We start from the raw sequence: 54162 nt of genomic DNA, 5'->3' as shown, positions 1-54162 counted from the left end.
AAGGCTTCCCGTTTGCCGGGAGGAGTCTTTGCCGTCGACCTTCGGTCGAGAGGCACGGCTCCGCTAATGCCGCCTTGCGGCGTCATGCCGGGAGCCTTGGCTGGTGCAGGTGATGCAAGTTTTGGCAATGGAGCCAGCGCACTGGGCGGGAACAGGCTGGCGTCTATGCGCGTAACCGGCGCTAAGGTTACAGGCCGGGCCGCGGGTGGTTCTTCGCCCTTGGCTGCCAGCAGCATGGTGGCGGCGATGGCGGCGTGGCGGGTCAGGGCCGGGTGACTGGCGCGGTAGATCAGGCCACGGCTTAGCCACAGATCGGGATCGACTTCGCCGATGGCGGTGATCAGATCGGCCAGAGGCACCGGATCATTGGGCAGATCATCGAACAGGCTGACCAGCGAATGGAGCAAGGTGGACGATTGGCGCACGGCAGTTTCTGGATAGGCAGCGCGCAGAGTGTTCAGGGCGAAGCTGACATGCGCAGCGCCTTTCGTGGCATAGATAGTGACCAGCGCGGGGGCGCATTCCAGATCCCCGGGTTTCCAGATGCCGGTATTCTTGGTGCGGGCAAGCCGCCAGCCCGAATGCTCGATCAGATCCAGTACGGCCTTGGCCTGCTCATCGCCAGCGGCCAGCATGCCGTGGAAAACCTGTGGTTGGGACAGCTTCTGCCGCCGTGTGTTCAGATCGACAAAGGTCTTTGCCTCGCCCTTCAGATCGAGCGATGACAGGATCGAGCATGGCAAATACGGAATGTCTCCGCGCGCCACGGCCCCGGCATGGCGGTGCTGGCCATCCAAGATCAGCAGTGCGCCATCATCGCGGCGCGAAACAACCAGGGGCTGACACAGCGCCCAGTTCCATTCCTTCACCATGCCCGCGATGATGCGCCGCGATTGCGCACTGTCGGTTGCGCGCTGGTACGTGGCATCGACCGCAAGCCGACCGACCGGCACGTTTTCAAGGCTCGACGGCGCGCCGATCTGGGGGCCTATTTGTATTTTGGGGGTGGCGGGAGCGGTCATTGATCGACTCCGGTTGTGGCTGGAAAGAATGCCCGCCACATCGCGCCCAGCAGGAAACCGATGTTCAGGCCGATCAGCAGCATGGTTGCCCCGACGACGATCAGGGCTGTGGTGGAATGGCCAATGATGGAAGTGGGCGTCATGGCGGTTGCTTTCAGAAGAACGCGGTGCGGATGAACAGGGCCGCGCCCAGCGCCAGTGCCGCGAGGGGCAGGGCGAACTGTCGGAACAGTTGCGCGCGCGATGGCGGCGGTGGGGGCGCGGGATGGATCATGGGGTTAGCACCAGCGCGACAAGGCCGAGCAGCCATGCGCCGCCGACGATGGCTGCGGGAACGCAGACCAGCAGGAATGGCAGTTCCTGCGCGTGGCGTGCCATGTCGCGGCGAAGCAGATCGGTGATGTCTTCATCATCGTGCGAAAAGGGTGCGGGGAAGGAGGGCCGTGGCGTTGTTTGTGATTGGGTTCGCGCGCGCATCAGGCGGCATCTTTCTGAAGCACTGCAGCTTGATAGGCGGGCACGTGGTGGCCGTTGATATCGTATGCCAAGTGCAGGCAGATGCGTTGCAGGGCGGCGGCGGCGCTGGTGAGCGCGGCGTCGTCTGCTGCGGCGAGATAGCGGTTGAATGCATCGTCACGCGCGGCGGCGAGGATGGGCACCCAGTGTTCACGCGGGCAGACGTCTTCAGCGACGATCCAGCGTGCCTCGCGTTCTTGTTGGTCGACCGGGCTAATGTCGCCTTCGGCTCCATGCCGCCGGTCTCCGGGCGACTTGACCACGGCGCGGCGATCTTCGAGCAGCTGCGCGAGTTCGGCCAGATCGGCACCGCACAGGCAGGCGATGGCCAGCCAAGGGCGCAAGTGGCGCGTGGCCTCGGCAATCGACATGCCGCGGTTGCGCACGATCTGCTGGCCGCGCTGCTGGCGCTTGCGGTATTCCGCTGCGGCGATGGTGGCGATGGTGGTGATGGGGAGCTGGGTGACGGCCGCGGTCATGCTTCCGTGCCTTCGGGTTCGGTGGATTTTACGACGTCAGAAATCTCACCGGCTTGCAGTTCGATCAGGCGACCGTCGGGCAGCAGCCTCCGCAGATTACGCACGCGATCGCCGTGGCCATCCTTGCGGCCGGGCATCAGCGGAAGGGATTGGATGTAGAGATTTCCGTCCTCTTCATCGAAGCCGATGACGGCAAGGTTCTGCTCTGCATCATCGCCTTCGTGGCGGGCGCAGAGCAGCACTTGCGAGCCGCTGAAATCCAGCCAGAGATCGAGTTTTGCCGGGCCAGCCTTGGCGGCGATGGGATCGCGAAACATGAAGGGGCGGTTCATCACGCTGCCCTCCGCTTTTTGCGAGGGCGCTTGCCGATGGCGGCTTCTTGCGTGGCGAAGATCGTGCCGGGTTCGGCGCGGTAGGTATCGCTGGCGCTGCGGGTGGCAGGGTGGCGCTGGTGGGCCACGAGGTGGCTGCCATCGGCGTTGGTCTGGATGATGCGGACCTGTTCCCCGTGGGGCGCGACATAGGCCGTGCTGCCGGGGTGGGGGAATTCTGATGGTTGCTTGAGCATGGATGCCTCCTGAACTGGCGTCCATGATAAGTGATGGATTTATCCACCGTCAAGTGGGAATTGTGGATTTATCCATCATGGGTGTTCGGGCGCGTGGAATTGGGCAATATTGCGCCATGGCAAAGCAGCAGGATGAGTCCGCTAAGCGCGGCGGGTGTGGCAAAGTGGCCGGGATCGCGGTGATCGTTCTGGCCGGGGTGTGGGTGCTGGGCGGCATTGCGCAGCGGTTCGACGATGCCGAGACGGCGGGCAAGCTGGCATCCGAACCGGCGGTGCAGGCGACTGTTGCTGAAATCCTGACCGCCTATTCCGCAAACGAACTGGCGGCCAAGGATCGCTTTGACGGCAAGGTGCTGGAAGTGCGCGGCAAAGCCGGAATGATCATCGAAGGATTCGGGGGTAAGCCGATCATTGCCCTAGAATCAGCCGATGGCAGCGGTACGATCAACGCTGGTCTGCTGCCGGACGAACGATCGCGTGCATCGGCGTTGACCAAGGGTCAGGATGTGACGGTGCGCTGTGCGCGCATCACCGCATCGCTGACCGATCCGACATTGTTGGACTGCCGCCTGCCGGTAGCGGCAAATCAGTTCATGTAGATTTCGTTCGGCCCAAGGATCTTGTGCATGCGGGTGACGCGCTGGCGCTCTACCCGGAAGATGATCGGTGGGTTGTACTGTTCCAGTTCCACGTAGCTGGACGTGGTACGGACAAGGCGTTTCACCAGGACGTGAACCACATCATCGCCGTTGCCATCGTTCAGCTGGACCACCACGAAATCGCCATTGCGCGGGGGCGGGGTGGGGGTGACCAGCCCGATCTCGCCCTGAAAGAAGCGGTTTTCCATGCTGCTGCCGTGGAAGTAGATGGCATAGGCATCGGTGGCAAAACGCAAGGCGGCGGGGCGTTCGATCATGCCGACGGTGGTGGTGGGATCGAACAGGGTCTGTTCAATCCGGGTGCAGTGCCCGTCCTGTTCGATTTCCAGATCATCGCAATATCCGGTGCCGTAGATCGGCAGGCGTTCATCCGGCGCACCACGCCAATCGCGCCGGGCATCAAGGAAGCCCACTTCGCTTTTGGGCTGTTCCGGCGTTTGCACGCGCCCGAACAGCCAATCGGTGGTGGTTTCCAGAATTGTCGCCAGAGCGCGGGCGCGCGCCTCTGACGGAACGCCTGTCTTGTCGGGATCGAGCAGATCTCGCACGTATCCCTGATTGGCTCCGATGGCTAGGCTGGCCTTGCGTGGGCTGATGCCGAGAAGGTCGAGACGTTCACGCAGGCGCGCGCGAAACACGTTCGGATCATGGGGTGGCGTGCCTGAAAGCATGCATGGATTTACCCGCAAATCACCCATCGGGGGAATTGTGGAAATACCCACTTGACCAATCATGGATAAATCCATCATATCCAGCGCCTATGGAAAAGGTCATCGAACCCGCGCCGCTGGTTGAGCGGTTGAAAACAGCGGCCCAGCTTTGGGTCGATCAACATCAGGCATCGCTGGCGCGGCTTGGCCGCAGCGTGATGAACGATGGGGGTTTCTTCAGCCGAATCGAAACCAATCCGGTGACCACCACGGCCACGCTGGAACGGTTCGCCCGCTTCCTTGGCGATGCTGGCAACTGGCCTGATGGGGCGGTGCCGGATGATGTGCGGGCGTTTGTTCATGTGACGGGTGTTTCCACCGAACCGGAAGGAAACTCTACCGGACAAATCAACGGCTTGTCCGGTGAGCTGGATCAGGGGGCGGCGCAGGAAGAACAAGCCCAGCCCCGTGTCGAGCACGGGGCGACGGTTTTGGGGAGCGCGGCGTGATGGGTGGCAAGGGACGCATCAAGCGCGCGGTGCGGCATGCGGTGCATCTGTGTGGCGGGGTGGATGGTGCGGCGGCGACGGCGGAGCGGGGCCGGTCTGTGGCGGGGGATTGGAACAATCTGAACCATGCCGCCTTTCCGCCCGCCGATTGTGCGCTGGCGCTGGATGAAATTGCCGTTGCTGCGGGGCAGCTGCCGCCGATCACCAGCGCACTGGCGCGTGAGCTGGGCGGGGTGTTTGTGCCCAACATCGATGTGCTGGCCGATGAAGGCAGCATCGCTGGCATGGTGATGGGGCTTTCCAAGGAACTGGGCGACGTGGCCGGATCGATCAGCGCCGCGCTGGCCGATGGCAAGGTCTCGCCTTTGGAAGCTGATGCCGCGCTGGGCGAACTGCACGACATGACGCGCAAAGCGGCGCAGCTTTGTGCGGCGCTGGAAAGCATTCGGGGGGATTCATGACCGCCAGCACGCTGTACAAATCGGCGCACGAATTTGAGGCGTGGTTTGCCGATGCGCGGCCCAATGCCAAGTGGACTTATGCCATTGGGCCGACGCTCGATCCGCGCGAGCCGGTGGTGCAGCGCGTCAACGCGTTGATCGCCAGTGCCGAGCTGACGGCGCACAATGTGCGCGCGGGCGATGGCGGGCTGTTGCGCGTGGTGAAGCGGTTGCGGCCGGTGACGCTTGATCCGCATGGGATGGACGGCGGCGAGCGGGCGCGGCGCATTTCGATCAGCGACGAATTCCGCGAGACGCCCGAGGGGCGCATCTATCTGATGCTGGTGCGTGCGGCGAACATGGGTGCGCCGTGCCCGAGCAATGCCGACCTTGCCGCCTTTGCCGGGCTGAAGGACGCCGACCAGGCGCGGTATCTGCTGCGCGACAAGCTGATCGCGCCGGGGCTGATCGCGATGGAATACGAAGGCGCGGGCAATGTGCGGCGGCGCGTGAAGATCATGGAAACCGGGCGGCGGAGCGCTGCTTTTGAGGAGATGGCGCGATGAGTGGTGAAGGCATTCTGCCGAACAATGGCGGCATTACGCTGGTGCTGACCGCGCCTGTGGTCGGGATCAGTGCCGGTGTGGGGCTGGTGCTGCACTTCCTGCGCGAACGTGCGGCGGTGGCGCGGCGGTTGGCCGACAAGGACAAGGGCAATCCCGATCCGATCCTGTGTGACCGTGCGCGCCAGCTGGAAGTGATGATCGCCGATATCGAGGGCGGGTTGCATATGCCGGAGATGTTTGTGGCGCAGGCGCGTGCTGCAGTTGTGATGGAAGAGATCGAAGATCTGCAGGCGATGCTGCACGGTGCGGGGCATCCTGGGCCACTAGTGTTTGGCAGTGAAGAAGAAGTCGAGCCCGGGGCGACGGATGTTGATTGGCTGGATTCCCGCCTTCGCGGGAATGACGAAGTGGGGGTTTCGGCATGACGCGCGCGGTGGCCAACGCGGTGGATAAGTCCGTCGATGCGCGCAAGCCTGCGTTTCGGATTGCGGCCAAGGCTTTGGCGAAGGCGCTGGGCGATGTGGTGGAAGTTACGCCGCCGGGGGGGAAGTATACGATTCCCATCCTGAACACGGTGCGGATCGAGGTGGCGGACGGTGGGTTGACGCTGACCGGGTGTGATCTGGACCAGTGGATGATCCGCACGCTTGCCACCAGTGACCGCGAACCGAATTCTGCCGAGTGGGTGGCATCGATCCGGCCTTTTGCCACGTGCGTGCCGGCGCGGGCTTTGCTGGCCATCGTCAAGCAGATCGATGGTGATGCGATGGTGGAAGTGACCGGGCCGGTAGGTGATGAGACTCGCGTAACGATCAAGGCGGGGCGCAGCCGGTTTCGGGTGGCGTGTTTGCCGGTGACCGACTTCCCGATGCCGGTTGCGCCGGAGATGGGGTGCAGCTTCAGCATTGCCGCCACGGCGCTGGCCGATGTGTTTGCGGCGGTGGAGCATGCGATTTCCAGCGAAGAGACGCGGTATTATCTGAACGGAATCTACATGCATCCTGAAGCGCTCGACCAGCGCTTTGCGGCGACCGATGGGCACAAGCTGGCGCGACTGGCGCATGATGCGCCCGATGGGGCGGCTTCGTTTCCGGCGGTGATCGTGGGGCGGCAGACGGTGGCTGTGCTGGACAAGCTGCTGGTGGCAGCGGTGAAGGCGCAGGAGGCCGACAGCCCGGCGATGGTCGAGGTTGACGCTCCGGCCAAGGGCAATGTGATCTATTGGCAGATGCCCGCAGCCGATGGCGGCGAAGTGACGCTGATCGCCAAGACGATTGACGGCACCTTTCCCGATTACACGCGGGTGATCCCCAGCGCGCCGCCCAACGTGCTGACGATTGACCGGGAGGCGTTGAGCGCGGCGATCAAGCGCGTGGCGACGGTCTGTTCGGACAAGACGCGGGCGGTGAAGCTGGTGCTGGATGGCGACAAGGCCACGGTTTCCACCACTTCGATCGAGATCGGCGATGCCATGGAAGAGCTGCCCTGCATGTACATGGGCGATGCCATCGAGATCGGGTTCAACGGCGATTACTGGCGCGCGTGCCTGGGCGCGGTGGCCACGGACAAGGTGGTGATGAAGTTCACCGATGAAGGTGGGCCTTGCCGGATCGAGGCCGAAGGCGGCGAGTCCGCGCTTGTCCAAGTTCTGATGCCGTTGCGGGTTTGATTGGCGGGAGCCTGACATGAGCGTTCAAACTGACATTGGCCCGGCGCGTGGTGGCGTGCCGCGGTGGAAGGCCTATGCCCAGGCGCGCGAGATTGCGGCGCTGGCGCAAGTGGCGCTGGAATGCAGCGCGGATACGCCGCGGGCCGATGTGGCGCGGGCGATGGCGCAGTTTGACCGGATTCGTGCGATTCTTGGCACTTCCAACGTAAACGCCACGCAGGCGGCGGATTGAGCGGTGCAGGGCGATCATTCAGGGCCGAGCCGGATTGACCGGGTGAAGCGCGCGCTATCAATTGACGATGCGGTGACGCGCGCCGGGGTGAAGATGAGCGGCAGTGCCAGTTCCACGCGGCGGCGGGCGAAGTGCCCATTTCACAGCGGCAATTCGGCCAGCTTTTCGATCATGACCGGGGGCACCAGCCCTGAAAACGGATTCGGGCATTGCTTTGGCTGTGGATGGCACGGCGATGTGGTGGCGTTTGTGCGCGATCACATGGGAATGAGCTTTCCCGATGCGCTGGCCGAGTGCGAGCGCATGGCGGGCCTTTCTGCCGATGGGGCCAAAGGTGAAGCGCGTGGGCCGATCCTGTGTGACCGTGCGCCATCAGCCAGGCCGGAGCGCGAGCTGGTGAGCGTGGTGGACATGGCGCGTTGGATCTGGGCGCAGGCACGGCCAAACCCGGAAGCGGCGCGGCGGTACTTCATCGGGCGGGGTGTGCCTGCCAGTGTATTGCACCACACGCGGCTGACGGCATTCAGGCTGCTGCCCGATTGCCCGATATCGCAATGGGAAGTGGGCAAGGATCCGCGCAAGGGCCTGATCGCGCCAGCGCTGATCGGCATGGTGACGCGGCCTGAACTGGCCGAAGGCCTGCTGACGTTCAAGCCGGTGGCGCTGCACGTGACGTTCATGAACCCCGATGGCACCGGCACCATGCTGCGCCGCAAGCCGTGGGCCAAGCCTGACGATCCCGACCCGATGCTGGCCAAGCGCAAGATGTTGGGGCCGGTGAAGGGTGGTTGCGTGCTGCTGGGCCAATATCGGCCCGATGCGGCGCTGTTTGTGGGTGAAGGCAACGAAACGGTGCTGTGCGGCATGGCGTTGGCCGGGGCTGATGGTGACGCGGTGGGCATTGCCACGCTTAGCCTGGACAACCTGCAGGGCGGCGTGCGGTATCGCGGGAACCGCATCTGGCCGCTGTTTGCCATCGAGCCGGACGCGGAAAAGCCTGCCTTTGCCATTCCGGGGCATACCGGCGCGGTGACGGGGTTGATCGACAGCGACATGGCCCCGCTGAAAGGCATGCGTGACCAGCGCAGCGGGCGGTTCCTTGGCGAAGCGGTGATCGAGCGCAAGGGTGCGCCGATCATCAACCGGGCGATCACCGGGGCAGAGCGTGCGCGGATCTGCGCGGAACTGTTCGTCAAGCGGTGGCGCGGGGCAGGGGTGCATCAGGTGCATGCCATGCGCGCACCGCTGGGCATGGATTTCAACGATGCGGCGAAGGCGGAAAGACGATGAACGACGATCGGCGGCTGAAGGGACTTGTCGAGCGGGTCGAGATGATCGACGCGGAAGTCGCCAACCTGCAAGGCGAGCGGCGTGAGGTGATGGCCGAGGTCAAGGCGGTTGGGTACAACTTGGCGACCTTTCGGCAGGTGATCGCGCGGCGCAAGATGACGCCGTCCGAGCGGGGCGAGGCCGATGCGCTGCTGGAAGCCTATGAGGCGGCTTTAGGTGGCGAGGCACCAGCGGTGCCGCTGCGCATCGATGCGATGGCGCTGGCGACCAACCTGCTGGCAGCAGAGCTGGACGGGCTGGCCGATGTCGATCGCGCGCAGCTGCTGGTCGAGCATGTGGTTGCCCTTTTGGACCTGCGCGACGAAGTGGCCCAACTGCGCGAGGCGGAAAAGGCGCGGCGCAAGCTGGCGGCCGATCAGGGATTTCAGGTCAAGCAACTGGCGCTGACCGTGCGCTGGTACGAGCAGTGCGCCAAGCACGGCGTGGCCTTGATGCGTGGTGGTGAGGAAGTGTTTCGCGCCTATCGCGGAACGGTGGACGAGGCCGGTGGTCCGGCGCGGATTGCCGATGCGCCTACCGCGGATGAGAAGTTGGCGGCGCTATTCGCCAAGCCGCCCAAGCCTGCGACCACAAAACAGAAACAGGTGGGCGATGCCATCGCCTTTGCCCAGATCGCGCGCATGAACAGGGGTATCCGGTGACCGATTCAATGATCCCTGTAACGGTGGATGATCCGCTGCAGATGGCGTGGTTTGAAACCAACGATTACGGCAATGCGCGGCGTCTGGAAGTGCTGGCCAAGGGCCTGCTGAAATGGGTGGACGACAGCTTCTGGATTGCCTTTGACGGCAGGCGCTGGTGCGAGCGCGAGGGCGAATACCGCGCGCACCAGATGGCGTTTGATGTGGCGGCGCACATTCATGAAGAAGTGGCCGCGCTGGGCGCGCTGATCGGTGATCCGAAGCGGCCCGATGGTGAGGCCCTGATCGAGCGGTTTGGCGACTGGTGTACGCCGGAGCGGGCGCTGGACCGGCTACAGGCGCTGTCCAAACATGCCACCAAAAGCGGTAATGCCAACCAGACCGAAAACATGCTGAAGCAAGCCAAGAGCCTGCCCGACATGCGCGCCTGGAGCGAGCAGTTTGACACCGACATGCTGGCCTACAACGTGCAGAACGGCACGATCCGGTTTGGCCGGGTGGCCGATTGCAAAGGCGCGGGAAAGCTGATTGCGCAGGCTGCGGGCAAGGATGGGCGCGCGTGGGGCGCGTGGTTCCGCGAAGGGCACGATCCCGCCGACATGATGCGCCAGATGAGCAACTGGATATTCGACCCCAAAGCCACGTGCCCGATGTGGACGCAGCGGCTTGAGCTGGTGCAGCCCTATGACGAAGTGCGTGCGATGTTTCCGCGCATGTACGGCCAGACGCTTACCGCGCTGACCGATTGCGAAGAGTTTTATGTCCACAAGGGCCGGGGTGGCGACGGCAAGACCAAGACGCACGAAATCATCGCGCATGGTCATGGCGATTACTACCGCGATACTTCGATCAAGACATTCCTGCAGGCGAGCATGCAGAAGGCCGGTTCTGAACACCGCAGCGATCTGGTGCGGCTTGCCGGTGATATCCGCATGGTGGTGGCCCCGGAGCCGCCGCCGCGATCAACGTGGGATGGCGAGACGATCAAGCAGGTGACAGGCGGTGGCACGGTGACCGCGCGCGGCGTGGGGGCCAAGACTGAAATCACGTACAAGCCGCGCTGGAAGCTGTTTGTGGAAGTGAACCCGACGCCATCGATGCCCGGTGACGACAAGGGATTTCGCCGCCGCTTTCGCCTGGTGCATTGGCCGGTCGATCTGGACAAGATCCCGGGCGGTTTTGAAAGCCCGGCCGCGCTGCGGGAACGGCTGTGGAGCGAGGCCAGCGGCATTCTGAACTGGATGATCGCGGGCTGCCTTGACTGGTTGGGTGACAGGCGTGTGCCGGTGCCGGAGCGCGAGGCCGAGGCGCTGGCCGATTTCTGGTCCACCGGCAACCCGCTGGGCGAGTGGATGGACGAACGGTGCGACCTGACCGACCGGGAAGCAACCACGCCATCCAAGGCGCTGTTCGAAGACTTCAAGGCGTGGATGGAGCGCAATGAGGTGGAAGAGGACGCCATCAAGAAGTGGAATTCCACCCGCTTTGGCCGTGAGCTGGGGCAGCGGCAGATCATCGGCAAGAAGGATGGCCGTGGTAACAAGGTGCGCGTGGGCGTGCGTCTGCGGCCTGCGGGCGATCTGCTGGGTATGGAAACGGGGGTGCAGGCCGATAGGCCCAGCCAAGGGTCGGCGGAGCCGACCGGCGATTTTGGCGCAGGATCAGACCCTTTCGCTGGTGGCCCTGATCGGTTTGGGCCGCGTTGAGGGTGGTGCTGATGACCTGCAAGGGACCACAAGATGTAGTGACGGATGGTTACGGACGGTTGGGCCTAACTGTCCGTCATTTGGGGGTGGCGCGGGCTGTCCGGTGTGTTTGCGATGGCGCTTCGGGATGGCTGGGCAGGAGCCGAACGGGCGATACGGACGGTTTTGACGGCGGGTTTACGGTGGGTTTTTGGGCAACTGTCCGTGAGTGCGACTCGGCGGAAATGCTAAGGCAAAAGGTCACTGACGGATAGTTACGGACAGTTGGGGACTTCAGTTTGCCCTATACCTGCGCGCCCCTGCATACCCGTGGACCGCAAACCATCCGTACCATCCGTAACCGTCCTTCACCAACATCTTGTATTTCAAAATTGGAGTTAAGAGCATGGCAAGGCGAGACCCGGTGATCGAAGCGACGGAAGATATGCTGCTGGAAGCGTGGGAGCTGCTGATGCGGTCGCCCGACCAGGAAAAGGGATGGCTGGGCAGCGGGACGCGATCATGGTGGCCGCAGATCATCAGGGACAAGATCATGGACTATGCCGACGAGGATGCGCGGCCTCGGCTGCAGATGGGCCTGAAGCAGGTGCGGTTGCGTGACCGGGTGTTCGTGGACGTGGGCTGCCTTGCCGAACAGATCGCGCCTGCTGACCGTGCGCTGGTGGCCGTGGTGCTGACCATGAAGACGTGGCGCGATGTCGGCGGCTTTCGCTGGGAGCGCGTGTGGGAGGCGCTGGGCGGGCGCGAATCGGGTGCGACAACCGATGGGCTGCGGGTGCGCTATGAACGCACTCTGCGCAGGCTTGGGGCGATTGAGGCGGCGCTGATCGGGGTGGTGTGAGCGGTGTTGGGCGGCAATTCTCTGCATGCGGTTTTCGGTGCGACTCGCGCAAAAGATACCCCGGACTGCGTCAAGACCCGGAATGATTCCGGGGTCAAAATAAAGGGTGTTCGTCTCCGGGGTATAATGGGGGTAGGAATCGATACAGTCGGCGAGGCGTGTGGCTGGGGCTGGGATGCCTCGCTGCGGTTCGGCGGCGTTCTCTCATTCAGAACGGAACCTTGGTTTGGTGGTGCTGATGCGGCGGCCAGCGCGGATTGCTGCGCGGCCTCCTCGCGTTGCGGCGCGGGCCAAGAAGGTGCTGCCGATCTACCAGTCGCCCGAGTGGAAGGCGCTGGTGCGTCAGGTCATCAAGGCGCGGGGGCGCAAGTGCGAAGACTGCGGGACAGGGGTAGGCAGGATCTATGCCGACCACGTGCGCGAGCTGAAGGATGGCGGCGCGGCGCTCGATCCGATGAACGTCAGGTTGCGGTGCGCTACGTGCCACGGGATCAAGACCGAGGCCGTGCGGCGCGAAAGGGTTGGGCTCGAGCATAGAGGGGGGGTGGTCAAAAGTTCAGAGGGCGAGGGCCGGTAGGACCACAGCCCCTCTCATTTGGAGATTTTTTTCTTGTGACGGGGATTTCTGATGACGTTCCGGGGTTGTTTGGCTGGGTGCCAGCGCCTCCGCGTGGTCAGGGACGCCCGGCCTATGCCTGGTCTGCTGAAAAATCCAATAAACTCATGGTGTTATTCGCAGCCGGATATAAGCAGAAGGATGCGGCGGGGGTTCTGGGGTGTGACGTGAAGACGTTGCGAAAAGTATTTCCCCAAGAGTGTCGCCATCAGGTGCAGGCCGAACTGATCGTGCGATCGGGGCTGATGGCCAAGCTGGCCGACCTCGCCTCGGCGGGCAGCGTCTCTGCCATCCGCCAGTTCGACAAGATGCTGGCGGCGGAGCGGGTCAAGGCGACTGCCGGGACCATTGCCGACCGTGGGCGCACGCCGCCCAAGTCGGCCGCGCTGGGCAAGAAGGATGCGAAGCGGGCGGCGGCGAAGTTGCTGGAAGGACGGTTCCGCACGCGGACGCCTCCACCGGCCTTGATGAACTGATCGAGCGAACACATGAAATGGTCGACCGCCTGCCCTGACTGGCGGGAGCGGATCGTTGCGCGTGAAAGCCTGGTGCCGTTTGAGCCGCTGTTTCCAGACATGGCCGCCGAGGCACTGGGGGTTTTCAAGTCGCTGCAGATGACCGACCTGCCGATGAAGCGGGACGGGACCTGGCCGCGCCTTGGTGAAGTTTGCGAGCCGTTCGTGTTCGATCTGGTTTCCGCGATGTTCGGTTCGCAGGATCCTTTGACGGGCGAAAGCCTGATCAAGGAAGCGATGCTGCTGATCAGCAAGAAGAACGGAAAGTCGCTCATTGCGGCGGGCATCATGCTGACCGCGCTGACACTGAACTGGCGGCACGGTGCCGAGCTGCTCGTGCTGGCGCCGACGATCGAAGTGGCGAACAATTGCTTTGGCCCGGCCGCTAAGATGGTGCGGGCAGATCCTGAATTGAGCACCGTGCTGGATGTGATCGATCATACGCGGACGATCAGGCATCTGGATAACGGCGCAGAATTGAAGATCGTGTCGGCTGACGCCGGCGTGGTCAGCGGCAAGAAGGCCGGGTTCGTCCTGATCGATGAGCTTTGGCAGTTCGGCAAGAAGGCTGGTGCCGAATCCATGCTGGAAGAGGCGACGGGCGGACAGGCGGCGCGGCCGGAAGGCTTTACGCTGTATCTATCGACGCATTCGGATGAACCGCCTGCTGGTGTGTTCAGGACGAAGCTGGCGCACTATCGCGATGTGCGCGATGGCATCATTGAAGATCCGACATGTTTGCCGATGCTGTACGAATGGCCGGAGGAACTGCTGGAAGCCGAGGCCTATCTGGACCCGGATTTCTATTACGTGACGAACCCGAACATCGGGAAATCGCCGACCGTTGGATACATCGAACGCAAGATCAAGCAGGCGCAATCGGGCGAAGGTACGGACGGCGACACGTCGCTGCAGATCGTGCTGGCCAAGTACCTGAACGTCGAGATCGGAATGCGGCTTCGCCGGGACCGGTGGAGCGGCACCGATCTATGGCTGGGCACGGCCGAGCCGGAAGGGCTTACGCTCGACCAGTTGCTGGACCGGTGCGAGGTGGCGATTGTCGGGTTTGATATGGGTGGGCGCGATGACCTTGGCGGGGCTGGGGTTGTCGGGCGCGAGAAGGGTACGGGGGTGTGGCTCGGTTGGGGCCATGCCTGGGCGCAGCGGGTGGCGCTGGAACGGCGCAAGCAGATTGCGCCGGTGCTGCAGGGCTTTGCCGCCGATGGCGATTTGACGTTTACCGATTCGGGCGAAGCGATCGTGACCGACATGGCGCGGATCGCGGTGAAGGTGCGCGACAGCGGGAAGATGCCAGCAGACGGTGGCGTGGCGGTGGATGCCTGGGGCATCGGGCCGCTGGTCGATGCGCTGGTGCAGGCCGGGTTCGATCCCGGTGACGAAGCGATGAAGCGCGCAGGCCACATCGCCTCGATGCGGCAGGGGGTCGGGCTTTCGAGCGCGATCTACACGCTGGAATTCAAGCTGGGCGACGGGATGTTCCGTCACGATGGTTCGAACATGATGGCCTGGTGCGTGAGCAACGCGCTGGTCAAGCTTAGGGGCAGTGCCTTGTACGTCGACAAAGAGACATCAGGGGCGGGGAAGATCGACCCGTTCGTGGCGTTGCTCAATGCCGTCAAGCGCATGGAAGAAGGGCCGGTTGCGGCCAACGGAAACGAGCTGGTCTATGAGACCCGGGCGATGGTGGTGATCTGATGTTGCCGGAAGACTATCGCGCGCGGTTTGGGCCTGGGAACGGGCCGGGTGCGGGGCGTTCGCGGCCTGCACCTGTGGCTTCGTCACCGACGAATGTCATGGATCGGTCGGCGCTGGGTGACGAATGGGTTTCGTTTCTGGCGCAGACTTCCGATGTTAACATGGCCGAGCAGGCGGCGCGGGCTTCGGCGGTGTATTTCTGCTGCTCGATCATCGCCGAGGCGGTGGGGAGCCTGCAGAGCGGGTTTGTTGATGCGCGCAACAATGCGGTCAGCCTTTCGATGGGCGAAGTGATCGGGCTGGAACCCAACCCGATGCAGACGGCGGCGGAATTCTGGGCAAGCATGGCCTATACGGCAGCGCTGCGCGGGATTGCCTTTGCCGAACCAACGGTGGGGCTGGACAACGTGGAGTTGTGGCCACTGGATCCGCGCGGCACTTCGGTAACGTGGCGGGACCGGTCATTCTCGGTCGATTACACGGCTGATGGTGTGCGCCGTCAGTTCGTGCCGCAGCAGCTGTTCTGGTTTTCCGGGCTGGCCGACAGCACAGCCAAGCCGCTGGTGCCGTGGCAGCAGGCCAAGGGATCGATCGAATTTGCGCTGGCGTTGGAACTGGGGGCGCGGTCGTTCTTCAAGAACAACTTGCGCTTTGCCGGGATGCTATCGACCGACCACAAGCTGACCGATGAATCGATTGCGCATCTGCGCGAAGGGATTGCCCGCTGGAAGAACGGCGGCATTCCGGTTCTGGAACAGGGGCTGACCTTTTCGCAGACGCAGGGCACCAATGCCGATGCCCAGACCACCGAGCTGATCAAGCAGCGCACGATGGAGATGGCGCGGTATTGGCACATTCCCCGGTCGATGATTGCCGAGGATGCGGGCAACGCGGGCAGCCAGGAGCAGGAAGCGCTGGCGTTTGTGAAGTACACGATGCGCCCGTGGGTGCGCAGGATCGAGCAGGCCATTTCGGTGCGTTTGCTGCCCCCGGACATGAAGGCACAGGGCATCCGGGCGCGGTTCAATCTGGACAGTCTGCTGCGCGGCGACAGCGCCACCCAGTTCCGCAATGCGGTGCTGGCGCGCACGGCGGGCACGCATTCGATCGACGACATTCGCGTGAACTGGTTCGACCTGCCTGCCTATGGTGAAGACTGGTCAGAAGATCCGCGCGCGCCGCTTAACAGCAACCGCGCTGCCGATACGGTGACCGGTGGCCAGACCGCGCCGCAGGATGGCGTGGCGCAGATCGTGGCGGCGCTGATGGCATTGCCGGAAGGCGAACAGGCCAAGGCGGTGGCCGGTCTTGAACAGCTTTTGAAGGAACTGACCCCATGACGCGACTTGCGGTGGCTGGCACGCTGTTTGCGATGCACCCGGCCTATCTGGATGCATGGCTGAAGCAGAACACGCTTGAGGCGATCATGCCGACTTCAGTGCAGCAGTTGGTGGCGGCTTTTGGGCGTGGCCCTGCAGAGGCCGCCAATCCCGATCCAATCCGTGAAGGTGCCACGGCGATCGTGCCCATTCGTGGCATGATTGGCCCAGTTGGTATGGGTGCGCGCACTGAAACCAATGTTCTGGCCGAGCGGATCCGCAGCTTGGCTGCCGATCCCAAGATCGGTGCCATCGTTCTCGATATTCATAGCCCGGGAGGCTACGTGTTCGGCACGCAGGAAGCGGGTGACGCGATCTATGAAGCGCGCGCATCGAAGCCGGTGGTGGCGGTTGCCAATACCTATGCCTATTCTGCCGCGCATTGGCTGGCGACGCAGGCCAGTGCGTTCTTTGCCACGCCCAGCGGTGAAGTTGGCAGCGTGGGTGTGCGGTCCGGGCATGTTGACCAGTCGGGCCTAGAAGAAAAGCTGGGCCTGAAAACCACGCTGATCGCATCCCATCCCGACAAGATCGCAGGCCATTCCTATGGCCCGCTTGCCGATGAAGACCGTGCTTGGTTGCAGGCACTTGTCGACGAATACAACGGCAATTTTGTAGCTGCGATTGCGCGCGGGCGAGGGATTTCTGTCGCGCAGGTAGCCAATATCCACGGCACAGGCAAAACCTTTTCGGCGACCAAGGCCGCCGCCAACGGCACCATTGATGGCGTGATGACGCTGCGCGATGTGGTGGCCAAGTACAGTTCAAGCCGTGCGCGGCTGTCGCTGATGAAGCGGCAGGCGGCGGTGGCCGAGGCGATGGCAGGTATCTGACAGCCTCGACCAGCAAGAGCTTCCGAATGGAAGGCGGAGGGGGCGGCATGGTGCCGCCTTTTTCATTGGGCGCGCGCGCCCGTTACAACGAAGGATTGAACCATGCTGAACATTGCAGTTCTGCAGAATGAGGCGCGCACGGTAGCCCAGCGCCAGCAGACCCGTCTTCAGGCGGCTATCGATGAAAACCGCGAACTTACTGCCGAAGAAGAAACCGCCGACGCCGCCGATGCGGCGCAGCTGACCCGGCTCACCAGCCAGATCCAGCGCGCCCAGCAGCTTTCTGCATCGGTCGCCGCCATCGGGCTCGATCCGGTGATCGCAGGCGCTCCGGCTACCGTGCCAGCCACGGTCAAGCCTGCGCTGGACAACGGCGGTTTCAGCAACATTGCGGACTTTGCCAATGCGGTGCGTATGGCCAATCCGGCTGCGGGTAGTTCGTTCCGCATGGACGAACGCCTTGCTGCGCCCAGCAACGTCCACACCGAAACCGGTGATGCTGCAGGTTCCTATCTGGTGCCGGCAGAGTTCCGGCAGGAGATCGTGGATCTGGTCTATGGCGGCGATGACCCGGTTATGACGCTGATCGATCCTTCGCCGACCAGTTCGAACCGGGTGGTGGGCCTGGGCGACGAAAGCACCCCGTGGGGTTCTTCGGGCGTGCAGGCATACTGGCGCGGTGAAAACCAGCAGATGACCGCGACCAAGGCGGCGCTGACTCCGCGCGAAACCAAGCTGGGCGAGCTTTATGCCTTTGTCCTGGCAACGGAAGAGCTGCTGGAAGATGCGCCGCGCACGGCCGACCTGATCACCCGCAAGGCAGCCGGAGCAATCCGCTGGAAGGCGGGCGAGGCGTTCATGTGGGGCGATTATATCGAGAAGCCGCAGGGGTGGATGACTTCGGCGGCGCTGGTGACAGTGCCCAAGGTATCGGGCCAAGCTGCTGACACGATCGTCCGCCAGAATGTGGCCCAGATGTTCGCACGGATGATCAACCCTACACAGGCGGTGTGGATGGCAAATGCCGACTGCATGCCCGCGCTGATGGAACTGAAGAGCGATGCGGGCGTGCCGCTGTGGTATCCCAACTATCAGGATGCCCCGGGCGGCATGCTGCTGGGACGGCCGGTGTATTTCACCGAGCACAACACCACGGTGGGCGACCTGGGCGATCTGCAGCTGGTCAACCCCAATGGGTACGAGGCGTTCCGCAAGCAAAGCGGTGTGAGCTTTGCCGAATCGATCCACCTCTACTTCGATCACAACGTCCGGGCATTCCGCTGGACGTTCCGCGTGGGCGGTCAGCCGGTGCTTTCCGCGCCGGTTTCCCCGGCCAAAGGTTCGGCGACCAAGAGCCACTTCGTGGCGCTGGCTGAACGCGCCTGATCCATTGCGCCCGCCGCGTTGGCGGGCGCAACCTCATTCTAGGGAGTTCGAACCATGTTCCCCAATGCAAATCCGTCGGCACTGGCCGGCGTTGTCGGCGTCATCGATCCCGATGCCTATGCGGCCAGCACCGTGACCACGGGCTGGATTTCTGCCGCTGCGTTCCATTCGTTCCTCGCCATCATCATGGCAGGCGATCTGGGTGCCTCGGCCACTGTCGACGCCAAGATCGAACAGGCCAGCAGCAGCGGCGGCACCGGCGCCAAGGATGTGACCGGCCTTGCCATCACCCAGCTGACCAAGGCCGGGACCGATGACAACAAGCAGGCGCTCATCAACATCCAGCAGTCCGATCTCGACCTGGCCAACGGCTTCACGCATTTCCGCCTGTCCATGACCGTGGCCACGGCGGCGTGTGATGCGGGTGCAATCGTGCTGGGCTTCAGCCCACGCAAGGGCGCAGCCACGGCGGGCGACCTTAGCACGGTTGACGAGATCGTTTCGTAAGCTGCGGCTGCGAACGGATGAAAGAACGGAAGGGGCGGGCCGTTGGTCTGCCCCTTTTTCGTGGAGGTTGATGTGGGGCTTACTCTGACGCAGTCGGCAGCCGGTGGACCGGTCACCGTTGCGCAGGTGAAGGCCTATATCGGGATCGAGTCCAGCGAGTGGGATGCGATGCTGGCGGGGTTTATTGCCGCGGCTACGGCCCATGCGCAGAACTATCTGGGCAAGGCCATCGGATCGCAGGAGTGGGCGCTTTCGCTGGATGGGTTTGCCGATGAAATCGCGCTGCCGCTGGGGCCGGTGACCGACGTGGGTGCGGTGACTTATCTTGACGCGGACCGCGCCGAGCAGACGCTGGATGACGGGGTCTATATCCTTGATCTGGTCAGCACGCCGCAGCGCATTGTGCGCGATCCTGAAGAAAGCTGGCCCGCCACGGCGAACGTGCCGAATGCGGTGACGGTGGCTTTCACCACCGGCTTTGCGACTGCGCCGGCCGAAGTGGTGCAGGCGATCCAGATGCTTGTGGCGTTCTGGTGGGAAAACAGGAGCGCGGTGAATGTTGGCAACATCACCAGCGTGCTGCCGTTCGGCGTTGAAGCCTTGTTGCAGCCACTGCGGCGGATCGTGATCTGATGGCATATATTTCGTCGGGAAAGCGGAACACGCGGGTTTCGTTTCAGCGGAATTCTGCCGGGCGGTCTGCGCTGGGCGGGCGGGCTTCGGCGAATTGGGGGGAGCTGTTTTCGCGGCTTGCTTCGGTGACGTGGGGTTCCTCGGCCGAGCGGCGGTCTGCTGCGGTGGAGGGGGCGGTGCAGTCTGCCACGTTCCGGGTGCTGGCCGATCAGGACACGCGCGGGGTGCTAGTGACGGACCGGATCGTGGTGACGGTGGCGGGGCACATGCTGGAAGGCATTGCCTTTGACATCACCGGCAGCGTGCCGATCGGCGCGCCGGTGCCGCATGAGATTGAATTTACCTGCACGGCGAACAGGGGCTGACGATGGTGACGCGGTCTGTCTTTACCGGGGGCAAGGATCTGGAACGGGCGCTGCTCGAGCTTTCTACCAAGTCTGCGCAGAAGGTGGGGCGGTTTGCGCTGCGGCGGGCGGCCAATGAAATTCTGAAGGCTGCCAAGGCGGGCGTGCCGGTGGACGAAGGGCGTCTGAAGCGGGCGCTGCGCGTGCGTGTGGATCGCGTGCGCGGGCGTGGCGATCTGCTTTCGGCGCTGGTCTATGCTTCGGGTTCGGCCTTTGATTTCCGGCCACGGCGGTCTGACCGGCAGAGCCGGGTCAAGGGCAAGCTGGGGCCGGCGCGCTATTCCTACCAGATCGGCACGCGGCCCGATGTCTATGGCCGGTTCGTGGAATACGGGCGGCACAAGCAGGGCATTGCGGCGCGGCCTTTCATGCGGCCGGCGTGGGATTCGCAGGGCGGCATGGTGGCGCTGCAACGGATCGGCGATGAATTGTGGCGCGGGCTTTCGAAAGAAGCCGCGCGGTTGGGGCGTTAATTATGGCGATGGAAGAAGACCTGGTGGCGCGGCTTGTGGCCGATGCCGGGGTTTCGGCCATCGTCGACGAGGCGGTCAGCTGGTTCGAGCGGAACCGGGACGATGCGCTGCCTGCGGTGGTGCTGCAGAAGGTTTCGCCGGGGCGCGAATATTCGCACGATGGGCCCGATGGGCTCGACGGGCCGCGCGTCCAGTTCGATTGCCTGGGCCGCACGATGGACGAAGCGGCGGCGCTGAAGCGCGCGGTGCTGGCCTGCATGGAGCAGGGCGCGACCGTGGGCGACACGGTGTTTCACATCGCCTTTCTGGAAGGCGAAAACTGGATTTCGCAGGGCGAACAGGACGGCGGCGAAGCGTTGTTCCAGCTGTCGCTCGATTTCATCTTTTACCACGAGGAGACCTGACCATGTCCGCCAAGCCGACCTTTGGCGTTGTCCTGAAGATTGGCTCTTCGAGCCCGCCTTCGACCACGCTTTCCAATGTGTTCAGCGTCAGCCCGCCGCGCACTTCGCGCGATGCGCTGGACGTGACCACGCATGGCAGCGCCGGTGGCGTGATGGAGTTCATGCCAGACGGGGTTGTAGATCCCGGCGAAATGACTGTGTCGCTGCACTATATCGCAGGCGATTCTAACGACACCGCTTGCCTTGCCGCGTTGGCAGCGGCGGCGCCCTATTACTTCATCCACACGGTGAACGCCGCCAGCGGTACTTACAACCGCGCCTTTCAGGGCGTGGTGACCAGCTATGGCCCCGACGAACTGGGCGTGAAGGGCAAGCAGACTGCATCGATGACGATCAAGGTCAGCGGTGCTGTTACGCAGGAGGTAACGGCCTGATGGCCATCAGGATGAAAGGCGAGGCCAGCTTCACGCACGATGGTGCGGAATTGAAGCTAGCCTTCGATGTTACCACGCTGATGGCGGTGGAGGCAGAGACCGGCATCGGGTTCATGCAGTTGCAGAACCATTGGGGCGAAGTGCGTTTGCAGGGTTCGCTCTTGCGCTATGGCCTGGCCAAGGGCAGCAACATGGAAGTTCCCTATGCCGAGGCCTGCGAGCTGTGGCTGCTGAACGATGCCGCCAAGGTGGCCGTGCTGGAAGCGTTCAATGGTTTCTTGCCCGAAGCACCCAAAAAAAAAGCGCCGAGTCCGAGGAGGCCCGCGCCCAACAGGCGCAAGAGTGGAGCTGGGACGAACAGCTGATTCTATGGTGCGAGGCGGGCGGGCAGCCCGATGCCTTCTGGCACCAGACGCTGCGCACCATCCATGCGGCGCGCCGGGGATACTGGCGGCGCAGGGCGTGGCCGGTGTGGCACCAGACCGTGCTGGGCCGATATCCTTCTGAAACGCTGGAACGGTTGGACATCAACGATCTGACCGGTGAACCGAAAACCGAAGACGACGAAGCCGCCGAAGCCGAACGGCAATTGCGGATCCTGCGCCAGTGGCAGCAGGTGGACCGCGCCATGATGAACTGACTGCTACATGCAGTTGCGATAGTCGCGGGCGTTGATAATTGCCTGTCCGGTTTGGCGCACCTGAATGCGAGTGCCGGACTTTGCCGGCTCCAGTGTGATCAAGCCCAGCACCTGCTGGAAACCGTTCTTGATTGCGAACCCAATTTTACCATCAGGCGTGGTGATCGGGGCAGAAGCATAACGAAGCTGCATGCACTGGCTGACTTCGGCCATCGGCTTTGCTGTCACTTCGTCAAAGTCGACTTCGCCGTTGTATATGTCCTGCGGCGTTGCGCAGGCTGAAAGTGCGATTGTCAAAATCAGAAATGCAGAACGCATGGCACGCCTCCCTTGGGATGGTTGCAATGCGATACCGCCTAACCGTTTGAAGGACCAGCCACCATGTCGGAAATGATCGGTCGCCTGCGCGTTGCGCTGGGGCTGGAAACGGCTGCGTTCGAGAAGGGCGCGAAGCGTGCCAGCGCCGAGATCGATGCTTTTGGCAGCAAGGCCGAAAAGGCCGGGTTTGCGGTTGGGCGCGCGGTCAAGGCCATTGCCGTGGGCGGCGCGGCTCTGGCCGGGTCTGCCATCGTCAGCAGCCTGAAGGACATGGTCACCGAAAGCCTGCGCTATACCAAGGCGATGGACCAGATGGCCAAGGTTTCGAACAGCTCGATCGAAGAATTCCAGAAGATGGCCTTTGCCGCCAGCTCTGTGGGGATCGAGTCCGAGAAGTTGGGCGATATCTTCAAGGACGTGAACGACAAGGTTGGCGAGTTCCTTCAGACCGGCGGCGGCGAGATGAAGGATTTCTTCGAGCAGATTGCGCCCAAGGTGGGTGTGACTGCCGAACAGTTCCGCAATCTTTCTGGCCCGCAGGCGTTGCAGCTTTATGTGTCCAGCCTTGAAAAGGCCGGTCTTAACCAGCAGGAAATGACCTTTTACATGGAGGCGCTGGCCGATGAAGCGAGCGCCCTGATCCCGCTGATGAAAGACAACGGCGCGGCGGTGCAGGCCTATGCGGCCGAGGCCCAGAAGGCCGGTATCATCATCACGCAGGATCTGGCCGACAAGTCTATCGCAGCGGGGCAGAAGGTGGAATTTCTGCGCACAAAGCTGGAAATGCGCTGGAACGTGGCGGTGGCGGAAAACGCCGACAAGATCGAAGCCATCGTCAACAAGATCGACCGCATGGTCAGCGCGTTCTTCAAGCTGATCGAGCAGATGGAGCGGTTCGGCAATTCGCCGGTGGGCAAGCTGCTGGCGGCGGGCGGCAACGTGGCGTCCTATCTCAACCCGACCAACGCAATTCTTGCTGTGCCTGACCTGATCGAAAGCGAAGCGGCGCGGCAGGCCAAGGCTGGGCGCGGTGCGGCACCAGTGGCAAAGCGGGCGCTGCCGCAAAGCTGGGGCAAGGCATCCACCGCGCCGATGTTGCAGACCGGTTCGGTCTACAAGGGCGGTCTTTCGCAGTTCGTGGGATCGGGAATGCTGCCCAGCGCATCGGGCACGTTTGCCGGACAGGGGGCAGGTCAGGGGCAGAGCATTGCCGATCTGGCGTGGGAGAATGCCAACCGCCTTGAGGCCGTGCAGGGCATTATCGCGATCCGATCTGAAGAGACCGCCGCCAAGGTGGAAGTGGCCAACGTGCAGATCGCGCGGTCGTTTGGCGACATGGCGCAGGATTCGATCAACGCGCTCGATCGGCTTGCCACCGCGGTGCAGGGCGGGGGCGCGCTGAACATCATATCGGCCATTCTGGGCGTGGGGCTGCAGCTGGGCGGCATGGGCGTGTTCGGCAAATCGGTGCAGACCAATATCAATGCGCCGCGCATCCCGGCCTACGCCGGTGGCACTTCGTTCCATCCCGGTGGGTTGGCGCTGGTGGGTGAGCGTGGGCCGGAAATCGTTTCGATGCCGCGCGGATCTTCGGTCTATCCCAACGGGACGGGACCGGGGGGCATGTCAGTGCAGGTGCTGCCTTCGAAATACTTCGACGTTCATGTGATGCAGGGTGTGGCGCTGGGTGCGCCTTCGATCGTGGAGGCGGGGGCGCAGACGGCCATCGGGCGCATTGGCAAGAGCAACGCGCGGCAGATCGGGTTTCGGTGATGGTGAGACAAGTAAGCCTAGCCCCGGGTCAAGCCCGGGGTGACGAAGGTTGGGGAGGGGATTGAAGTGATCATTCTTCCTGACATCTATGCGCCGCGTGTGGTTGGGTATGAACCGCTGGCGGGTGGGTTCGATGTGCGGACTTCGCGCGGTGCCCTGGCTGGGCGGGTGGTTACGCCGGGGGGGCGCTTTGCCATCACGGTGGAATTCCCGACCATGACCTATGAGCGCGCGATGGCGCTCAAATCGCTGATGATTTCGGCCAAGGGTGAAGGGTTGCGCTTGGCGATGCCGCTGGGCGGCACGGTGCAGGCCGGTGGTGCTGGCACGGTGGATGGCAGCGGGGCCGCTGGCACATCGTTGCCGGTGGCGGGGCTGACGCCGGGGGTGATGATCCGGCGGGGCTATTGGGTGACGGTGATCGATGCCGATGGGAATCACTGTCTGCACGAAGTGGCCGCGCCGGTGCGGGTGGATGGATCGGGCGATGCTACGCTGCCGGTCAACTTCCCGCTGCGCACGGTGCTGATCGATGGCGATGCTGTGCTGGTTTCCAAGCCGCTGATCGAAGGGCTGATCACCAGTGACGTGAACTGGCAGATCCCGGTGGGGCGGCGGGTGCAAGGCCTGGGCTTCCGCATCGAGGAAATGGAAGCGGTGGAAGCGCCGTGATCTGGCACAAGTGCAACCTGATCAAGCTGGAGCTGCCGACGCGCACGGTGCGGCTGTGTGATGGCGGGGTGATCGTTTGGGGCGCTGACGTGTTTCGGGGCCGCGATGCGGTGTTCGGGTGCGTGACCGGGGCCGAGGCATTGACGGAGGGCGTGGGCAATGAAGTGCCGGCGTTTTCGCTGACGTTCAGCCCGGAGGCCAGCGCTGCACCATCGGATTTAAACAAGCCCGAATTTCAGAAATCGCCGTTCCATTGGTGGGTGGCCAATTGGAATGCCGCCACGTGCGCAGTGGTCGGCAGTCCGACTTTGCAGTTTGCTGGCACGCTGGATCAGGTGGAGTTGCAGTTTACCAACAATTCGCGCGAGCTGGAAAACGGCATCGTATCTGTGGCCGAGCGGCTGTTTGCCGCGCGGCGCGGGAATGGGTGTTCGCCAACGTTTCACAAGAGCGTCTGGGCGGGCGAGACGGGGCACGATGAAGCCACCGGGCTGACTTTCCCCGATGCCTGGGGTGTGGAAGCGCCGCCGGTAGCGGGGTCTGTCTATAACGGGGCGGGCGGGATGTTTGGGCGGGGCGGGTTTGTTGGGGTGGAGCGGTGAGCGGGCTTGAAGAAGGAAGCCCAGCCCCGGGTCAAGCCCGGGGTGACGAAAGAGAAAGTCGGTATCAGGAAGGGGACCGCTGGTTTGATCCAGGGAAACCGGTGCCTGATCCGGTGCGGCGGCAGCTGGCTACGGCGAAGACGCGCGATGCCTATATCGGGCGGACTTTCGCGTGGAAGGCGGGGCGTACCTGCGTTCACATGGCGCGGTTTCATTTGCTGGCGATGGGGCACAAGCCGCCGATGATGCCGGGGTTCCGGTCTGCCATCGGGGCCAAGCGGGCGCTCGCGCGCAATGGCTGGGCCGGGGTGGAGGACATGCTGGACAGCATGCTGCCGCGCGTGGCTCCGTTGCAGATGCGCTTGGGCGATCTGGCGGCGGGGCCGGGGCTGGATGGAATAGGCGCGGTGTTCGTGTGCGTGCCGCCGTTCAAGCTGCTGGGCTGGCATGAGGATGCCGATGAAGCGGTAATTATTGATTTTAACAGGGACGCCCTGACGGGCTGCTGGCGGGTGTGACGTGGCAAAGGCGTTGAAGGTCATCGGCACGATTGCGGCGGGTGTCGCTCTTGTTGCGACTGGCGTTGGCGCGTTCGCGGCTGCGGGGACTGCGCTGGCTTCTACGGCGGCGAGCGTTGCCACTTATGCGGGCCTTGCCGCCAGCGTGGCGGCGGTGGGCGCGAATGTGTTGCAGAAGGCCCCACCGGCGCGGGGTTCGGTTACGCAGACGTTAGTGGCTGTTGACCCGCCGCGCCCGCTGGTGATGGGCGAGGGGTATGTCGGCGGCGTGCTGCGTTATCGGCGCTCATATGGGGGCACGGTGGGCAAGGTGCCCAATCCGTACCGCTGGTTGGTTGAAGTATATAGCGGGTGCGGGCCGATCGATTCGATCACGCCTTATGTTGCCTATGCTCCTATCGACAGCTGGTATTCCGGGTTTCTCTTCACCGATACCCAGTTGGGGGCTTGCCCAGAAGCTTCTGCACTTACGCCGCATTTCAGTGGGGCGCCGGGGTGGGACAGCAACTCGAAGCTTTCGGGCTTTCCGGCAATTGGGTGGAACCAGTTTTTTGACAAGGACGGTAATCGCTTTGCCAGCGGTGAGATTGTCAGGGGCGCTTATGGCAAATGGACTTGGTGCTATGACCCCAGACTGGACAGCACGCGCAGCGGCGGCAGCGGATCGCACCGACTGAACGATTCCGATACGTGGGGATGGAGCAATCGGGCCGCGTTGTTTGCGGGAACCTATGCACACGGGTGGTACCAGAACGGTGAATTGGTGATGGGCATGGGCCTGCCCGATGAAGCGATTGACTGGGTGGCGGTGGCCGATTGGGCCAACGTGTGTGAAGACAATGGCTGGACAATCTTTGGCCGGCTGTTTGAACCGGGCGATGCCAACCTGCGGTGGCAGAACCTGATCGATATCTGCATTGCAGGCGGCGGGCAGCCGGTGTTTGCAGGTGGTCAGCTTTCGTTCCATTACTGGGCACCACGCATTTCGCTGGGCACGATCACCGAAAAGGCGCTGGCTGAAGGCACGCGGCGCATCACCGCGATGAAGGGCTATGCCCAGCGCATCAATGCCATCGTTCCCAAGTTCACCGATCCGGGCAGCAACTGGGAACAGGTGGCGGCAGAGGAAGTGATCGCCAGTGCGCTGGTGACCGAGGATGGCGAAAAGAAGACCGAGGAATTTCCGTACAATCTGGTGAAGGACGTGAACCAGGCGGCAGAGCTGGCAATGTACCGGATCTATGCCGCGCGTGAACTTTCCGTCCCTGAACTGCCGCTGCTGCCGGGCTATGAATTCATCCGGCCGGGCGAATGCTGGACCTTCGATCTGCCCGACATGGGGCTGGAAGAGCAGGATTGCATCGTGTGGACGCGCACCAGCGATCCGGCCACGTTTGGCACCAAGCTGGCGCTGGAAACCGAAACGGCGGCAAAGCACCCCTTCTGCCTTGGTCAGACGGGTGTGGCTCCGCCCACGCCCACCATCGGGCTGACGGCGCAGGAGCGTGACGAGCTGGCCGCGGCGGCGATCCTGCCGCCAGCCTATGCGCAGCAGGCCATATCGATCAGCTATGTCAGCGATGCCGACCCGCTGGACGGGCTGCTGCAGGCGACCGATGACGAGATCACGATTGAAAGCTTTGTCCGCACGTATCAGGGGCTGGGCGATGTGAGCATTACCGGGGCCACGTTGACCACCGAGGACGACGGCACAACCGCGCTGGCGCCCGAAACGCTGTATCACGTGTACTACGACGATCCGACGCTGGCCGACACTACGCCCGCCTTCAAGGCCACGCAGACTTCGACCGTGGCGGCGAATAGCAACACCAATCCGTACCGCCATTATCTGGGCACGGTGACCACCGATGTGACCGGCGGGACGGGCACCAGCGGCGGCGGCGCCGTGCCTCCGGGCTGGGGCGGCGGCGACTGGAATTATCAGATCCCATAATTCGTGAGGGCAATGCGATGACCACCACCACATTCGACCCGTGGCTTAATGAGCTGCGGGCGAAGCAGAAGTTTGTGCCGGCGGATGAAGTGCCGCTGGCTGTGCGCGGCGAACGGTGGGACTGGCCTTTGCCCATCGAGGGCGATTGGGTGGGATCAACGCTGGTAGCCACGATCCGCACCGCGCCCGATGCGGGCAGCGTGCTGGCGACGGTGGCTGTGGGCAGCGACACATATGATGCGGACGCAGACGTGACGACGTTTCCCCTGTCGCTGGCCAGCGGATCGGGCAGCAGCCCGGACAGCACCGGCCTGCTTTCTGCTGACAGCGACGGCGACGGGGCCGAGTATTTTCCGATGATGGTGTTCCTGACGCCCAGTGGCGGCGGCGTGAAGGAATTGCTGTTCGGCTGCGCGCTTACTCTTGCAGGGAAGGTTTGATCCGATGGCCGTGGTACGGTTCAACAATAGTCGGGTGACGATCAATCCGGGCGGCTTTGCGGGTGAAGCACGGCGGGCTGCAGCGGCGGCCACCACGCAAGCCGACCGTGCAGAGGATGCGGCGGATGAACTACGCGAAATTGTCGAAAGTATTGACGTAGGGCTTTCGACCGATTTGTTCGTTTTCAAGGATGATGATGACAACATCGTTGGCAGGGTCGGGCCTGATGCAAATTGGGATATTTTGCTTGCCGCATTGTCACGGGCCGATGGCCTTGAAGTAACCAGCGTAGAAACGGTTGGTGAGAGTTCGCCGCTGGTCATTATCGATCCAGAGAGCAACGTGCTTTACGAAGCGCCTGCTGCCGCTGCCGACGAAGACGACGCAACAGCGGAAGTGATCGCGGCGCGAGGTACGCGCACTGCGCTGAACGACCGGCTTTCGCAATCGCTCGATGCGTATGGTTCACCACTCGACAGCTTCAACGGGAAGCGTCTTCGCCGCCTACATTACAAGCGGCGAAGACGAGCGCTGGGCGAGGCTGTTCAACTCCCTATTGGCCTTTTCGGGGACAGCTTTACGCACAACCGCGCCAGATATTCGGGCGATCTTGCGGCCACGTTGATTGCTGAAATGGGCGATGCTGGCGGCGGGTGGACCGGGTTTGGATTTATCTCTGGCTCGCCTGCTGGCCCCTACACGCATGGCGGAACGCAACCGTCTTTCACGAACGGCAACGTGCGCTCCACCTATGGAGTATCCCACAACGGCAATTGGACAGGTGCCTACGCGACTGTGCCAAGCCCTGACACTTGCTGTGCAATCAGTTCCACCGCAGGCGATGAAATCCGTGCCACATTCCCCGCGAGCCCTACGCTCTCCGGTGTGGACTTCTTCTGGATCGGCACCGCCGATGGCGTGATGGAATACTCTTGGGATGGGGTAAGTTGGGCTACCATCAACGTCCAAGGAACGGTGGGGGCTTGCTCATTTGCTGCACTGGCCGGTGTTCCGGGTTCTGGGGCGGGAACACTTCGGCTCAGGGTTGTTTTGGGTGAATGCCGCCCAGCAGGTGTCAACTGGAAATCCACGGCAAGCGGCACTGTGGTGAATAAGCTGGCTGCGACTGGATCGCGCATGGCGCAGCTTGCTACACAGGCTGTGGTTGCGTCATGGCGGGCTGCTGTAGCCGCGCTCGGCATCGACACTGCTATCGTCATGCACGGCACGAACGATCAGGGTGCTTCTTCGTCGGCGGCGACTTTCGCTGAAAATGCAAACATAGTCCTGACCAACTTGCAGACGGCAATTCCGGGAGTTGACCGGCTGCTTGTTATGCCGCCCGAAAACCAGCGTCCTGCCAATGCGGTTGCCATGCCTGCATACAAGGCGGCAGCGGCTCCGGTCGCAGCGGCATTGGGTTGTGCGTTTCTCGATACGCAGCGCGATTTTGGCGACCCGGCCACTCCGACCGAGTACGGTTCGGCAGGGGCCACGCCGCTGTTCAATGCGGACCTGATCCACCCAGAACCCAGCACAGGCGGGCGGGCATTGCTCGATGCCATCCTTCGCTTCTTTGCCGCAGCTTAAAGGACAAGCCCATGACGATTCTCATAAAGTCACCGAACGTTTCCACCGCTGCTGGCCTGAAAAAGTTCCGCCTCGACCCTTTGCTCGATGGAGACAATGGGGGTGTGAAGTTCCTGTTCGACTTTCCATCAAAAGTCGGTTGGCCCGGCCAAGATGCGCCGACAAATGGGGATGTGGTTAAGAACGTTGCCACCACTCCGGGTCTGATGGAGTTAGGCGATGGCGCGATGAACATTGTTAGCGGGCAAACGCCCGCCTTTGCGGGTGGCGGCATAGACTTCAACGGATCGACAAATGATCCCATTGAAGTAGTAGGCCCAGTAGGCTCGCTTTCATCAATCGCAGCCGCAGACAACGATTATTTTTTGATCTGCTGCTACATGCGAATGCCTTCATCAGGTGACTGGAACACTTCCGGTTCCCTCGCCCCGCTTTTTTGCACCACAAGCGGGTCTAACGGTTGGACGACGCCGGAAGCCGATTTGCTGACAATAGCGATGCAGTCCGCTGGAATTTTGACGATACGCAGACAGACTGCGGGCGCTACCGCTGCGCGGGCGGACATCGCTATGTCATCCAACTTCTACGGGCAATTTTGCCAAATCGTAGCGTGGCGGAATGCGGCAGGGATGGGGATTCGGATCAAGTCTGATCTTGCGGAGCAAACAGGAACCGCTGTTGTCGGATCAAACAACAGCGAGGACTTTTCGGCCAAGCAGCCACGTTGGGGTATTCCAAATTCATTCAACGGCCTTTCGGGAACAGCCGCACACCGTGCAACACACAAGACGCGGCTTTATCGTGGTTGGATCGAGGATTTGAGCCAATCAGGCCGCAATCCTCTCACCGTCGCGGATGCGGACTGGACCCGCGTTCAGGCGCGCAAGACGGCATCGGGGGACACGATTTTCGTATGACCCTCACTGAAGCCATCCGCGAGGTCGAACAAGGCCGCTGCCAGCGCATCGCAGCGCCGGGCAAGTGGCGCGTCTGGCGCGATGGCGACCAAGTAAAGCACGAAAGGATAGGTGGCGATGATCTCACCTGAATTGATCACCGCCGCCTTGGGCGTTGGCGGGTTGGGCACAATAGGTGGCGGCGTGAAGTTCGTCTGGGCCAAGATCGAAGCGCGCTTTACCAAGATCGAAACCGAACTGGCCGAGTGCCGGGCGCGTGAAACGCTGGCCGCGCAGCGTGACGCGGACAATCGTGAACGGCGGGCGAAGCAGCTGACCGTCATCGAGCTGCTTTGGCAGAAGGTAAAAGACCTCGATCCGCGCGCACCCGTGCTGGACCGGGCGAAGCACCTGCTGGACGAACTGAAGGAAACCGCTGCGCTCGCCGAGCGGGACGCGGACTAACCCCGGAAGGGAACACCCATGACCATTACAGTTGAGGCGCCGGGGCGCGAGTTCCGGTTGACGCCGCGCATTGTTGCGGCCGTGGCACACGAGGAAGGTCTTGTGCTTGAAGCCTATAAGGACAGCGTGGGCGTCTGGACGTGGGCTTTGGGCGTTGCCGAGACGGGCGGGCATAATGTGCGCCAATACATCGACAATCCCTCGACCATTGAAGCGGCTGTTGCGGCCTCAATCGACATCATGCGGCGGAAGTATCTGCCAGCGGTGCAGAGCGCTTTCGACGGCTTCCGCCTGAAAGAGCACGAGATTGCGGGTGCGCTTTCGTTCCATTGGAACACTGGTTCTATCCGCAAGGCATCATGGGTAAAGGCTTGGCGCGAGGGTGACATCGCAGCGGCGCGCAAGGGTTATCTCGCATGGAACATTCCGGCCGGGATTGTGACGAGGCGCAATCGGGATGCCGCGCTGTTCTTTGATGCGGTGTGGCCGAGTCTTCTTGTCCCGGTCTACCCGGTTCGGAAGCCGTCATACCTGCCCAACACCAGCAAGGCCAAGTTGGTCGACATCCTGCCGGTTGCCGAACAAATCATGGGGGGATCGTGACACCCCGGCAGGCGGGCCGCGCTGCCCTTGAGATCACCACCATTTTCATCCTCATCGCGGGCATTGCAGCCTGCACCCGGAGTGCCTGGACATGACCGAACCTCTCGACCTTGCGGACCTCACCCCGAAGCCGCGCGAGATATTCCGCGCCACTGTGGGCCTGCTGTGCGTAATCGGTGGGTTGGCTGGGCTGGCTGGCCTTTATTTCATCGAAATCCCTTCTGGAAACCGCGATGCCCTGATGCTGGCCATCGGCATTGTCATGGGATGGGGCGGGAGCGTGGTGCAGAATGAGTTCGGCGGTTCGGTCGCTGGCCGGAAGGCTGCTGAAGCGGGGATCAAGAAGTGATCGCCCGGGTATTCGCGCCGCTGGCCATGAAGGTTGCCGGGGGCATCATCGCCGCGCTGCTGGCGCTGTGCCTGTTCCTGCTGGTGCAGATCCACGGGCTGCCGCTGGTGGGCGGGCTGCTGGGCCTTGAAGGGTGGAAGCCGCGCGCGCTGACGGCCGAGCAGACCATCAAGGATATTCGCAAGGCGCAGGACGAAGCTGCCGAACTGCAGGCAGCGATCAACGCCGAACCGGTGCGCCGGAGCGAAACCATTGCAAGGATCTCCGATGCGACAGCTACGCCCTATTTCGATCTTGTGCGCCGCGCTGGCGCTGACCGCGTGCAACCAGCGCCTCGATGTGCGCCCGGCCTTGCCGATCTGCCCAGAGCCGATCGTGCTGCCGTGGGTGATGTGGAAGATGCCGGTGCTTCCGGTGTGGTTCCCGCTCCCGCCGGAGATTTCGTCACCGTTGCCCGCAGCGAGTGGGAGCAAGTCGTCACCGCCGCAGGGCAAGGGGCAATGTGTGCCCGCGCAGGACAAGCGCTGATCGCCGCTGGCGCTGCGGTTGGCGCGGAGCAGTCAAGCGATCCTTGACGCCTGCGCCTTGTAGAATCAAGTTTGTTCTGCCTACGTTCCAGAGCATGGCAAAGACAGCAGGAATCATTCCGTCATGGGTTCGAACGCTCGATGTGATGATTGCGGTTGGCGCGGTGATCAAGGTGCAGTGCGACATCTGCCGCGTTGATCGCGAAGTTGATCTGCCTGCGCTGCGCGCCAAAATGGGCGGCAGCTACTCGCTGCTAAATCGTCGCTGCCGCTGTCGACTGACCTCTGGATGCAAGGGGTGGAACCGGTTCCTCTACAGCCGGGGCGTCTTTCGCACGCTGGCAGAACCCCACGTTCAAGACCGCTGGCTGCGTCAAAGCATGGCCGAAACCTTGGGTGCCATACGCCGCAACAGCGAGGCCAAATCGCAAGAAAGTTTACAGCCCCCTGTAAACCGCGTCAAAACGCCAAAATCGTCAAACCAGTAAACCGCTGAAAACACTGGTTCAAATGGTGCCGGCTAGAGGATTCGAACCCCTGGCCCCCTGATTACAAATCAGGTGCTCTACCAACTGAGCTAAGCCGGCCCGCGTGAAGCGTCTCGCGCGCCTTAGCGGCACAAATCGCGCTTCACAAGACCACTTACACCGCGCCGCCTCAAACCGCGCCAAACGTCCAGCCCTCAGTCCGCGCAATCTCCGGCGTCAGTTCACGCGGCTGCCACAGGCGCGGATCGTGCGCCGCGATGCGCAGCCAGGCGGCAGTGACCACGGCGTCGCACGTGTGATCGTCCAGCGGATTGGCCAGATCCGAAGGCGCGGACCCCAACGCCGCAAGCGCTTCGTTCAGCATCTCAGCCGAACGCATCTTGGATCGCGAAGCTGTGCGGCCTGCTGCCATCGCGGCAATCGTCGTGTAGATTTCACACACGACCGGCCCTTTGTCTGGCAGGCCATCTACCGGCCAGACCGATGTTGCCGCGCCTAACCGGTGCAGCATCCGCATCCCCGAAAGGCTGGACTTGCCCACTTGCGCCGCGCCGACGAGGTTGAAGTTCGAATAGGGTTTGCAGCCCAGCCGCCTCTGCGCCAGTTCGGTCACGCGAAAGCGGCCAGCGCCGCCTCCGAAAGCTACGCCTTCGCGCCCACCGTGCCGCCGGAACCACGCGGAAAGCTCTGGGTGATCGACCAGCGCCGAAACCCCCAAGTGCGGTTCCCCATCACAGATTGCATCGATCAGCGCCCACAGATCGCGCGCATTCGTCGGGCTATCCGGCCACCCCGGAAAGAACCCGCCCCGGTCCGCAAAGGGTAGCGAAATGCCAAGGTCCATGCCGACCAGCGCATCATCGGGCAGGTCGTCGCGCAGAAAGGCCAGCACTTCCTCGCGTGACCAGCGATGGCCCGGCCGCACGATCTGCGGCGTGGCCGTGCCCTGCCTGGCCATCGCCACGGCAATGCCCCTGTGCCGCTCGCCCTTCGCACCGGACCAGTCGATAGCCACGAAATGGCCGAAACGGTTCGGCGTCATGCGCGGGTCACGCCCCGTCGCGCTCGCGCCGCTTGCGGTCCCACCATTCCAGCCGCTTCATCACCTCACGCTCGAACCCGCGCTCCACCGGCGCATAATAGGTCTGCGGCTGCATCCCCTCGGGCCAGTAGTTCGCGCCCGAAAATCCGCCTTCGGCGTCGTGGTCGTATTCGTAGCCCTTGCCATAGCCAATGTCCTTCATCAGCTTGGTGGGCGCGTTGAGGATGTTGGAAGGCGGCATCAGCGATCCGGTGTCGCGCGCCGATTTCCACGCTGCCTTGTGCGCCATGTATGCCGCGTTCGATTTGGGCGCCGTGGCAACGTAGAGCAGCGCCTGCACAATCGCCAGTTCGCCTTCCGGGCTGCCCAGAAACTCGTAGGCGTCCTTGGCGGCAAGACACTGCACCAACGCCTGCGGATCGGCCATGCCGATGTCCTCCACGGCCATGCGCACCAGACGCCGCAGCACGAAAAGTGGTTCCTCGCCCGCCACCAGCATGCGCGCCATATAATAGAGCGCGGCCTGAGGATCAGACCCGCGCACCGCCTTGTGCAGCGCGGAGATCAGGTTGTAGTGGCCCTCGCGGTCCTTGTCGTAGACGGCTACCCGGCGCATCAGGAACTTGCCAAGCCCCTCAGGGTCCAGCGGCGCAGGCAGCGACACGTCGAACAGCATTTCCGCCTGATTGAGCAGAAACCGACCGTCGCCATCGGCTGACGCCACCAAAGCGTCGCGCGCTGGTGGGGTGAGGGGGAGGCGCAGGCCGGTAATGTCCTCGGCCCTGTCCAGCAAAGTGCCCAGCGCCGCCGCATCCAGCCGGTGCAGGATCAGCACTTGCGCGCGGGAAAGCAGCGCGGCGTTCAGCGCGAACGAGGGATTCTCGGTCGTTGCACCCACCAGTGTGACGGTGCCGTTCTCGACAAAGGGCAAAAAACCATCCTGCTGCGCGCGGTTGAAGCGGTGAATCTCGTCCACGAACAGCAATGTGCGCCGCCCGGCCAGTGCCATCGCATCGGCCTCGGCGAAGGCCTTCTTCAGGTCCGCCACGCCAGAAAACACCGCGCTCAGCGCAACATAGCGCATGCCCACGGCCTCGGCGAGCAGGCGGGCGATGCTGGTCTTTCCGGTGCCCGGCGGTCCCCACAGGATCATCGATGTGAGCTTGCCCGCGGCCACCATCCGCCCGATCGCACCTTCCGGCCCGGTCAGGTGGTCCTGCCCGATGATCTCGCCCAGATCGCGCGGGCGCAGCCGGTCCGCCAGCGGCGCTTCGGCGGTCGCTTCGCGCGGCGGTCGGTCCTGCGGGGGAGGGGCAAAAAGGTCGGCCATTGCCGCCCAGATAGGGCGCTCAGCAAAAAAATGCATCAGCCTCTTGTGAAGTTCGTTTAAAGATATATCTTAGACGCATCATGAAAGGATATAAACACATGAACTTCGAACATGGTCGCCACAAAGGCGGCCGACATGCCATCAAGATGATGGCGATGATGGGTGGCCGCTTTGGCGGTCCCTTTGGCAAAGGTGGACCCTTCGGTGAGGATGGTCCGTTTGGCGGGGGTAGCGGTCGCGGCGGACGCGGCGGCGGTCGCCGGGGCGGACGCATGTTTGCCGGTGGCGAACTGCGCCTTCTGCTGCTCCACCTCGTCGCCGAACAACCGCGTCACGGTTACGATCTGATCCGCGCGGTGGGTGATCTGGCGGGCGGCGAATATGCGCCAAGCCCCGGCGTCGTTTACCCCACGCTCAACCTGCTGGTTGATGAAGGCCTGATCGCCGAGGAGGCAGACGAAAGCCCGCGCAAGGCTTTTGCCGTGACCGATGCGGGCCGCGCCGAACTGACCGGCAAGGACGCGGATCTGGAGTCGATCCTTACACGTCTCAAGGCGCTGGGCGAACAGCGTGACCGTGAGGAAAGCCCGCCCGTCCGCCGCGCGATGGGCAATCTCCACGCCGTCCTGCGCAACCGCGCAGTGACGCAGGGCTTCGATACCGAAACCGCGCACGCCATCGCCGACATTCTCGACGATGCCGCACGCCGGATCGAACGCCTCTGATGCTGGTAGAGTCCGCCTTATCGCGGCGCTTTGACGATGCCTTGGGTCATGGTATCCTCTCCTCTGCTCACCGGGGGAGAGGCACCATGCAGAACCTTGAATCCATGCCCACGCGCACACCGGCCCATCTTTGGGCGGTCGGTGCGATCAGCCTGTTGTGGAACAGCTTTGGCTGTGTTGACTACACGATGACCAAGCTCGATCCCGTCGCCTACATGGCGTCCGTCGGCATGGGAGAGCCTGAGATTGCCTATATGCAGGCGATGCCCGCGTGGCTGAACGTGTTCTGGGCGCTTGGCGTGTGGGGATCGCTTGTAGGCTCTGTGCTACTGCTGATGCGGTCACGTCATGCGGTGACGGCCTTTGCCGTCTCGCTGCTCGGCTTGGCGGTCACACAGGTCTATCATTTCGCTGACAGCACTGTGCCCGCTTCGATGAACAGCGGCGCGATGATGGTGATGAATCTTGTGATCTGGGGGTCGTTGCTGTTCTTCCTGTGGTACGCCAACCGCATGAAGGCCGCAGGCGTCCTGCGTTAACGCCGCTTCGACCGCGCCCGTTGCCGCACCAACCGAAGGTAGGTGTCGGCCACGGCCTGATTGATCCGGTCCCACGAAAATTCGAGGCTGCGCTCTTCGCCCGCTGCGCCATGCCGCGCGCGCAAGTCCGCGCTCTCGACATAGCCGCGCAGTGCTTCGGCAAACTGCCGCACCGCGCCCGGCGTAATGAGCCGCCCGGATACGCCATCGTCGACAAGGCTCTGGCTCCCCGTAGCCGCTGCGGCCACCACCGGCACCGCGCAGGCCATCGCCTCCAGCGTCACGTTGCCGAACGTCTCAGTGACCGATGGGTTGAACAGCACGTCCATGCTCGCCACCGCGCGGCCAAGGTCTGCGCCGCCCTGAAATCCTGCGAACACCGCATCGGGCAGGCGCGCGACGAACCATTCGTGCGCGGGGCCTTCGCCGATCACCAGTACGCGGTGCTTCACGCCCTTGCGCACCAGTTGGTCGATCGAATCCGAGAACACGTCCAGCCCCTTTTCCATTACCAGACGGCCAAGGAAACCGACGACCACTTCGTCATCCGCAATGCCGAGGCTGCGCCGCCATTCCATGCTGCGCGCCGCCGGATGGAAGATCTCGCGATCAACGCCGCGTGACCAGATGTCGATATCGTAGTTCATGCGCTGATCGCGCAGCACTTGCGCCATCGATTCAGACGGCGCGACGAGCGCATCGCAGCGCCGGTAGAACCGCCGCATCAGTGCCTCGACCACCGGTTCGGCCCAGGCCATGTTGTAATAGCGGAAGTAGGTTTCGAAGCGGGTATGGACCGACGCGAGGATGGGCAGCTTGCGGTGCCGCGCCCATGAAACCGCGCGGTGCGCCACCACGTCGGGTGATGACACGTGGACGACGTGGGGTGCAAACTCTGCCAGATCGCGGCGGACGCGGGGGCTTAGCGCCAACGGGAAGCGGTATTCCGCGCGGCCGGGGATGGCGAAGGAGGGGATGCCGATGTGCGTGCCGGTGGCGGGGAAGGCGGGGTTATCGACCTTGGGCGCATAGACCCGCACGTCTGCGCCCTGCCGCAACAGATAGCCGACCAAGCGGTTCAGCGCCTGGTTCGCGCCATCGCGGACGTAGTTGTAGTTGCCGCTGAACAGGGCAACGCGCAGCCCCGAAAGTGCGGTGGGGAAGGCGGAGGGATCAGGCTCGGTCATCGCCGCCGCCATAGCCCCGCCGAACCTGAATGGCGAGTGACAGCCGCGCCGGAACCCCAAAGAAATTGCGCTTTGCCGCCGGTTGATGACGTTTCGGTCCGATCCGGTGACGAAACCGGAAACCTTTTTCGACGCTGACGGTTTGAGCCGTTGTGCGCTGCAATGCGCAATCAGAAAGAGGAATTTTCATGAGGTTTCAAACACGTTTTGCGTGGCCGCTGGCCGCGTCGGTAGCGCTCGTCTCGGTTCCTGCCCTCGCTCAGGACACCTCGTCCGACGCGATGGAGAGCACCAGCACCCCAACTGGCACCTATGACCGCGACAGCCACTTCAACGGCATCTACGTGCAGGGCTTCGGCGGCTTTGGCGTCAATGGCGAGAACGGCAACACGTTCGGCTTCGACACTAACCGCGACGGCACCTACAACGAACAGGTGACGACACTCGGCGGTGCCAACGCCTTCTCGCCCGGCTTCTGCAACGGCGCACGCGGACCTTCGCGCGATGCCGGTTGTGCGCCGGACAAGGCTGGGGCCGAATATGGCGCCCGCATCGGTTTTGACGCGCGTTCGGGCAACATCGTGTTCGGCGGCCTGATCGAAGGATCGCGCAACGATTCGATCGACCGCTCCACCGCGTTCAGCACCACGCCTGCGTTCTACAAGATCGCCCGTTCGGTGGACTATGCCGTGTCGGCCCGTGGCCGCGTAGGCTTCACCCCCGGCGGCGGCGCGCTGTTCTATGGCACCGGCGGTATCAGCTATGCCAAGATCGACCACGATTTCAGCACCAGCAACCGCGCCAACTCGTTCAATGAAGTAAACGACGGTGACATGGTATGGGGCTGGCAGGCTGGTGGCGGCACCGAAGTGATGCTGACCGACAGCCTCTCGCTGGGCGTTGAATACCTGTACAGCCGCTACAAGGATGACAAGTATAACATCGCTGTCGGCCCAGGCACCGCGCCTGCCACCAACCCGTTCCTGCTGAACGGTGGCGGCACGAACATGCGCATTCAGGACAAGTATTTCGACACCCACGCCGTGCGCGCGGTGGTCGGCCTGCGGTTCTGATCAATACGTAACGCGCTCCCCGCCGCAAGGCGCGGGAGCGGCGAACCGGGAGAAGCTGCGGTGCGGGAAGCGCCGCAGCTTTTTCGTGTGCGGCGCGGCCCTCAAAGGGATCGGCAAGCGCGGCGTCTGTTGGCCCTTTTTCGCCCTGAAACGGGGAGGGGGGTTTACGGGGTTTACACTGTCCTGCGGAAGAATTGAAATCGATCAGTTGGGCGTGATTGATCGGTTTTTCCGATTGATCGGCGCGGCCTTCTGTGGCGGTGCTGGCTGGGGTGCAGTTGGAGGTGGGGGCTGAGCGGGGGCCGAGGTGCGTCATGCCCCGGAGGCTATGTCAGGTGAGGGTTTGTAGGACAGGGGTTTTTGGAAGGTCGGGATTACGCCGGTCGTCTCTGCTCGATCTGACGGCACTAACGGCACAACAGCTATATCAATTTGCTTCGAACAACTCGAAGACAGCCCAAAGCGCCGGACTGTCGAGCGGCATCTCCCCATCGTTGCCTTTACGCACTGCAGCGATCGCGCGGCGCAGCGCTTGGGCGGGCGGCGCTCCGGCTTTCATGCCGCGCACCATTCCGACAGACAGGCGCCGGGCGGCATCGTCCCGCACCGGCCAGTGACTGGCGAGAACGCGGTCCGCCCCCGCCAGGAAGAAGCCTTGCACCAGCCCGGCGAGTTGAGGACGATTGGTCGTGCTGCCTACCGCAGTATTGCAGGCCGACAGGATCACAAGACCTGCGGGCAATTGCAACGTTCCGATTTCGCTCGGCTTGAGCAGGCCATCGTCGTTCCCGTCAGGCGACAGCAGAAGGGCAGGCTCGCTCAAACCGTCAAGTTCACCGGACAGGAGGCCGTGTGTGGCAAAGGCAAGCACGGCGCCAGTGGGGACGTTGATTTGGCGCAGAGCTTCTTCAGTCGCTTCACTGCCAACGAGAAGTTGGGCTGATCCGGCGCCGATCGCTTGTCCGAGTGCGGCAAGCTCGCGCCGCGAGTCTGGCAGATCCGGTAAATCGGCAATGGCTCTTGCCGTGCTTGCCGACCGCATGGCCATCAGGGATTGCGCCGGAGCCCCCTTCACACCGCCAAATGCAATCAGCGTATCGCCGGTCTGACCGAACGCCGCCGACTTGCCGCCACGCATGCTGACGCGCCGGACAATCGCCATCTTTTCCAGCAGCACCACTCGGCCATCGCGATCTGCAGAAAGCAGTCCGAAGGGCAGTGATCCAAGCACGCCATTTGCCGTTACGTTGAGTTGGCGCGCCGACCGCACCAACGCTCCGGCGTCGTCTGGAAAAAGTACGGCAAACAGCCGTGACGAGGCCGTGCGGTCCAGCATGCCATTACTGGCTGGGCTGACAACAGCACGCAGTTGCTGGACAAGGTCGTCAACGGGGGCGTCCGGGCCAACGAGATGTTGCTTTATGCTTCGGGCGCCAATGGCCGTGACAATCCAGCCGTTACCGATGTCGGTGACCATGATGCTGACATCACTTCTGCTTGCCGTTGCCTGTATCTCCGCAATTGCGGCCGGGGCAAAAACAAGGCTGTCGCGCTGTTGCGGTGTGAGGGACGCATCGAGCGCAGCAATTTCTCGCCGGTTTCCGGCAAGCTCACGCGACACGCCAACCAGATCGAATGCCGGGTCAGGCCGGGCGCTGTTCGCATCGACACGGGCTTCCAGTCCCTGCCGGGCCGATACAAGTTCGCGCCTTTGCGCCAACAGCTTGGCCAGCGCCGGATCCGCCTTTGCCGCCCGTTCGCTGGCCGCGATGGCAAGAGTATCTTCAAGCGTTGTATGCGCCGCCCATTGCTGGGCGCGGAAAGCATCATCCGATGCCCCATGCCGCGCGAAAATCTCGGCCAGCCAGCCATAAGCAGGTCGCTGCCGCTCAGCCTGCGCCGATCCCCTGGCAAGCTGTGCGTTTTGCACCAGCGTTTCGAACACCTGGCGCCCCTGCGTGACGAGTTCTGCTGCCGGACGCAGGCCGCCACGGTCTTCCACCCGCAGCAGAAACGCGCGAGACAACAAGAGGTCGGGATGGTCTGCAGAGAGCATCTTGCTGCGCAGCGCCACCGACTGTGCCGCAGCATCCTGCGCGGTGTTCCAGTTTCCCAGTGCGAACGCGGCCTTGGCGAGATTGTCGCGGGCATTTGCCCGGTCTCTGTGCCCGTCGGGCAGCCGAGCATCCCGCACTGCGAGCAATTCGCGGGCCAATGCTTCGGCCTCTGCGCCCTTTCCCAGCGCGATCAACGCGATCAGGCGCGTGTCGCGGGCGGTTAGCGAACGGTCGCTTTGGGCACCAAGTTGTGTGTCGATGATCGGCGTTGCATGGTCGAGATAGGCAATCGCATCCGCGTGACGGCCGGCGCGGACCAAAGCCTGCGCGAACTGCGTCCGCATCGTCGCGCTGTTCTGGTTCGGACCGCCATTGGCCTTTTCAATCAGTTCGTACGCCTGGCGGATCGGGACCATAGCATCATGCGGACGGTTAAGTCGCAGCAGAATGGCGCCAAGGTTGGCGTAGAGGTTTGCCATGGCAGGATGGTCGGGGCCAAGAGCAGCGCCCGCACGGGCGATGCCATCCTGCGCGGTGACGATGGCGTTTTCCGTCCTGCCTGCAGAATAGAGGTAGGCAACCCGGTTCGCGCTCCAGATGGCGACGTCTTCGGGCACGGGATTGAGCGTCAGGCCAATGCGGATCGCCTCTTCATTGCGCGCAAGGGCATCATCAAGCCGGCCATGTTCAAGATAGGAGGCCGCAAGGTTGGACAGCGTGACGGCGTGATCGCGTATCCCGTAGCTTGACGGGTCATTGGCATATTCGGCTGCAAGCTGTTCATTGATCGCCAAGGCACCGGCATGGTCGGCCTTGAAGTTCAGAATATAGGCGCGCAGGCTGAGGGCGTTTCGCCAACTGGCGCGGTATCCCTCCGCACCGGCGAGCAGCGGTACGATCCGGTCAACTTCGGCCTGTGCCTGATCCATCTTGCCGGATGCTGCCATTGCCTGCGCAACATAGAGCGCGCGCGCTGCAATCTCGGGATGGCCTGCAGGATAGAGCCGTCGGGCCTCGGCCAAAGTCTGGTCGGCCAGCGTGCGATATCTGGCGGCATCGCTGTTTGAATCGGCAGCCTCGAACTGTGCGATCAAGCGATCCAATCTGGTCCGGTCGGTTGCAGCATTGGCCTGCGATCCGATGAACAGAAGTATGCCGGTCACCAACGCTACTGCATTTCGTGCCATCTGTGCCTTGTTCCCTATCCCGGCCGACAGATTGGACAGACATTGATCAAATGAACAGCGATTCCTTGGAAGCAAGGGGGGGTAAACAGAAAGGGCGGCCATTTCTGACCGCCCTTTCGTGTTTGCTTAGCTGCTTCCTTCTTCCGCCCCGGCGGCTTTAAGCCGCTTCCTTCTTCCGCGACGCCTTCTTGCGCTCGTTCGGGTCGAGGATCGCCTTGCGCAGGCGGATGGACTTTGGCGTCACTTCCACCATTTCATCGTCGTCGATGTAGGCGATGGCCTGTTCCAGGGTCATGACCTTGGGCGGGGTGAGGCGGATGGCGTCGTCCTTGCCGGTCGAACGGAAGTTCGTCAGCTGCTTGGACTTCATCGGGTTGACTTCAAGATCGTCGGGCTTGGCGTTTTCGCCGATGATCATGCCTTCATACAAAGGCGTGCCGACGCCGACGAACAGGATGCCGCGTTCTTCCAAGGGGCCGAGGGCATAGGCGTTGGCTTCACCCGCGCCGTTGGAGATCAGCACGCCGTTCTTGCGGCCTTCGATCTTGCCCTTGTGGGGTCCATACTTTTCAAACAGGCGGTTCATGATGCCGGTGCCGCGCGTGTCCGAAAGGAACTCGCCGTGGTAGCCGATGAGGCCGCGCGACGGTGCCGAGAAGGTGATGCGGGTCTTACCACCGCCCGATGGGCGCATGTCGGTCATCTCGCCCTTGCGGGTGGCCATCTTTTCAACGACGGTGCCGGCATATTCATCGTCAACGTCGATCACGACAGTTTCGTATGGTTCGGTGCGCTGGCCGCTTTCGTCGGTGCTGTAAAGCACGCGGGGGCGGCTGATGCCGAGTTCGAAGCCTTCGCGGCGCATCGTTTCGATCAGCACGCCCAGCTGCAATTCGCCGCGGCCAGCCACTTCGAAGCTGTCCTTGTCGCTGCTTTCGGTGACCTTGATGGCGACGTTTGATTCAGCTTCACGCGCCAGACGGTCGCGGATCATGCGGCTGGTTACCTTGGTGCCTTCACGGCCCGCCATCGGCGAATCGTTCACGGCAAAGCGCATCGACAGCGTTGGCGGATCGATGGGCTGGGCGTGGAGCGGTTCGCTCACGCTGGTGTCGCAGATGGTGTTCGAAACGGTCGCGGTGGTGAGACCTGCGATCGAGATGATGTCGCCAGCGACGGCTTCGTCGGTCGGCACGCGCTCAAGCCCACGGAAGGTCATGATCTTTGATGCGCGGCCGGTTTCAACGATGTTGCCATCGTTATCGAGCGCGTGGATCGCCTGGTTGGTCTTGACCGAACCCGAGAACACCAGACCGGTGAGGATGCGGCCAAGGAAGTTGTCACGATCGAGCAGGGTGACGAGGAACTTGAACGGGCCATCCGGGTCTGCCGACGGGGCAGGCACGTGATCGACGATCTTCTGGAACAGCGGGTTCAGCGTGCCTTCGCGCGCCAGCGGATCATCGCTGGCATAACCATTGCGGCCCGAAGCGAACAGGACGGGGAATTCAAGCTGTTCGTCGTTGGCATCGAGGCTGACGAAAAGGTCGAACACTTCGTCGAGCACTTCCTGCGTGCGTTCGTCCTGACGGTCGATCTTGTTGACGACGACGATGGGCTTCAGGCCCAGCGCCAGCGCCTTGCCGGTGACGAACTTGGTCTGCGGCATCGCGCCTTCCGAGCTGTCGACCAGCAGGATCACGCCATCGACCATCGACAGGATACGCTCAACCTCGCCACCGAAGTCGGCGTGGCCGGGGGTGTCGACGATGTTGATGCGGGTGCCTTCCCATTCGACCGAAGTACACTTGGCCAGAATGGTGATCCCGCGTTCCTTTTCGAGATCGTTCGAATCCATCGCGCGCTCTTCAATGCGCTGGTTGTCACGGAAGGTGCCGGACTGGCGGAAGAGCTGGTCGACGAGGGTGGTTTTGCCGTGGTCGACGTGGGCGATGATCGCGATATTACGCTGGTGGGCGGACATGAAACTGGCTTTCGGTTTGGATTCGGCAGGAGTCGGCACAAGCTGTGGCCCGCTCCGATACCGGCGCGCGCATAGAGGAGATTGTGCGTTGCGGCAAGCACGCGCGTTGCGATGGGTGTGACCGGTTTGCCACAATGCATGAAAATGCATGACCAATGCGCCGACATTCGGGGTGCTGCGATTGTTTGGGGCATTGCAAGCGTTTAACAGGAGGGCAGGGATACAAGGATGACCTGCAGCCACACGATGGCCGCCTGCAACCCGGCACTCGCGGCCGGGCCAGACTTTAAGGAACAGGATCGCAATGACATTGAAAATCGCCGGTAGCACCGGTCAGGCCGCGCTCCTTGCCGGAGCTTGCGGCCTTGCCTTGGCCTTCTCCGCCGCCGCGCAGGCACAGGATGCAGCCGCCGCCGGAGAGATGGCGCAGCCTGCCACCGACATGCCCGAGACTGAGGCGACCGGGAACGAAATCATCGTCACGGCGACCAAGCGCGCACAAACCCTGCAGGACGTTCCGGTTGCGGTGTCTGTCACCAGCGCGCGGACGCTGGAACAGGCGCAGATCCGCGATCTGAAGGATCTCGTCAGCGTGGTGCCATCGCTGCGCGTGACGCAGCTGCAATCGAGCGCCAGCACCAACTTCATCATCCGTGGCTTTGGCAACGGGGCGAACAACGCGGGGATCGAGCCTTCGGTCGGCGTGTTCGTGGATGGTGTGTACCGCTCACGCTCGGCCGCGCAGATCGGTGATTTCCCCGATGTGCAGCGCATCGAAGTGCTGCGCGGGCCGCAGTCCACGCTGTTCGGCAAGAACGCCAGCGTGGGCGTGATCTCGATTGTGACGGATACGCCGAAGTTCGAGTTCGGCGGGAATGTCGAGGCGGCTTACGGCAATTACAACGCTCTGGTTCTGAAGGGCGTGGTCACCGGGCCGGTGAGCGAGCAACTGGCCGTCAGCCTGGCAGGCGGGCTGAACAAGCGCGATGGCTACAACGAGGATCTTGGCACCGGCAACGCAACGAACGAGCGTGACCGCTGGTTCGTGCGCGGACAGGCGCTGTGGGAGCCGAGTGCGCAGATGCGCGTGCGGCTGATCGGTGACTATTCGAAGATTGATGAGCTGTGCTGCGGCGTGGTCAACCTGCGTCCTTCGGATTCGACGCTGGCGATCCGCGCGCTTGGCGGGCAGGTGAACGGGCCGAACGAGGTCTATGCCAACCGCGTCTATTCGAACTTCGATTCGACCAACGACATCGAGAACTGGGGCATTTCGGGGCAGGTCGACTATGATCTGGGGCCGCTGACGTTCACGTCGATCACCGCCTATCGCGGCACCGAGGCGCTGACCAATCAGGATTCGGACTTTTCCAGCGCCGACCTGATCGGGGTGAACGCGCAGGACCAGTCGATCAAGACCTTCACGCAGGAACTGCGCGTGGCCACCAATCTTGATGGTCCGGTGAACTTCCTGGTCGGCGGGTTCTATTTCAATGAGAACATCCGCCAGACCAACCAGATTGGCTGGGGTGCCGATGCACGCGGATATGCCGATTTCGTCATCCGGGGGCTGACGCAGAACACCCAGTCGTTGCCGAGCATTGAAGGCACGATCAGCGCGCTGACCGGCACCAATTATACCGGGCGCTTCTTTGCCGAAGGGCAGAAGCTGGATGAACGCTATCGCCTGAAGAACGAGGCCTATTCGTTCTTCGGGCAGGCTGACTTCAAGGTGGGTGACCGGATCACGGTGACCGGCGGCGTAAATTACACCAAGGACGCCAAGGACTTCGAAGCGTCGTCGACGTCTTCCGATGTCTTTGCCAACCTTGATCTGGTGCAGATCGGCGGCACCGCGCTCAGCCGCACGTTTGTGTCGACCGCGTTGGGCACCACCAACCCCGCCACGATCGCTGCCTTTGCACAGGCAAATCCGGGCCAGTTTGCTGCGCTGCAGACGCAGGCAGCGGGCTTTGCAGCACTCAACGCCAACCTTTCGACCACGGCGGCGGCGGCAGACACCAATCCGCTGACAGTGGGGAATCCGCTGCTGGCACTGCAAGACCTGCAGTTCCTGCCGCCGTTCCTTGCCGTGCCGAACGCGGTGGAGCCGGGTCGGACCCGCGATGACAAGTTCACCTATATCGTCCGCGTTGCATTCGATCTGACCGACGACATCAACGTCTATGCCAGCTACGCAACGGGCTTCAAAGCAAGCTCGATCAACCTTTCGCGCGACAGCCGTCCTGCACCGTCAGACCGGGCGGCGCTGGTGGCGGGCGGCCTCACCGTGGTGAACCAGACCTATGGCAGCCGCTTTGCCGGGCCGGAAAGCTCGACCGTCTATGAAATCGGGTTGAAGGCGGACTGGGGCCTTGTGACGGCGAACCTTGCCGCGTTTGACCAGCGCATCAACGGGTTCCAGTCGAACACCTTCACCGGCTCCGGCTTCGTGCTGGCCAATGCGGGCAAGCAATCGGTGCGCGGGCTGGAATTTGAAGGCACGGTCAAGCCAGCCAAGGGCCTGCAGTTCAACGTGGGCATGACGTACCTTGATCCGAAGTATGACAGCTTCATTCTTTCGGCTGTCGGTGATCTGTCCAAGACGCGCCCGGCGGGCATTCCGGCGATTTCGTCCACCTTTGCCGCGACCTATGATCATGAATTCAACGGTGGCCACCATGTGATCCTGCGCAGCGATTTCCACTATGAATCGCCCGTGCAGATTGCCGAGGGCTTGCCGGGCTTTCTTGATGCCGGGACAAGTGTGGCGATTGCTGCAGCCCGACCTTATCGCCGCGAAGTTAACGAGTTGAACGCATCGATCAGCTGGGTGCTGCCGATGGGGCTTGAACTGACCGCATGGGGCCGCAACCTGACCGACGCGCGCTATCTGCTGTCGATCTTTGACACGCCCGCGCAGCCCGGTTCGATCTCGGGCTATACCAGCCAGCCGCGCACCTATGGCGTGGCGGCACGCTACCGGTTCTGACCTGCAAGCCAGGTTGGCCTGAAACGAGGTTGGGGAGAGGGAGAAGGGGGCCGAAAGGCTCCCTTCTTCGTTTAGCGCGCTGCCTCGACGAATGGCCGTGCGTGCAGCGGCGGGAAGGCGGCTTCCAGTGGCTTGCTGTCGGGCAGGATATAGACGTAACCGCCCTTTTTGGCGAACATGGGGGCGATCTTTCCGTTGTAGATCGCCTTGGGCACGTTAATGCAGCCAAAGGTTACGCGGTTGTCGTCTATCGCGGGTGAAAGCATCCGCTTCGTGCGGTTTTCCTTGTTGCCCGGCGGGATCGTGTGGATCGCCACCGACGTGGCATAGTCTACCCAAAGCACCTTGGTATTGCCTGCCGCACGTCCGAACTTTGCCAGATAGCGGCCAGCCGGCGTGGTCTTTTCTGCGGGACCGATTTCGGACAGGCTTTTGGAGCCGACGCCCGGTGTGGCCTCGTCGCCCTCGGCAATTCCGATCAGCACAGGGCCGGTCGCTACCGGCTTGCCGCTGGCGTCGTAGACGATGATCGTCGCCGATTGCTTGTCGATCACAATATAGGGCAGCGACTGGTTGTCGGCGGTTTCGGCAACCCAAGTGGTGACGCGCCGAGCGGCAATAGTCAGCGGCGGCAGCTCGACGGGCGGAGTTACAGCCTTCTTTTTTGCAGAAGAGGCCTTGGCCGGAGCTGCATGCGCATCCGTGCTCAATAGCGGACAAACAACCAGTGCCATTCCTGTCAACGCAACCAGAGCCTTGATCATCGAGTATCGTTCTCAATCCGTATCATGGGTGCCGGACGGGCGACTGGCGGCTGCGGAAATTGCCGCGGGCCGCCCGTCCGGCAGGGGAAACGTTGCGTGTAAGGCTTAGTTGCGCGCGCGCTTTTGCGGCTGCTGCTGCATCTGCATCATGCGCTGATCCATACCGTCGACACGGCCGGTCAGCTGATCGAGGCGCTGCGTGTTGGTCTGCGACTGCGCATTGGCGGCCTGAGCCTCGCTGCGTGCGGCCTGTGCAACACCGTCAGTCGCCTGCAGGCGACCTTCGACGCCATCAATGCGCTGGTTGACCGTGGCAATCTGCTCGTTGACGTAGCCCTTGGTGGCGCAACCGCCAAGGCCCAGCGAGCCTGCCAGAATGGCAACGGCGGGGATGATTTTGAAAGATGGCGACATAAATTCTCCTTTTTAGGTTTTTTGCGAACCGTCGCGGCAACGCACCGTCGGAGAAATCGGGCATGGCTGAATCGCTGGAAAGTGTTGGTTTGCCGGTGAGTTGAGTAGTGTAACGCGGAACTGCCTTGCGCCGCGGGACAAGGCGTTGCGTGGTGTCGGCGGGCGGAAATTGCGTTTTTCAGGATAGGTCGCTGAATGCCGATCCCGCGCATACGAAAAGGGCGCGCCTTGCGGCACGCCCCTTGCGGTGTTCAGCGATTGTCTCGTGCGCTTATTTGGGCGCGAGGACCATCAGCATCTGGCGGCCTTCCATGCGGGGGAAGGCTTCGACCTTGGCGATTTCCGCCACGTCGTCCTGCACCTTGCGCAGCAGGTTCATGCCCAACTGCTGGTGCGAAAGTTCGCGGCCACGGAAACGCAGGGTGATCTTCACCTTGTCGCCATCCTCGATGAACCGCATCACGTTACGCATCTTCGTATCGTAATCGTGGTCATCGATGTTCGGACGCATCTTGATCTCTTTGATCTCCTGCGTCTTCTGGCTCTTGCGCGCGAGGTTCGCCTTTTTCTGCGCCTCGTAGCGGTACTTGCCCACATCGAGGAACTTGCAGACCGGCGGGTCAGCGTTCGGGGAAACTTCGACGAGATCAAGGCCGACTTCAGCCGCCTGCTCGATCGCTTCGCGGGTGTACATTACACCCAGGTTCTCACCATCACCGTCAATCACGCGCACCTTCGGCACCGTGATCATCTGGTTGAAGCGAGGCCCGCTCTTGACGGGGGGCGCCATACTGCGCCTCGGTGGGGGAGCTATAGTGCTTTCTCCTGCAGTTTATACAAATATACGCCTGATAGCGGTTGCCGCGCTCATATCACAATGCGCGGGGTTTTAAAGGCCCGGTTTGCGGGAAGTTCCGATTGGCCCAAGCGTGTTGCACAATTCTGTGGGAATGCCCGGTCATGCTGCCGCGCGCCACAAGGCAAAGCGGGCAAGCTTTTCGCCCGCAGGTACGATAGCGTCGATGGCGCTGGCGGGCTGCAACGCGGCAAGGATTGCCGGATCGCCCGCATCCATCCCGCCGGTCAATGCACCAAAAGCGGGCAAAATCAAACGGTTCTCACTGGCGACAGCGCAGGGGCGAGCGATGGAGCGACCGCGCACCGTGACGCGCAACTTGGGGTGGAAATGGCCCGACACTTCGGTGTCGGCGCTGCCTTTGCGCGCGATGTGGCGCAGTTTCATGCCGCGAATGTCGAGTTCATCGACCAGTGTTCCGCCGGGTGCAGCTGCGTCTTCATCGTGGTTTCCGGTGATCCAGACCCAGTCGGTCGCCCGCGTCAGTGCGTCCAGCATGCCCGCAGCATGGGGTTCCATGCGGGCCACTGCCTGGGCATCGTGGAACGAGTCGCCAAGGCAGAACACGCGCTTTGCGCCGGTTTCACGCAACGCTCCGGCCAGCCGTTCCAGCGTGGCGCGGCTGTCATAGGGCGGGAGCATCTGCCCGTGCTTTGCGAAAAAGCTGGCCTTTTCAAGATGCAGGTCCGCCACCAGCAGCGCGTTTTCCTCTGCCCAGAACAGCGCGCGCGCAGGCCCGAGGCGGAATTCCTGTGAGGCGAACGAAAAGGGAACCATCGCTTCCCCTTGCCGGATCGCAAAACCCTTGGCAAGTCCGTCACCATGACTGACTGGACTCAACACACCGCCCGCGCCCGTACCTGGTTCGAATCCCTGCGTGATCGCATCTGTGCCGAATTCGAAGCGATTGAACGCGAAGCCGGGTCGGATGCTTCGTTCCAGTACACGCCGTGGAATCGTGAGCATGAAGGCGAAACCGTCGAAAACGGCGGCGGCGGTGTGCAGGGGTTGATGAAGGGCAAAGTGTTCGAGAAGGTCGGCGTGAACGTCTCGACCGTGCAGGGTGAGTTTTCCAAGGAGTTCGCCGGATCGATCAACGGGGCCACCGCTGATTCGCCGGGATTTACGGCAACGGGGATCAGCCTTGTTGCGCACATGGCCAATCCGCACGTGCCCGCCGTCCACATGAACACGCGCTTCCTGACCACCAGCAAGGCATGGTTCGGCGGTGGCGGCGATCTCAACCCGCCGATCCCTTATGACGAGGACACGGCAGAGTTCCACGCAGAGTACAAGGCGGCGTGTGACCGGCACGATGCGGAGTACTACCCGAAGTTCAAGAAGTGGGCGGACGAGTATTTCTGGATTCCCCACCGCAAGGTCCATCGCGGGGTAGGGGGCGTGTTCTACGACCATCTGGAATGCGGGGATGACGCGGCGTTCGAAGCCAACTTCGCCTTTACGCGCGACATCGGCGATGCCTTCGTCAACGTGTTCCCGGCTCTGGTGCGCAAGCGCATGGGCATGGCGTTCAACGACGCGGAAAAGCTGCAGCAGTTGCAGTATCGCGGGCGCTATGCCGAATTCAATCTGGTGTGGGACCGTGGCACGCTGTTCGGCCTGAAGACCGGCGGCAATATCGACGCCATCCTGATGAGCCTGCCGCCTGAAGCGGTGTGGACCTGACGTGATTGAAGCACACGGCCCGCCGCTGGGCCACGGTTATCACAATGTCGCGCCGGGCGATCTTGCCTGCGTGGTTACGGCGCTGGAAATGCTGGAGCCGCCAGCAGCCTTGCGCCGTCTTACGCCCGAGGCCGAGGTTCCGGTCCAGATCGTGCGGTGGAAAGACGCAGCACCCGAGAAGTACCGCCTGCTCTACAAGCGCATTGGCGGGCCTTGGCTGTGGTGGACGCGGCTGGGGCGGAGCGATGCGGAAATCGCCGCGATCATCCACGATCCGCGCGTGCAGCTTTATGCCGTGGTGGACCGGACGCGGGTTGAGGTCGGCATGGTGGAACTGGACTTCCGGGTGGAGGGGGAATGCGAGATCGTGTTCTTCGGCCTGATCAAGGGTGCGACCGGTAAGGGCGTTGGTCAGTGGCTGATGCGCAAGGCTCTACAACTGGCGTGGGCACCGGGCGTCGCCCGCGTCTGGCTGCACACTTGCACCACCGATGATCCGCGCGCGCTGCCGTTCTACCAGAAGCAGGGCTTTGAACCGTTCGCACGGTTTGTGGAGATCCTGCCCGACCCGCGCCTTGCCGGACTGTTGCCGCAAGACATCGGTAGCGCGCCCATCATCCTCTGATCAAGCAAGTCGATTGCATTTACGAGGTATTCCCCCTTGCAGGTTTACCCCGCTTGCCGCCATCTAGGGATCAGATGCTCCGCCAGTACGAACTTGTCGAACGTGTTCTTGCCTATGATCCCGATGCGGATGAGGCGATGCTCAACCGTGCCTATGTCTATACCGTGCAGAAACACGGCAGTCAGAAGCGTGCCAGCGGCGATCCCTATTTCTCCCACCCGGTAGAAGTGGCCGGCCTGATGACCGAGTTGAAGCTCGATCAGGACACGATCATCACTGCGCTGCTCCACGATACCGTGGAAGATACGCTGGCGACGGTGGAAGAGATCGAGCGGCTGTTCGGCCCCGATGTGGCGCGGCTGGTCGATGGTGTGACCAAGCTCTCCAAGATCGAGACGATGAGCGAGAGCGAGCGCGCGGCGGAGAACCTGCGCAAGTTCCTGCTGGCGATGAGCGAGGATCTGCGCGTCCTCCTGGTGAAACTGGCTGACCGCCTGCACAACATGCGCACGCTCCATTACATCAAGAGCGAGGAAAAACGCCGCCGCATCGCGCGCGAGACAATGGATATCTACGCCCCGCTGGCCGAGCGGGTGGGCATGTACGAATACATGCGCGAGATGCAGTTGCTCGCCTTCGAACAGCTTGAGCCGGAAGCCTATGCCACCATCACCGGCCGCCTGTCCGCGATCCGCAGCGAAGAAGGCGCGCAGGTCGATTCCATCGCGCTCCAGGTCAAGCAGGCGCTGGCCGGTGTGGGCCTGCGCGTGGAAGTGTCGGGCCGCGAAAAGCACCCCTATTCGATCTGGCGCAAGATGGCCGAGCGGCACGTGTCGTTCGAACAGATCACCGACATCATGGCCTTCCGCGTCGTCACTGAGAACGAGGACGATTGCTACAAGGCCTTGGGTATTCTCCACCGCCAGTGGCAGATGATTCCGGGGCGCTTCAAGGACTACATCTCCACGCCCAAGATGAACGGCTACCGTTCGCTCCACACCGCGCTGATCTATTCCAACGCGATGCGCGTGGAAGTGCAGATCAAGACGCGCGAGATGCACGAGCTGAACGAGTTCGGCCTCGCGGCGCACTGGGCCTATAAACAGCATGGCAAGCCCGACGGGCAGGTGGGCTGGCTTCGCGACCTGATCGAAATTCTCGAATCCAGCCACGATGCCGAAGAACTGCTCGAAAACACCAAGATGGCGATTTATCAGGATCGCATCTTCGCCTTCACGCCCAAGGGATCGCTGTTCCAGTTGCCCAAGGGCGCAACGCCTATCGACTTTGCCTTTGCCGTCCACACCAATCTGGGCGCGCAGGCGGTGGGGGCCAAGATCAACGGGCGGCACGTGCCGCTGCGCACCGCGCTCGGCAATGGCGATGTGGTCGAGATCATCAAGAGCCGCAGTTCCGAACCGCAGCTTTCGTGGCTGGGCTTCGTTGTCACCGGCAAGGCCCGCGCCGCGATCCGCCGCTCCGTGCGCCAGAAGGAGCGCGCCGAAGTCGCCGCCATCGGGCGCAAGCTTTATGAGGAAATCATCGAGCGCCTGCCGACCAAGATCGGCAAGAAGGCGATTGCCGATGCGCTCAAGCGGCTGAAGCTGGCGACCGAGGAAGACCTGATGTTCGCCATCGGATCGGCCAAGCTGGATGACCGGCAGGTGATGGAAGCGCTCGTCCCCGGCAGCGCGGCCAACATTGCCGAGGAGAACTGGCCCAGCCAGAAGCGTGCCATCGCCGTGCGCGGCCTCACCCCCGGCATGGCGTTTAAACTGGCCGCGTGCTGCCACCCCGTGCCCGGAGACCGCATCGTCGGCCTCCGCCGCCCCGGCAAGGGCGTGGAAGTCCACGCGATTGACTGTATGAAGCTGGCCGACGGCGTCGATGCCGACTGGATCGACCTGTCATGGGACGCCCGCACCGACGGCGCCATCGGCCGACTGCGCGCCGAACTCTACAACCGCCCCGGCACGCTGGCGGAAATGGCGGGGATTTTCGCCAAGAACCATGCCAACGTGGTCAATCTGGAAATGACCCAGCGGGAGAACCCGTTCCATACTTATGAGGTGGATCTGGAGGTGCGCGATCTTGCGCACCTGACGCGGATCGTCAGCGCATTGCGGGCGAGCGAGGCGGTGGCGCAGGCGGAGCGGATTTAGCGCGCCGCCCCACTCTTCGTCATTCCCGCGAAGGCGGGAATCCAGTCCGATAAAAAAAGCCGTCGCAAAGCGACGACGTTGCTGGTCGCTGGATTCCCGCCTGCGCGGGAATGACGAGAATTGACGAAGCCAACCGTCAGGAGTTGCCGCCGTAGCTACATCGCGTTGGCAAATTGCTTAACCCCCTAGCCCTACAGAGATGCTGCGTCCGGTGCAGGAGGTATTGAGTGCATTTAACAAGCCGTCATCGCAATGCTCCTGATAGTTACGCACGGGTAGCAGCATGAAAGCGCTGCGGGTTTTCCTGTTGGGGCTGTGTATGGCGTTGTCGCTTGCGGGCTGCGGCAATAAAGAAACGATGCGTTACAAGATGACTGTGGAGGTTGAAACGCCGGAAGGGCTGAAGACGGGGTTTGCGGTGCGGGAGTTGGAGTTTCGTGATCGAAGCGGCTTTCCGCTCGGTGAAAGCCGTCCGCAGATCAAGCTGCGCGGCGAAGCGGTGGCCGTGGATTTAGGCGGTGGCAGAACACTGTTTGCGTTGTTGACCGGTGCCAA

Annotated in this window: 64 protein-coding genes, 1 tRNA gene and 1 pseudogene (1 of these 66 only partly in view); 47 read left to right on the top strand and 19 right to left on the bottom strand. The window is 62.7% G+C overall.

The features are described from left to right. From Q8R81_RS09600 to Q8R81_RS09575, 6 genes are all read right to left on the bottom strand, one after another. Positions 1 to 1022, bottom strand: partial view of a DUF6551 family protein gene (locus Q8R81_RS09600; protein ID WP_305617240.1) — the 5' portion only. Its footprint begins 112 nt before the window's first position; the window shows 1022 of its 1134 coding nt (coding positions 1-1022); the start codon lies at positions 1020 to 1022; its stop codon lies off the left edge, out of view. Beyond that, complete coding sequence (locus Q8R81_RS09595) at positions 1019 to 1165, bottom strand: hypothetical protein (protein WP_305617238.1); 147 nt, start codon at positions 1163 to 1165, stop codon at positions 1019 to 1021. The genes Q8R81_RS09600 and Q8R81_RS09595 overlap by 4 nt, the downstream gene beginning before the upstream one ends. A 127-nt stretch (positions 1166 to 1292) precedes the next feature. Continuing rightward, positions 1293 to 1499: a hypothetical protein gene (locus Q8R81_RS09590; protein WP_305617236.1), complete on the bottom strand. Its 207-nt coding sequence runs from the start codon at positions 1497 to 1499 to the stop codon at positions 1293 to 1295. After that, positions 1499 to 2017, bottom strand: a complete 519-nt coding sequence (locus Q8R81_RS09585) for a hypothetical protein (RefSeq protein WP_305617234.1) — start codon at positions 2015 to 2017, stop codon at positions 1499 to 1501. Before Q8R81_RS09585 ends, Q8R81_RS09590 begins: the two co-directional genes overlap by 1 nt. Further along, positions 2014 to 2349: a hypothetical protein gene (locus tag Q8R81_RS09580; RefSeq protein WP_305617232.1), complete on the bottom strand. Its 336-nt coding sequence runs from the start codon at positions 2347 to 2349 to the stop codon at positions 2014 to 2016. The genes Q8R81_RS09585 and Q8R81_RS09580 overlap by 4 nt, the downstream gene beginning before the upstream one ends. Continuing rightward, a complete protein-coding gene (locus tag Q8R81_RS09575) occupies positions 2349 to 2585 on the bottom strand; it encodes a hypothetical protein (protein WP_305617230.1) in 237 nt (78 codons plus the stop codon). Before Q8R81_RS09575 ends, Q8R81_RS09580 begins: the two co-directional genes overlap by 1 nt. 116 nt (positions 2586 to 2701) lie before the next feature. Here Q8R81_RS09575 and Q8R81_RS09570 point away from each other — a divergent pair, with 116 nt between their 5' ends. After that, positions 2702 to 3184 (top strand): hypothetical protein, encoded by a 483-nt coding sequence (locus Q8R81_RS09570; protein ID WP_305617228.1) that lies wholly within the window; start codon positions 2702 to 2704, stop codon positions 3182 to 3184. Here Q8R81_RS09570 and Q8R81_RS09565 read toward each other — a convergent pair. Next, positions 3172 to 3942 carry a LexA family transcriptional regulator gene (locus tag Q8R81_RS09565; RefSeq protein ID WP_305617226.1) on the bottom strand — a complete coding sequence of 257 codons (771 nt, stop codon included), beginning with the start codon at positions 3940 to 3942 and terminating at the stop codon, positions 3172 to 3174. The two genes, Q8R81_RS09570 and Q8R81_RS09565, sit on opposite strands and share 13 nt — an antisense overlap. Positions 3943 to 4004: 62 nt before the next feature. Between Q8R81_RS09565 and Q8R81_RS09560 the strand changes: the two genes are divergently transcribed. The 24 genes from Q8R81_RS09560 to Q8R81_RS09445 all read left to right on the top strand — a co-directional run bounded on the left by Q8R81_RS09560 (position 4005) and on the right by Q8R81_RS09445 (position 21788). Further along, positions 4005 to 4403, top strand: a complete 399-nt coding sequence (locus Q8R81_RS09560) for a hypothetical protein (protein WP_305617224.1) — start codon at positions 4005 to 4007, stop codon at positions 4401 to 4403. Next, entirely contained in the window at positions 4403 to 4864 is a 462-nt protein-coding gene (locus tag Q8R81_RS09555; protein ID WP_305617222.1) for a phage regulatory CII family protein, read from the top strand. The genes Q8R81_RS09560 and Q8R81_RS09555 overlap by 1 nt, the downstream gene beginning before the upstream one ends. After that, positions 4861 to 5409, top strand: coding sequence for a hypothetical protein (locus Q8R81_RS09550; RefSeq protein ID WP_305617220.1), 549 nt, complete (start codon positions 4861 to 4863; stop codon positions 5407 to 5409). The genes Q8R81_RS09555 and Q8R81_RS09550 overlap by 4 nt, the downstream gene beginning before the upstream one ends. Further along, a complete protein-coding gene (locus Q8R81_RS09545) occupies positions 5406 to 5834 on the top strand; it encodes a hypothetical protein (protein WP_305617218.1) in 429 nt (142 codons plus the stop codon). The genes Q8R81_RS09550 and Q8R81_RS09545 overlap by 4 nt, the downstream gene beginning before the upstream one ends. After that, positions 5831 to 7078 carry a DNA polymerase III subunit beta gene (gene dnaN / locus Q8R81_RS09540; RefSeq protein ID WP_305617216.1) on the top strand — a complete coding sequence of 416 codons (1248 nt, stop codon included), beginning with the start codon at positions 5831 to 5833 and terminating at the stop codon, positions 7076 to 7078. Before Q8R81_RS09545 ends, dnaN begins: the two co-directional genes overlap by 4 nt. A gap of 16 nt (positions 7079 to 7094) precedes the next feature. Continuing rightward, the gene (locus Q8R81_RS09535; protein ID WP_305617214.1) at positions 7095 to 7310 is read left to right on the top strand and encodes a hypothetical protein; all 216 of its coding nucleotides are present in this window, start codon (positions 7095 to 7097) and stop codon (positions 7308 to 7310) included. Positions 7311 to 7313: 3 nt separating this feature from the next. After that, on the top strand, positions 7314 to 8600 hold the full coding sequence (locus Q8R81_RS09530; RefSeq protein WP_305617212.1) for a CHC2 zinc finger domain-containing protein: 1287 nt from the start codon (positions 7314 to 7316) through the stop codon (positions 8598 to 8600). Then, positions 8597 to 9301 carry a DUF2312 domain-containing protein gene (locus tag Q8R81_RS09525; protein ID WP_305617210.1) on the top strand — a complete coding sequence of 235 codons (705 nt, stop codon included), beginning with the start codon at positions 8597 to 8599 and terminating at the stop codon, positions 9299 to 9301. Before Q8R81_RS09530 ends, Q8R81_RS09525 begins: the two co-directional genes overlap by 4 nt. Further along, positions 9298 to 11007: a phage/plasmid primase, P4 family gene (locus tag Q8R81_RS09520; protein ID WP_305617208.1), complete on the top strand. Its 1710-nt coding sequence runs from the start codon at positions 9298 to 9300 to the stop codon at positions 11005 to 11007. The genes Q8R81_RS09525 and Q8R81_RS09520 overlap by 4 nt, the downstream gene beginning before the upstream one ends. A gap of 385 nt (positions 11008 to 11392) precedes the next feature. After that, positions 11393 to 11848 carry a hypothetical protein gene (locus Q8R81_RS09515; RefSeq protein ID WP_305617206.1) on the top strand — a complete coding sequence of 152 codons (456 nt, stop codon included), beginning with the start codon at positions 11393 to 11395 and terminating at the stop codon, positions 11846 to 11848. 238 nt (positions 11849 to 12086) lie between these two features. Further along, entirely contained in the window at positions 12087 to 12425 is a 339-nt protein-coding gene (locus Q8R81_RS09510; protein ID WP_305617204.1) for an HNH endonuclease, read from the top strand. Between the two features lie 251 nt (positions 12426 to 12676). Beyond that, entirely contained in the window at positions 12677 to 12940 is a 264-nt protein-coding gene (locus tag Q8R81_RS09505) for a hypothetical protein (protein WP_305617202.1), read from the top strand. Positions 12941 to 12952: 12 nt separating this feature from the next. After that, positions 12953 to 14695 (top strand): terminase large subunit, encoded by a 1743-nt coding sequence (locus tag Q8R81_RS09500; protein ID WP_305617201.1) that lies wholly within the window; start codon positions 12953 to 12955, stop codon positions 14693 to 14695. A 98-nt stretch (positions 14696 to 14793) separates the two neighbouring features. Next, the gene (locus Q8R81_RS09495) at positions 14794 to 16035 is read left to right on the top strand and encodes a phage portal protein (RefSeq protein ID WP_305617199.1); all 1242 of its coding nucleotides are present in this window, start codon (positions 14794 to 14796) and stop codon (positions 16033 to 16035) included. Further along, positions 16032 to 16907: a S49 family peptidase gene (locus Q8R81_RS09490; RefSeq protein WP_305617197.1), complete on the top strand. Its 876-nt coding sequence runs from the start codon at positions 16032 to 16034 to the stop codon at positions 16905 to 16907. Before Q8R81_RS09495 ends, Q8R81_RS09490 begins: the two co-directional genes overlap by 4 nt. A gap of 102 nt (positions 16908 to 17009) precedes the next feature. Further along, complete coding sequence (locus Q8R81_RS09485; protein ID WP_305617195.1) at positions 17010 to 18293, top strand: phage major capsid protein; 1284 nt, start codon at positions 17010 to 17012, stop codon at positions 18291 to 18293. A 54-nt stretch (positions 18294 to 18347) separates the two neighbouring features. Further along, a complete protein-coding gene (locus Q8R81_RS09480) occupies positions 18348 to 18800 on the top strand; it encodes a hypothetical protein (RefSeq protein WP_305617194.1) in 453 nt (150 codons plus the stop codon). A 72-nt stretch (positions 18801 to 18872) separates the two neighbouring features. Next, positions 18873 to 19433, top strand: a complete 561-nt coding sequence (locus Q8R81_RS09475) for a head-tail connector protein (RefSeq protein WP_305617192.1) — start codon at positions 18873 to 18875, stop codon at positions 19431 to 19433. 125 nt (positions 19434 to 19558) lie between these two features. Further along, on the top strand, positions 19559 to 19798 hold the full coding sequence (locus Q8R81_RS09470) for a hypothetical protein (RefSeq protein ID WP_305617190.1): 240 nt from the start codon (positions 19559 to 19561) through the stop codon (positions 19796 to 19798). 5 nt (positions 19799 to 19803) lie between these two features. After that, on the top strand, positions 19804 to 20310 hold the full coding sequence (locus tag Q8R81_RS09465) for an HK97-gp10 family putative phage morphogenesis protein (protein ID WP_305617189.1): 507 nt from the start codon (positions 19804 to 19806) through the stop codon (positions 20308 to 20310). A gap of 8 nt (positions 20311 to 20318) precedes the next feature. Further along, entirely contained in the window at positions 20319 to 20714 is a 396-nt protein-coding gene (locus tag Q8R81_RS09460) for a DUF3168 domain-containing protein (RefSeq protein WP_305617187.1), read from the top strand. A gap of 2 nt (positions 20715 to 20716) precedes the next feature. After that, a complete protein-coding gene (locus Q8R81_RS09455; RefSeq protein WP_305617185.1) occupies positions 20717 to 21148 on the top strand; it encodes a phage tail tube protein in 432 nt (143 codons plus the stop codon). Next, positions 21148 to 21513 carry a hypothetical protein gene (locus tag Q8R81_RS09450; protein ID WP_305617183.1) on the top strand — a complete coding sequence of 122 codons (366 nt, stop codon included), beginning with the start codon at positions 21148 to 21150 and terminating at the stop codon, positions 21511 to 21513. Before Q8R81_RS09455 ends, Q8R81_RS09450 begins: the two co-directional genes overlap by 1 nt. A gap of 104 nt (positions 21514 to 21617) precedes the next feature. Beyond that, the gene (locus Q8R81_RS09445; RefSeq protein ID WP_305617182.1) at positions 21618 to 21788 is read left to right on the top strand and encodes a hypothetical protein; all 171 of its coding nucleotides are present in this window, start codon (positions 21618 to 21620) and stop codon (positions 21786 to 21788) included. Positions 21789 to 21791: 3 nt separating this feature from the next. Here the strand turns inward: Q8R81_RS09445 and Q8R81_RS09440 are convergent, their stop codons facing one another. Then, entirely contained in the window at positions 21792 to 22106 is a 315-nt protein-coding gene (locus Q8R81_RS09440) for a hypothetical protein (protein ID WP_305617180.1), read from the bottom strand. Between the two features lie 63 nt (positions 22107 to 22169). On the opposite strand from Q8R81_RS09440, the gene Q8R81_RS09435 reads away from it, so the two are divergent. The 14 genes from Q8R81_RS09435 (at position 22170) to Q8R81_RS09370 (ending at position 32984) form a co-directional block, all read left to right on the top strand. Beyond that, a complete protein-coding gene (locus tag Q8R81_RS09435) occupies positions 22170 to 23879 on the top strand; it encodes a hypothetical protein (protein WP_305617178.1) in 1710 nt (569 codons plus the stop codon). A 66-nt stretch (positions 23880 to 23945) separates the two neighbouring features. Continuing rightward, on the top strand, positions 23946 to 24551 hold the full coding sequence (locus Q8R81_RS09430) for a hypothetical protein (protein WP_305617177.1): 606 nt from the start codon (positions 23946 to 23948) through the stop codon (positions 24549 to 24551). Continuing rightward, a complete protein-coding gene (locus Q8R81_RS09425) occupies positions 24548 to 25153 on the top strand; it encodes a hypothetical protein (protein WP_305617176.1) in 606 nt (201 codons plus the stop codon). The genes Q8R81_RS09430 and Q8R81_RS09425 overlap by 4 nt, the downstream gene beginning before the upstream one ends. 101 nt (positions 25154 to 25254) lie before the next feature. Continuing rightward, entirely contained in the window at positions 25255 to 25671 is a 417-nt protein-coding gene (locus Q8R81_RS09420; RefSeq protein WP_305617175.1) for a hypothetical protein, read from the top strand. 1 nt (position 25672) lies between these two features. Further along, a complete protein-coding gene (locus Q8R81_RS09415) occupies positions 25673 to 27625 on the top strand; it encodes a hypothetical protein (protein WP_305617174.1) in 1953 nt (650 codons plus the stop codon). A 17-nt stretch (positions 27626 to 27642) separates the two neighbouring features. Next, a complete protein-coding gene (locus tag Q8R81_RS09410) occupies positions 27643 to 28065 on the top strand; it encodes a hypothetical protein (protein WP_305617173.1) in 423 nt (140 codons plus the stop codon). A gap of 34 nt (positions 28066 to 28099) precedes the next feature. Beyond that, the gene (locus Q8R81_RS09405; RefSeq protein ID WP_305617172.1) at positions 28100 to 29656 is read left to right on the top strand and encodes a GDSL-type esterase/lipase family protein; all 1557 of its coding nucleotides are present in this window, start codon (positions 28100 to 28102) and stop codon (positions 29654 to 29656) included. An 11-nt stretch (positions 29657 to 29667) separates the two neighbouring features. Further along, the gene (locus Q8R81_RS09400; protein WP_305617171.1) at positions 29668 to 30573 is read left to right on the top strand and encodes a hypothetical protein; all 906 of its coding nucleotides are present in this window, start codon (positions 29668 to 29670) and stop codon (positions 30571 to 30573) included. Next, complete coding sequence (locus Q8R81_RS09395) at positions 30570 to 30704, top strand: hypothetical protein (RefSeq protein WP_305617170.1); 135 nt, start codon at positions 30570 to 30572, stop codon at positions 30702 to 30704. The genes Q8R81_RS09400 and Q8R81_RS09395 overlap by 4 nt, the downstream gene beginning before the upstream one ends. Continuing rightward, positions 30691 to 31017, top strand: coding sequence for a hypothetical protein (locus tag Q8R81_RS09390; protein WP_305617169.1), 327 nt, complete (start codon positions 30691 to 30693; stop codon positions 31015 to 31017). Before Q8R81_RS09395 ends, Q8R81_RS09390 begins: the two co-directional genes overlap by 14 nt. Before the next feature lie 18 nt (positions 31018 to 31035). Continuing rightward, positions 31036 to 31620 (top strand): lysozyme, encoded by a 585-nt coding sequence (locus Q8R81_RS09385; RefSeq protein ID WP_305617168.1) that lies wholly within the window; start codon positions 31036 to 31038, stop codon positions 31618 to 31620. A 91-nt stretch (positions 31621 to 31711) separates the two neighbouring features. After that, complete coding sequence (locus Q8R81_RS09380) at positions 31712 to 31969, top strand: hypothetical protein (protein ID WP_305617167.1); 258 nt, start codon at positions 31712 to 31714, stop codon at positions 31967 to 31969. Continuing rightward, positions 31966 to 32544 carry a hypothetical protein gene (locus tag Q8R81_RS09375; RefSeq protein ID WP_305617166.1) on the top strand — a complete coding sequence of 193 codons (579 nt, stop codon included), beginning with the start codon at positions 31966 to 31968 and terminating at the stop codon, positions 32542 to 32544. Before Q8R81_RS09380 ends, Q8R81_RS09375 begins: the two co-directional genes overlap by 4 nt. Before the next feature lie 47 nt (positions 32545 to 32591). After that, a complete protein-coding gene (locus Q8R81_RS09370) occupies positions 32592 to 32984 on the top strand; it encodes a hypothetical protein (RefSeq protein ID WP_305617165.1) in 393 nt (130 codons plus the stop codon). 23 nt (positions 32985 to 33007) lie between these two features. On the opposite strand, the gene Q8R81_RS09365 is transcribed toward Q8R81_RS09370, so the two are convergent. The 3 genes from Q8R81_RS09365 to Q8R81_RS09355 form a co-directional block, all read right to left on the bottom strand. After that, positions 33008 to 33083, bottom strand: a tRNA-Thr gene (locus tag Q8R81_RS09365). 70 nt (positions 33084 to 33153) lie between these two features. Next, positions 33154 to 34026: a hypothetical protein gene (locus Q8R81_RS09360; protein ID WP_305617164.1), complete on the bottom strand. Its 873-nt coding sequence runs from the start codon at positions 34024 to 34026 to the stop codon at positions 33154 to 33156. A 7-nt stretch (positions 34027 to 34033) separates the two neighbouring features. After that, positions 34034 to 35356 carry a replication-associated recombination protein A gene (locus tag Q8R81_RS09355; protein ID WP_305617163.1) on the bottom strand — a complete coding sequence of 441 codons (1323 nt, stop codon included), beginning with the start codon at positions 35354 to 35356 and terminating at the stop codon, positions 34034 to 34036. 98 nt (positions 35357 to 35454) lie between these two features. Between Q8R81_RS09355 and Q8R81_RS09350 the strand changes: the two genes are divergently transcribed. Beyond that, entirely contained in the window at positions 35455 to 36081 is a 627-nt protein-coding gene (locus tag Q8R81_RS09350) for a PadR family transcriptional regulator (RefSeq protein WP_305617162.1), read from the top strand. 86 nt (positions 36082 to 36167) lie between these two features. Then, positions 36168 to 36620 (top strand): hypothetical protein, encoded by a 453-nt coding sequence (locus Q8R81_RS09345; protein ID WP_305617161.1) that lies wholly within the window; start codon positions 36168 to 36170, stop codon positions 36618 to 36620. Here the strand turns inward: Q8R81_RS09345 and Q8R81_RS09340 are convergent. Together Q8R81_RS09340 and Q8R81_RS09335 are read right to left on the bottom strand one after the other, a co-directional pair. Further along, a complete protein-coding gene (locus Q8R81_RS09340) occupies positions 36617 to 37807 on the bottom strand; it encodes a glycosyltransferase family 1 protein (RefSeq protein WP_305617160.1) in 1191 nt (396 codons plus the stop codon). The two genes, Q8R81_RS09345 and Q8R81_RS09340, sit on opposite strands and share 4 nt — an antisense overlap. Further along, positions 37794 to 37997, bottom strand: coding sequence for a hypothetical protein (locus Q8R81_RS09335; RefSeq protein WP_305617159.1), 204 nt, complete (start codon positions 37995 to 37997; stop codon positions 37794 to 37796). Before Q8R81_RS09335 ends, Q8R81_RS09340 begins: the two co-directional genes overlap by 14 nt. Between Q8R81_RS09335 and Q8R81_RS09330 the strand changes: the two genes are divergently transcribed. Beyond that, positions 37996 to 38880 (top strand): outer membrane protein, encoded by an 885-nt coding sequence (locus tag Q8R81_RS09330; protein ID WP_305617158.1) that lies wholly within the window; start codon positions 37996 to 37998, stop codon positions 38878 to 38880. The genes Q8R81_RS09335 and Q8R81_RS09330 overlap by 2 nt on opposite strands. 427 nt (positions 38881 to 39307) lie before the next feature. On the opposite strand, the gene Q8R81_RS09325 is transcribed toward Q8R81_RS09330, so the two are convergent. After that, positions 39308 to 42124 carry a CHAT domain-containing protein gene (locus Q8R81_RS09325; protein WP_305617157.1) on the bottom strand — a complete coding sequence of 939 codons (2817 nt, stop codon included), beginning with the start codon at positions 42122 to 42124 and terminating at the stop codon, positions 39308 to 39310. 157 nt (positions 42125 to 42281) lie between these two features. Next, complete coding sequence (gene typA / locus Q8R81_RS09320) at positions 42282 to 44108, bottom strand: translational GTPase TypA (RefSeq protein ID WP_305617156.1); 1827 nt, start codon at positions 44106 to 44108, stop codon at positions 42282 to 42284. A gap of 304 nt (positions 44109 to 44412) precedes the next feature. Between typA and Q8R81_RS09315 the strand changes: the two genes are divergently transcribed. Next, positions 44413 to 47100, top strand: coding sequence for a TonB-dependent receptor (locus Q8R81_RS09315; RefSeq protein ID WP_305617155.1), 2688 nt, complete (start codon positions 44413 to 44415; stop codon positions 47098 to 47100). A gap of 71 nt (positions 47101 to 47171) precedes the next feature. Here Q8R81_RS09315 and Q8R81_RS09310 read toward each other — a convergent pair whose 3' ends face one another. The 4 genes from Q8R81_RS09310 to pdeM all read right to left on the bottom strand — a co-directional run bounded on the left by Q8R81_RS09310 (position 47172) and on the right by pdeM (position 49911). Continuing rightward, complete coding sequence (locus tag Q8R81_RS09310) at positions 47172 to 47834, bottom strand: hypothetical protein (protein WP_371135347.1); 663 nt, start codon at positions 47832 to 47834, stop codon at positions 47172 to 47174. A 135-nt stretch (positions 47835 to 47969) separates the two neighbouring features. After that, positions 47970 to 48278: a hypothetical protein gene (locus tag Q8R81_RS09305; RefSeq protein ID WP_305617153.1), complete on the bottom strand. Its 309-nt coding sequence runs from the start codon at positions 48276 to 48278 to the stop codon at positions 47970 to 47972. 271 nt (positions 48279 to 48549) lie between these two features. Continuing rightward, positions 48550 to 49068 carry a translation initiation factor IF-3 gene (gene infC, locus Q8R81_RS09300; RefSeq protein WP_305617152.1) on the bottom strand — a complete coding sequence of 173 codons (519 nt, stop codon included), beginning with the start codon at positions 49066 to 49068 and terminating at the stop codon, positions 48550 to 48552. A gap of 168 nt (positions 49069 to 49236) precedes the next feature. Next, a complete protein-coding gene (pdeM, locus tag Q8R81_RS09295) occupies positions 49237 to 49911 on the bottom strand; it encodes a ligase-associated DNA damage response endonuclease PdeM (RefSeq protein WP_305617151.1) in 675 nt (224 codons plus the stop codon). A gap of 45 nt (positions 49912 to 49956) precedes the next feature. Between pdeM and hemF the strand changes: the two genes are divergently transcribed. The 4 genes and pseudogenes from hemF to Q8R81_RS09275 all read left to right on the top strand — a co-directional run. Further along, complete coding sequence (gene hemF, locus Q8R81_RS09290; protein ID WP_305617150.1) at positions 49957 to 50820, top strand: oxygen-dependent coproporphyrinogen oxidase; 864 nt, start codon at positions 49957 to 49959, stop codon at positions 50818 to 50820. A gap of 4 nt (positions 50821 to 50824) precedes the next feature. Further along, on the top strand, positions 50825 to 51445 hold the full coding sequence (locus Q8R81_RS09285) for an N-acetyltransferase (RefSeq protein ID WP_305617278.1): 621 nt from the start codon (positions 50825 to 50827) through the stop codon (positions 51443 to 51445). 74 nt (positions 51446 to 51519) lie between these two features. After that, a complete protein-coding gene (locus tag Q8R81_RS09280; protein WP_305617149.1) occupies positions 51520 to 53607 on the top strand; it encodes a bifunctional (p)ppGpp synthetase/guanosine-3',5'-bis(diphosphate) 3'-pyrophosphohydrolase in 2088 nt (695 codons plus the stop codon). 283 nt (positions 53608 to 53890) lie between these two features. Beyond that, positions 53891 to 54162, top strand: a pseudogene (locus tag Q8R81_RS09275) (hypothetical protein); the annotation flags it as partial.

The organism is Novosphingobium sp. (genome assembly GCF_030696665.1).
Taxonomy (GTDB): Bacteria; Pseudomonadota; Alphaproteobacteria; order Sphingomonadales; family Sphingomonadaceae; genus Novosphingobium.
The sequence above is the reverse complement of the archived record's forward strand: the minus strand, read 5'-3'. Positions and strand labels throughout refer to the sequence as shown.

Coding starts and splice junctions, on each gene's coding strand:
- Q8R81_RS09460 (WP_305617187.1), top strand. CDS start 20,319: ATGGAAGAAGACCTGGTGGCGCGGCTTGTGGCCGATGCCGGGGTTTCG.
- Q8R81_RS09535 (WP_305617214.1), top strand. CDS start 7,095: ATGAGCGTTCAAACTGACATTGGCCCGGCGCGTGGTGGCGTGCCGCGG.
- Q8R81_RS09360 (WP_305617164.1), bottom strand. CDS start 34,026: ATGACGCCGAACCGTTTCGGCCATTTCGTGGCTATCGACTGGTCCGGT.
- Q8R81_RS09585 (WP_305617234.1), bottom strand. CDS start 2,017: ATGACCGCGGCCGTCACCCAGCTCCCCATCACCACCATCGCCACCATC.
- typA (WP_305617156.1), bottom strand. CDS start 44,108: ATGTCCGCCCACCAGCGTAATATCGCGATCATCGCCCACGTCGACCAC.
- Q8R81_RS09580 (WP_305617232.1), bottom strand. CDS start 2,349: ATGAACCGCCCCTTCATGTTTCGCGATCCCATCGCCGCCAAGGCTGGC.
- Q8R81_RS09565 (WP_305617226.1), bottom strand. CDS start 3,942: ATGGGTGATTTGCGGGTAAATCCATGCATGCTTTCAGGCACGCCACCC.
- Q8R81_RS09500 (WP_305617201.1), top strand. CDS start 12,953: ATGAAATGGTCGACCGCCTGCCCTGACTGGCGGGAGCGGATCGTTGCG.
- Q8R81_RS09305 (WP_305617153.1), bottom strand. CDS start 48,278: ATGTCGCCATCTTTCAAAATCATCCCCGCCGTTGCCATTCTGGCAGGC.
- Q8R81_RS09495 (WP_305617199.1), top strand. CDS start 14,794: ATGGATCGGTCGGCGCTGGGTGACGAATGGGTTTCGTTTCTGGCGCAG.
- Q8R81_RS09315 (WP_305617155.1), top strand. CDS start 44,413: ATGACATTGAAAATCGCCGGTAGCACCGGTCAGGCCGCGCTCCTTGCC.
- Q8R81_RS09590 (WP_305617236.1), bottom strand. CDS start 1,499: ATGCGCGCGCGAACCCAATCACAAACAACGCCACGGCCCTCCTTCCCC.
- Q8R81_RS09350 (WP_305617162.1), top strand. CDS start 35,455: ATGAACTTCGAACATGGTCGCCACAAAGGCGGCCGACATGCCATCAAG.
- Q8R81_RS09410 (WP_305617173.1), top strand. CDS start 27,643: ATGACCACCACCACATTCGACCCGTGGCTTAATGAGCTGCGGGCGAAG.
- Q8R81_RS09560 (WP_305617224.1), top strand. CDS start 4,005: ATGGAAAAGGTCATCGAACCCGCGCCGCTGGTTGAGCGGTTGAAAACA.
- Q8R81_RS09515 (WP_305617206.1), top strand. CDS start 11,393: ATGGCAAGGCGAGACCCGGTGATCGAAGCGACGGAAGATATGCTGCTG.
- Q8R81_RS09450 (WP_305617183.1), top strand. CDS start 21,148: ATGGCCATCAGGATGAAAGGCGAGGCCAGCTTCACGCACGATGGTGCG.
- Q8R81_RS09325 (WP_305617157.1), bottom strand. CDS start 42,124: ATGGCACGAAATGCAGTAGCGTTGGTGACCGGCATACTTCTGTTCATC.
- Q8R81_RS09440 (WP_305617180.1), bottom strand. CDS start 22,106: ATGCGTTCTGCATTTCTGATTTTGACAATCGCACTTTCAGCCTGCGCA.
- Q8R81_RS09340 (WP_305617160.1), bottom strand. CDS start 37,807: ATGACCGAGCCTGATCCCTCCGCCTTCCCCACCGCACTTTCGGGGCTG.
- Q8R81_RS09595 (WP_305617238.1), bottom strand. CDS start 1,165: ATGACGCCCACTTCCATCATTGGCCATTCCACCACAGCCCTGATCGTC.
- Q8R81_RS09330 (WP_305617158.1), top strand. CDS start 37,996: ATGAGGTTTCAAACACGTTTTGCGTGGCCGCTGGCCGCGTCGGTAGCG.
- Q8R81_RS09435 (WP_305617178.1), top strand. CDS start 22,170: ATGTCGGAAATGATCGGTCGCCTGCGCGTTGCGCTGGGGCTGGAAACG.
- Q8R81_RS09385 (WP_305617168.1), top strand. CDS start 31,036: ATGACCATTACAGTTGAGGCGCCGGGGCGCGAGTTCCGGTTGACGCCG.
- pdeM (WP_305617151.1), bottom strand. CDS start 49,911: ATGGTTCCCTTTTCGTTCGCCTCACAGGAATTCCGCCTCGGGCCTGCG.
- dnaN (WP_305617216.1), top strand. CDS start 5,831: ATGACGCGCGCGGTGGCCAACGCGGTGGATAAGTCCGTCGATGCGCGC.
- infC (WP_305617152.1), bottom strand. CDS start 49,068: ATGGCGCCCCCCGTCAAGAGCGGGCCTCGCTTCAACCAGATGATCACG.
- Q8R81_RS09335 (WP_305617159.1), bottom strand. CDS start 37,997: ATGAAAATTCCTCTTTCTGATTGCGCATTGCAGCGCACAACGGCTCAA.
- Q8R81_RS09455 (WP_305617185.1), top strand. CDS start 20,717: ATGTCCGCCAAGCCGACCTTTGGCGTTGTCCTGAAGATTGGCTCTTCG.
- hemF (WP_305617150.1), top strand. CDS start 49,957: ATGACTGACTGGACTCAACACACCGCCCGCGCCCGTACCTGGTTCGAA.
- Q8R81_RS09545 (WP_305617218.1), top strand. CDS start 5,406: ATGAGTGGTGAAGGCATTCTGCCGAACAATGGCGGCATTACGCTGGTG.
- Q8R81_RS09485 (WP_305617195.1), top strand. CDS start 17,010: ATGCTGAACATTGCAGTTCTGCAGAATGAGGCGCGCACGGTAGCCCAG.
- Q8R81_RS09570 (WP_305617228.1), top strand. CDS start 2,702: ATGGCAAAGCAGCAGGATGAGTCCGCTAAGCGCGGCGGGTGTGGCAAA.
- Q8R81_RS09370 (WP_305617165.1), top strand. CDS start 32,592: ATGGCAAAGACAGCAGGAATCATTCCGTCATGGGTTCGAACGCTCGAT.
- Q8R81_RS09310 (WP_371135347.1), bottom strand. CDS start 47,834: ATGGCACTGGTTGTTTGTCCGCTATTGAGCACGGATGCGCATGCAGCT.
- Q8R81_RS09355 (WP_305617163.1), bottom strand. CDS start 35,356: ATGGCCGACCTTTTTGCCCCTCCCCCGCAGGACCGACCGCCGCGCGAA.
- Q8R81_RS09380 (WP_305617167.1), top strand. CDS start 31,712: ATGACCGAACCTCTCGACCTTGCGGACCTCACCCCGAAGCCGCGCGAG.
- Q8R81_RS09510 (WP_305617204.1), top strand. CDS start 12,087: ATGCGGCGGCCAGCGCGGATTGCTGCGCGGCCTCCTCGCGTTGCGGCG.
- Q8R81_RS09395 (WP_305617170.1), top strand. CDS start 30,570: ATGACCCTCACTGAAGCCATCCGCGAGGTCGAACAAGGCCGCTGCCAG.
- Q8R81_RS09280 (WP_305617149.1), top strand. CDS start 51,520: ATGCTCCGCCAGTACGAACTTGTCGAACGTGTTCTTGCCTATGATCCC.
- Q8R81_RS09525 (WP_305617210.1), top strand. CDS start 8,597: ATGAACGACGATCGGCGGCTGAAGGGACTTGTCGAGCGGGTCGAGATG.
- Q8R81_RS09345 (WP_305617161.1), top strand. CDS start 36,168: ATGCAGAACCTTGAATCCATGCCCACGCGCACACCGGCCCATCTTTGG.
- Q8R81_RS09390 (WP_305617169.1), top strand. CDS start 30,691: ATGATCTCACCTGAATTGATCACCGCCGCCTTGGGCGTTGGCGGGTTG.
- Q8R81_RS09555 (WP_305617222.1), top strand. CDS start 4,403: ATGGGTGGCAAGGGACGCATCAAGCGCGCGGTGCGGCATGCGGTGCAT.
- Q8R81_RS09575 (WP_305617230.1), bottom strand. CDS start 2,585: ATGCTCAAGCAACCATCAGAATTCCCCCACCCCGGCAGCACGGCCTAT.
- Q8R81_RS09550 (WP_305617220.1), top strand. CDS start 4,861: ATGACCGCCAGCACGCTGTACAAATCGGCGCACGAATTTGAGGCGTGG.
- Q8R81_RS09490 (WP_305617197.1), top strand. CDS start 16,032: ATGACGCGACTTGCGGTGGCTGGCACGCTGTTTGCGATGCACCCGGCC.
- Q8R81_RS09480 (WP_305617194.1), top strand. CDS start 18,348: ATGTTCCCCAATGCAAATCCGTCGGCACTGGCCGGCGTTGTCGGCGTC.
- Q8R81_RS09400 (WP_305617171.1), top strand. CDS start 29,668: ATGACGATTCTCATAAAGTCACCGAACGTTTCCACCGCTGCTGGCCTG.